The following is a 56,521-nucleotide window of genomic DNA, read 5'->3' on the forward strand; positions in this document are numbered from 1 at the left end:
CACCGGGCCCTGCCGCGGGGGACACCCCGGCGCCGGGCGCCGTCACGGCCCCGGGCGGCGTCGTGCCCCCGCGCAACGGATCCGCCGCCGTGACGGGACCCGGCGCACCCACCACGCACCGAGGAGGCCGCGCATGAGCGCCCTGGAGCTGTTCACCCAGCCGCTGGAGTACGAGTTCATGCTGCGCGCGCTGGTCACCACCGTGGCGGCGGCGTCCGTGTGCGCGGTGCTCTCGTGCTGGCTGGTGCTCGTGGGGTGGTCGCTCATGGGCGACGCCGTGTCCCACGCGGTGCTGCCCGGCGTGGTGCTCGCCTACATCCTGGGCATCCCGTTCACCGTGGGGGCGCTGGTCGCGGGCGTGCTGGCCGTGGTGCTGATCGGCGGGCTGCGGGGGACCAGCAGGGTCAAGGAGGACGCGTCCATCGGGATCGTGTTCACGTCCTTGTTCGCGCTGGGCCTGGTGCTCATCTCGGTCACCCCGAGCCAGACCAACCTGACGCACATCATCTTCGGCAACGTGCTGGGCATCTCCGCGGCGGAGCAGCTGCAGATCTGCGTGCTGGCCGTGGTGGCGCTGGCGGTGATGGTGCTCAAGCGGCGGGACCTCACCCTCTACGCGTTCGACCCCCAGCACGCCCACGCGATCGGGCTCTCCCCCCGGTTCCTGGGCGGGCTGCTGCTGGGGCTGCTCGCGGTGACCTCGGTGGCCGCCCTGCAGGTGGTGGGAGTGGTGCTCGTGGTGGCCATGCTCATCATCCCGGGCGCCACCGCGCACCTGCTCACCGACCGGTTCGGGGTCATGCTGGTGATCGCGCCGTGCGTCTCGGCCACGTCCGCGGTGCTGGGCATCTACCTCAGCTACTGGCTCAACGCCTCCCCCGGCGGGCTGGTGGTGCTCGTCCACGCGGCGGTCTTCGCGCTCGCGTACCTGCTCAGCCCCGCGCACGGGGTGCTGGGCAGCAGGCTGGCGGCACGACGTCGCCGGCGGGCGGTGGCGGGGTAGGTCGCCTCCGCGCCCGGGCGGGGTCGGGGCGTCCCGTGCCCTTCCCCTGCGACACGAGACCTGCGTGTGCGCGTCGGGCAGGCGTCGATCCCCGCCGGGCCAAGGTTGCCCGGGCGGCAGCGCTATGAGCTCCGGTCCCTGGCCCGGGCGGCTCGCTTCCGTTCCTGCTGCCGAGCGTAGTAGGCGCGGGAGCGGTTCCGGTCCCCGCAATCTCTCGTGACGCACCAGCGCCGGTTCCGCCGGGGGGACGTGTCGAGGTAGACCCATCCGCAGGTGGCGTCCTCGCACTGGTGGAGGCGGTCGAGGTCGTCCCGGTTCATGAGTTCCACCAGGCCGCGCGTGATGCGGTGGCGGACGGTCGCCAGCGTGAGCTCGTTGTCGGACCAGCACCAGCCCGCACCGCGCCGGGACAGGTGGGAGTGGCCCAAGGTGTCCCGGAAGGCAGTGGCAATGGTCTCTGCGGCGTGCTCGTCACCGTGGAACAGGGCCTCGTAGAGCCGCTCGCGCAGCGCAACGACTCGATCCAGTTCAGCGGCGGCGGTGCACGGATCCTCTCCGGCAAGAACCCGGAGCTGTTCCTGCTCAGTCGCATCGAGCAGCCCGGACTCCCGGCACCACGTGAGCACGCGGTCGTAGGAGGTCAGATCCTCCTCCCGCGCGGGGCCGCCGAGCCGCCACTCCACGGTATTGACCAGGTCGAGCATCCGGTCGCCCGAAATGTGGCTGAACGCCGCCATGCACCCTCCTCACAGACAGGTCAAGTCTTGCATGTGAGGGGGATCCGGGCTTGACTCTCACAAGCAACATCAATTTCACCCGTGAGAGCCACGCACCGGCCGACCACTCGAGAAAAGAGGCCCCTCATGTCGCTCCGCCTGTCGCACACCACCTGGGACGCCATCGACCCGCACGCCGTCGCCGAGTTCTGGCGCGAGCTCACGAACTGGGCGATCCACGAACCCGACTGCTACCACCCGGGCTCCGACGAGTGCTACCTGGTGACCCCCGACGGCTACATCGTGCTCTTCTTCCGGGTCCCGGACGCCAAGAAGGTGAAGAACCGGGCCCACATGGACCTCATTCCCCAGGGAGCCTCCCAGGAGGAGGAGGTCGCGCGGGCACTTCGACTGGGGGCAGTCATGGTCGACGACCGCCGCCACGACCTGGGCTGGGCCGTCATGGCGGACCCCGAGGGCAACGAGTTCTGCATCCTCTGACCCGCGGCCTGGCGCAGGGTGGCGCCCGAGGGCCAGGGGACAGAAAGTCTCCGCCCTCGCACCCCTCTCTCTGTCGTTGGGCTTGCCGGGCTCGCCTCGACGGCCCCGGTCCTGTCAGGAACCGACCTCGCCCAGCGAGACCCAGACCGCGTCGGTGGCGGTCTGCCCGAGGGGGACGCTGCGAGCGCCGTCGTCCAGCACGGCCTGGACCGAACCCGAGTAGGGGCCGCCGGAGCGGATGTCCAGGGGGACCCCCACGCCGATGCCCTGCTCGGCGAAGAAGCGCAGCAGTCCCGAGTCCCGGTCCGAGATCCGTTCCACGCGCACGCGGGAACCGTCCGGGACGGTGGTGAGGGAGACGGCGTCGGGAGGGGTGATGGTGCCGTCCTTGGCGGGGATCGGATCGCCGTGCGGGTCGCGCGAGGGGTGCCGCAGGAGGTCGTCCAGGCGGTCGATCATGAAGTCCGAGACGGCGTGCTCCAGGTGCTCCGCCTCGTCGTGGACCTGGTCCCAGCGGTAGCCGAGCATCTCCACCAGGAACGTCTCGATCAGCCGGTGCCGGCGCACCATCTCCACCGCGAGCGCCCGGCCCTGCTCGGTGAGCTCGATGGCGCCGTACGGGCTGTGCGCCACGAGACCCTGCTCCGTGAGCTTCTTGAGCGCATCCGAGACGGTGGACAGCCGCAGACCGACCTTCGCGGCCAGCGCCGATGTGCTGACGGGCTCCGCGGACCACTCCCCCAGGTTCCAGATGGCCCGCAGGTAGTTCTGGTGGCTCACCGAGAGCTTTGCGACCGACATGGTGGGAGACTCTAGCAAGGCAGAGAACCTCGCACCGAGCAACCAGACGTCATGCAGGCGCTCCACGGCGCGTCCTGGTGCGGGAAGTTCATGTCGTACGCATACACTCCGGTAGACCACCCGCTTGGGTGGAAGTCACACTAACCTGTCACCGCCCCGCCAGGCGGTTTACAGGTGGAGGGGAGGGGCTGCCGTGCTGCCCCCTCATGAACCGACGTCGAGCCCCCTCGGGACGACCGCAGCCGAGCCCTCTTCTCCCGTTCCCGCCCGCGCACCAGGCGTGCCGCTCGACGCCGTGGCCCGCGCCGCCACGAGGGGCATCCAGATCTACCCCTCCGTGGCCTCCGCGCAGTTCAGCATCACGGGCAGCCCTCTGGCTCCCGAGCTCACGGTCACGCTGGTCTTCACTCCCGCCCTGGAGAACCCGCGGATCAAGGACGAGATCCGCTACGAACTCATCCCGGGGCTGGAAGTCATCATCGGCGCCCCGTTCGCCCGGGTGACGCTGGTCTACACGGATGCAGCACCCGCCCTCACCCCGGCACCCGAGACCGCCGCCTGACGGAGCGGCGGGAGCCGCCCTTCGACCCTTCTCTCGCGGTCACCGCACATGGTGCGATTCCTGCAGCTGATAGACGGGCGTGTCCATCCCCAGCTCCCGGGCCTTGAGCTGCAGCGCGAGGTACTTCGAGTAGTGGCGGGACTGGTGCAGATTGCCGCCATGAATCCACAACTGCGGCACCGCTGTGGGCTTCCACATGTTGCGCAGCTCCCCTTCCCAGGGACCGGGGTCGCGGGTCGTGTCCGAGCCGTACCCCCAGCACTTGCCCACTGCGTCGGCAACCTCCGGCGAGACGAGATCCGCGAGCCACGCATTCATCGACCCGTACCCGGTCGCATAGACGAGCAGGTCCACGGGGACCAGCCGGTCGCCGTCGATGACCACCCCCTCCGGCACGACCTTGGTGACCTGACCGCGCTCCAGCTGGATCCGGCCGTCGATGATCAGCTGCGATGCTCCCACGTCGATGTAGTACCCGGATCCCCGTCGCAGGTACTTCAAGAACAGGCCTGAACCGTCCTCGCCGAAGTCCAACTCGAAACCGGCATCGGTGAGCGCACGGTAGAAGTCCGCATCCCGCTCAGCCATCTGCTCGTACACGGGAATCTGCGCAGCCGGCAGCAGCCGGTACGGCCACGAGGCGAAGAGCATGTCGGCCTTCTCCGTGGTCACCCCGTTCTCCAGGGCCTCCTCCGAGTAAAGCGCGCCCAGCGCCAGCTCCCGCAGGGAGTCGCTGCGGGAGATGTGCGTGGAGGAACGCTGGATCATCGTGACCTCGGCGCCCTTCTCCCACAGGGTCGCCGCGATGTCGTGGGCCGAGTTGTTCGACCCGATGACCACAGCTCGCCTGCCCTCGAGATCTTCTTCCCCACCCGTGAACTCGGAGGAGTGACCCTGCCATCCGGCGAAGTCATCGGCGCCTTCGAAACGGGGGGTGTTTGGGTAACCGGAGACACCCAGTGCGAAGACGAGCTGGGTGGGGTGCAGGACGACCTCCTCGCCACGGCGGTCCACCCGCACGGTCCACGTGCCCGTGCCCTGGTCGAACTGCGCGCCCAGGCACCGTGTGCCAGCCCAGTAGTCGAGTTCCATGATGTCCACGTAGTGCTCGAGCCAGTCCCCCATCTTGTCCTTCGACGGGAAGATCGGCCAGTCGTCGGGGAAGGGCAGGTAGGGCATGTGGTCGTACCAGACCGGGTCGTGCAGGTGCAGCGACTTGTAGCGTTTGCGCCACGAGTCACCCGCCCGCTCGTTCTTCTCTACGACAATCGTCGGCACGCCGAGACGTCGCAGCCGCGCGGCGAGCCCGATGCCACCCTGACCCCCGCCGATGATCAGCACGTACGGCTGCTCGTCGAAACCGAGCCGGGCGTCGCGCTCCGCCCGGGACTCCTTCCATGTCTTGCGCCCCCGGGTGATCTCGTGGGTGACGCCGAGCTCACGGCGGGGGCCCTTCTTCTCCTCGTGCCCCGTCAGTTCCTGCAGGGTGGTCAGCAGTGTCCAGCAACGTCCGTCCACGAGCCTCAGGTGAGCCCAGCCACGCCCGGCGGCGGTCATGAAGTTGAGCCATGCCTCTGCGTTCTCGGCCGTGCCCGATGCGGGCTCGGCGAGCTGCCAATCGTGCGGATCGACTGTCGGCAGCTGGGCCTGGAGCAGCGCCGCGATCTCATCGATGCCTTCGAGCGTCTTGAGGTTCCACGTGAATGCCACGAAGTCACGCCAGTAGCAGTCCTCGGCGAAGAGTTCCCGCAACGCGTCCTCGTCGTGCGCACGGAGTGCCCGGTCGAAGGCGGCGAGCCACATCTCGACGGCGCTGCTGGCCGCCTGCGGGTCGTCACTCACTGCGGAGCTCTCGCCGGGATCGGTTGCACGGTCGTGGGTCTGAGTCATGTCACTCCCTGATGTGGCTAGGCTATGATTTGGGTCACACTAGCGCGCTTCACCCGCCGACAACACCGGGCAGGACGAAAGCCCTGGGTCGCCACGATCTCCAGCCATCCGGTCCGCCGACCGCGCGTCCGGATCTGCGAGTGGATGACGCCGCCGCCCGCACCGTGAAGCCCATGGCACCGAGGCGCGCAGAGGCCCGGCCTCCCAGAACACGGGAGCCTCGACGTCGGCCCGGGCGGCCCCCACTGCACGTCGGCACCGTTGCCCCCCCGGTAACGGGGGGGCTTCATACCGAGCCCCTCCGGCTCCTCGGAAGGGAAGTGAGAAGCGGAACGGACAACGGTTGGCATCGTGCTGCGCATCATCGGGGCGCGCTCTTCCACTGCTCCAGCCGCCTCCTCATCGCGACGAACCCTTCGGCCCGGATCCCGCCCTGGTTCGGCGCACCTCCCTGCAATCCGCGGTCGCGCCAAAGACCCTCACGCCCGCCACCCAACAGCCCCCAAGGACCCCGCCCGCCCTGAGACCTGCCGGGCGCGCGGAGCGCGCCCGCGGCGTCGCCGTACCCTGGACGTCATGGACGACCCCGCCGACCCCCACCCGGACCGCCCGCAGGACATCCGTGTGACCCACACGCGCAGTGCGATCCGCGAAGCGTGCCTGGAGCTGCTGGAGGCGCACGACGCCCGCAGCATCACCATCAGCCAGCTGTGCAAGCAGGCAGGGATCTCCCGCGGCACCTTCTACCAGCACCACTGCGGGCTCGACGACGTGTACGCGGACATCGTGCGCCAGGAACTCGCCCGCACCGCGAAGGATCTCGAGGAGTTCGAGGGCACGCCCGGCCACGACCCCCTGGAGCGCCTGGTGACGTTCGTGCACGCCCGCGGCACCGGCCCCGTGGTGATGATCAGCAACCAGCAGCTGGCCTCACGGGTGCGGCCCATCGTGGAGCAGTGGCTCACCGAACGGATCTCCCTGGCCTCCTACGGCACCGCGCTCGAGGATCTGGACACCGAGCGCCGGGCGCGCGCCTACTTCGTGGCCGGTGGGCTCGCCACCGTGCTCGGGCGGCAGGCGCGCGCGGCCACCGCCACGGCCAGCACGACCGCGATGACCGACCTGCTGCGCGCCTCGATGCGCACCGTCCTGCACCCGCACATGTCCACCACCACATTGCGACAATACCCCCCTAGGGTATAACTTCGAGGCATGAGCGCTTCCGAGACCCCGTCCCGCGGCTACACCCAGGACAAGACCGCGTACGCCCGCCGCCTCAAGCGCATCGAGGGCCAGGTGCGTGGCATCCAGCGCATGGTCGAGGAGGACGCGTACTGCATCGACGTCCTCACCCAGATCTCCGCCATCCAGTCCGCCCTGAAGTCCGTGAGCCTGGGGCTCATGGAGGAGCACCTGGGCCACTGCGTCAAGCACGCCGTGGAGCACGCGCACGACACCGGGGACACCGCCGAGATGGACAGCAAGCTCGCGGAGGCCAACGCGGCCATCGCCCGCCTCGTCAAGAGCTGAGCGCCCCAGACCACACGGGGCCCCAACGACCCCTCCCCCGAGAACCAAGGAGAACACCATGACCACCACCGTGAACGTTTCCGGAATGACCTGCGGCCACTGCGTCTCGTCCGTGAAGGAAGAACTCTCCGAGGTCCCCGGCGTCACCGCCGTGGACGTGGACCTGAACTCCGGCGGGATTTCCCCCGTGACCATCGAGAGCACCGGGGACCTGGACCCGCAGGCCGTCACCGAGGCCGTGGCGGAAGCGGGGTACAGCGTTGTCTGACCCCGCCACATCCTCCACAGCCACCGTGGATCCCCAGGTCCACGGACCCCTGCGCGAGCTGGACCTGGAGATCACCGGCATGACCTGCGCGTCCTGCGTGGGCCGGATCGAGCGGAAGCTGCGCAAGATCGACGGCGTGCAACCGGCCGTCAACCTCGCACTCGAGTCCGCGGCGGTCCAGGTGCCGGCGGACGTCTCCGACCAGCAGATCCTCGATACCGTCAAGCGTGCCGGCTACCAGGCCACCATCGCCGGGGGCGGGCAGCCGACGACGTCGCACGGTGAGGGCGCCGGGGCGACCTCCCCTGGCTCGGCGGGTTCCGACGACTCGGATTCCGACGCCGCCGGTTCCGGTGCCGCGCGCACCTCCGGTCCGTCGTCAGATTCCGACGCGGCAGACGCGCGGGGCACGACGTCGTCGCCCTCCTCGGGTGCCGCGCCGCGCCAGGCCCCCGCCGGCCGCGGGGCTAACGAGCACCGCGACCCCGCGCTCGAGACCACCCCCGCCCAGCGGCGGATGGCCGACCTGCGGAAACGGTTCTGGGTGGCTGCCGCGTTCTCCGTACCCGTGTTCGTGATGTCCATGATCCCCGGCGCGCAGTTCCCGCACTGGGGCTGGGTGGCCGCGCTGCTCGCCCTGCCCGTGGTCACGTGGGCGGCCTGGCCGTTCCACCGGGCCACCGCCGTGAACGCGCGCCACCTCTCCACCACCATGGACACCCTGGTATCCCTGGGCGTAGCCGCGGCGTACCTGTTCTCGCTGTGGCACCTGGTGGCGGACCCCGGCATGACCGCCCATGCCCACCCGGGCATGCCCATGGACATGTCCAGCCACCAGCTGTACTTCGAGTCCGCAGCGCTCGTCACCACGTTCCTGCTGCTGGGCCGCTGGCTCGAGGCCCGCGCCAAGTCCCGCTCCGGCGAGGCGCTGAAGGCGCTGCTGGACCTCGGTGCCCAGCAGGCCACCGTGGTCGACCAGGACGGCACCGAACGCACCGTCCCCGTGTCCGAGCTCGCCGTGGGCGACACCTTCGTGGTGCGCCCGGGCGAGAAGATCGCCACGGACGCCGTGGTGGTGGAGGGCGAGTCCGCCGTGGACGCCTCCATGCTGACCGGGGAATCCGTCCCGGTGGAGGTCGGCCCCGGTGATGAACTGACCGGCGCCACCGTGAACACCACCGGGCGGCTGCTGGCCCGGGCCACCCACGTGGGCTCGGACACCGTCCTCGCCTCGATGGGCCGCACGGTGGCCCGCGCCCAGGCGACCAAGGCCCCCGTGGCCCGGCTCGCGGACCGCATCTCCTCAGTGTTCGTGCCGGTGGTCATGGGGCTCGCCCTGCTGACCCTGGTGGTGTGGCTGGTCGTCACCGGAGACCTCAACCGCGCGTTCGTCGCCGCAGTCTCGGTGCTCGTGATCGCCTGCCCGTGCGCCCTGGGACTCGCAACGCCCACCGCCATGCTCACCGGCACCGGGCGCGGCGCCCAGCTGGGCATCCTCATCACCTCCGCGGAGGTCCTCGAGGACACCCGCTCCGTGGACACCGTGGTGCTCGACAAGACCGGCACGGTGACCCACGGAAGCATGGCCGTGAGCGGGGTGACCCCGCTGAACTCGTGGTCGAAGGACCAGGTCCTGGACCTCGCGGCGGCCGTGGAGCGCTACTCGGAGCACCCGATCGCGCAGGCCATCGCCGCGGCGACCCCCCACCGCTACGACGTCTCCCGCTTCGAGTCCGCCCCCGGCGGCGGTGTGCGCGGGTATGTTCCGGACGGCATGAATGCCCGGGCGGTCGTCGTCGGGCGGGAGTCGTGGCTCGCGAAGAACGGCGTGACGCTCGACTCCGAGGAGACCGAGGCCCTGAGCCGCGCCCGGCAGAACGGCGCCACCACCATCCTCGTGGCGGTGGACGGACGGCTCGCCGGCTTCGTGGACCTGCAGGACACCATCAAGGAGGAGGCGCCGGAGGCCATTGCCGAACTGCGTCGTCTGGGTCTGCGCCCGGTGCTGCTCACCGGTGACAATGCCGCGGTGGCACGCTCCGTGGCCGCCGCCGTGGGGATCGAGCCCGAGGACGTGATCGCGGACGTCACCCCGGACGGCAAGGTCGAGGCCGTGGAGAAGCTGCAGGCGCAGGGCCGTGTGGTGGCCATGGTGGGCGACGGCGTCAACGACGCCCCCGCACTCACCCGCGCGGACCTGGGCATTGCCATGGGCTCCGGCACGGACGCCGCCATGCAGGCCGCGGACATCACCGTGGTGCGCAGCGAGCTGACCGCCATCCCCCTGGCCATCCGGCTGTCCCGCAGGACGCTGGCCACCATCAAGTCCAACCTGTTCTGGGCCTTCGCCTACAACACTGTGGCCATCCCGGTGGCCGCGCTGGGCCTGCTGAACCCGATGGTCGCGGGCGCGGCCATGGCCTTCAGCTCGGTGTTCGTGGTCCTCAACTCGCTGCGGCTGCGGGGCTTCGCCCGCTGAGCACGGGCCCGGGCACGACACCCCGGGCGGCCCCCAGCGAGACCGCGGAAGCAGGGGAAAGCCGGTGGAACCAGTTGACCCCACCCGCACACGGGAAGGGCCCCGGAGAACCAGAACGGTTCCCCGGGGCCCTTCGTCACGGGGACGCGACGGCGTCATGGGAGCATCGTGGCGGCGTCGCCACGGCCGCGCACAAAAGATCTGTCAGCGGGCGCTCGAGCCCGGTTCCTCGCCCGTGGTGTCCGGGCGCACGCGCTGGCCGAACTCAGGCTCACCGGAGGTCTTCTCCTTGGCCGCTCCACCGGCTGCCGCGCTGCGGGCGCGCTCCGCCTCCCGCCGGGCCTTGCTCTCGGCGAAGATCTTGGCGGAGGAACGGTTCACGCCGGTGCCCTGTCCGAGCTCCTCGGCGTTGGGCTTTTCGAGCAGCATGAGGGTGGCGCACACGACCACGGAGGCGATGAACGCGATGCCCGCCGCGATCAGGCCGAGGCCCACGCGTGCGGCGTTGTCGGTGCCGCCGGCGGCCACCGTGGAGACGACCACGAAGGCCACGACCGCCAGGACCACGGAGATGACCAGGGGCCCCTTGATGTCGGTTTTGCGCCGGCCGTCGTGCTCACTGCGCTGGGCCACGTGATTCCTCCTGGCGATGCTCTGGGTGTGGTTCGGGGGTGGGTCACGCCCATCAACCCGACATGTCAGTCTACGCGGTCAGGCCGCGCGCTCCGGGCCCTGCCGGGTCTGGTCCGCCGCCCGCGCATCGTGGCGCAGGCTCAGTGCGGCGACCAGCTGGCTCACGCCCAGGATGATGGCGGCACCGCCCGCGACCCCGAGCTCCGCCTTGGTGCCCAGGTTCTCCACGAGCACCATGCCCATGGCCGCGAACACGGTCACCACGCCGCAGAGGCTCCAGTCCCGCCCCAGGGGGAACTCGTGGCGGAAGCGCATGCCCAGGACGAGTTCCGTGATGCCGCACAGCCCCATGATCACGGCGGAGAGCAGGACGAGCAGCCAGTCGCTGCTGGCGACCACGGCCGTGAGTGCTCCACCGAGCACGTAAAGCACGCCGTAGGACTGGGGGATGCTGCGGCTCGCCCCCAGGTCCACGTCCTCCCGGCGGTTCAGGCGCACCTGCAGGAAGATCGCGGAGACCCCGGTGCCCACCAGGAAGAACGCCATGAGCCACCGGCCGGTGGTCAGGGACGGCTGCTGCCAGAACACGGTCACCGCCGCGAAGACCAGCGCCACCACGGCGCGCAGCAGCACGGGCGCCCACAGGTCGTGGCGCACGTCCGCCGCGCCGGTGCCGGGGCGGCTCTGCCCGCCGTGCGGGGCGGAAATCTGCTGGGGCACGCCGAAACTCCTGATCTGCCGTGGTTGTTCCGGCCAGTCTAACGAGGGCGCCCCGGGGAGTTCCCTAGGAACCGCCCGCCTCCCTCAGGATCCGGCGCAGCACCGCGGTTCCGCGCGTGAGGTCCTCGTCCGATGCCGTGAGTCCCAGGACGAGCCCTTCCGCGGAGGACGACGACGCCGCGCCCCCTCCCGCGCCGTCCTCGCCGGGGCGCGCGGTCCAGTACTCCCGCAGCCCGCTCACCAGCACACCGCGCTCCCGGGCGAGCGCGAGCACCCGGGACTCGTCCGCCACCTCCACCACCGCGTGGGCTCCGCCGGCCATGGGCACCACGGCCACACCGGGGATCCCGGCGAGCGCGGCGGAGACGAGCGAGCGGCGTCGTCGGAAGGAGCGGCGCATCCTGGCCGTGTGGCGCTGGAACTCGCCCGAGCCCATGAAGCGGGCCAGCGCGTCCTGGCCCACGAGCGAGACGGGCGAGCCCAGGTCCGCGCGGGTGGCGAGCAGCCCGGGCAGCAGCGGCGCGGGAGCCACCAGGTGCCCGAGCGCCACCGAGCCGCCCAGGACCTTGGAGAAGCTGCCCAGGGTGACCACGGTGTCCGCGGCGGTGTCCAGGGCGCCGAGCGCGGGCAGGGGCTGGCCGGTGTGGCGCAGCTCGGAGTCGTAGTCGTCCTCGACCACCACCGCACCGTGCTCGCGGGCCCACCCCAGCAGCTCGACCCGCCGGTCCACCGGCATGGTGCCGCCCAGCGGGTACTGGTGCCCGGGCGTGACCACCAGGACGTCCGGGGGCGCGGCCACGTCCCACCGCCCGGCCCCGCCCCAGCGACCGGCGGGCAGCACGGCGGGGTCCAGCCCGTGCTGGTCCACCCGCACGGGCAGCGCGGTGTGCCCGGTGGCCTCGACCACGCGGCGCAGGGCCGGGTAGCCGGGGTTCTCCACCGCCACGCGCAGGGGGCGACGGCGCGCGGCACCGAGCACGCGCAGCACCAGCTGCAGCCCGTCCCGCACTCCGGCGGTCACGAGGATCTCATCGGGCGCGCGGATGATCCCCCGGTTCAGCCGCAGGTGGTCCGACAGATGCCCCCGCAGGGATGTCTCCGCGCTCTCGCCCAGGGCGGTGGCTCCGGCGGCGTCCCGCCACGCCCCGCGCCAGGCGGGCGTGTCCAAGGCGACCACGGGGCCCGCGCCCGGGCGGAGGTCGACGACCGGGCCGGTCTGTCCACTCCTGCTCCGCGCGGGCCCGGCCGCACCCAGCCGTGCGGGCGCCCGCCCTGCCGACGCTCGCGGTGCCGACGCTCGACCCGCCGACGCCCCGGGAAGGCTCGCGGGCGACGTCGTGCCCGGGCCCTCACCCCGCGCGGCGGCGTTCCGCCGCTCCCCCGGCGAGGTTGTGCGGACGCTCGGAGCCGGCCGCGCGACCGGCGTGAGAGACGGTGTGATCCGCGTGGCACCGCGGTCGGCCACGAGGTAGCCCTCGCCGTTCAGCACGTCCCACGCGGCGGTGACGGTCCCGCGCGAGATGCCGAGCCGGACCGCGAGCGCACGCGAGGACGGCAGCGGGTCTCCGGGGTGCAGCACGCCCCGGGCCACGAGCTCGCGGACCTGCCGGACGAGCTGCTCCCCCAGCGGAACCCCGGAGGCGCGGTCCAGGGTGAGCGGCAGGTCGATCTCGCGGGGGTGGCGCACGCGCTCTCCTCGGGTCGGTGGTGGAGGTGCCACGAGTCTTCCAAAGTGGACCAGTGGATCTCCTGAATTCTGGTCCTACCATTGGACCACTTCCCGGGCCACGATGGTGGGCATGACTGAATCCACCCAGACCTCTGCCGAGAACCCCACCCCCGTGACCGGATCGCGCCTCGTGAAGCGCGGCCTCGCGGACATGCTCAAGGGTGGCGTGATCATGGACGTGGTCACCCCCGAGCAGGCGCGCATCGCCGAGGACGCCGGTGCGGTGGCCGTGATGGCGCTCGAGCGCGTTCCCGCGGACATCCGCTCCCAGGGCGGCGTGGCCCGCATGAGCGATCCGGACCTGATCGAGCAGATCATCGACACCGTCTCCATCCCCGTGATGGCCAAGGCGCGGATCGGGCACTTCGTGGAGGCCCAGGTGCTGCAGCACCTGAAGGTGGACTACATCGACGAGTCCGAGGTGCTCTCCCCCGCGGACTACGTCAACCACATCGACAAGCACCGCTTCGAGGTTCCCTTCGTGTGCGGTGCAACCAACCTGGGCGAGGCGCTGCGTCGAATCACCGAGGGCGCGGCCATGATCCGCTCCAAGGGCGAGGCCGGCACGGGCGACGTCTCCGAGGCCACCAAGCACATCCGCACCATCCGCGCGCAGATCGCGGAGCTGCAGGCCCTCTACGCCGCCGCCCCGGACGCCCTCTACGTCAAGGCCAAGGAGCTGCAGGCCCCGTACGACCTCGTGGCCGAGGTGGCCCGCACCGGCGCCCTGCCGGTCGTGCTGTTCACCGCCGGCGGCGTCGCCACCCCCGCGGACGCGGCGATGATGATGCAGCTCGGCGCGGACGGCGTGTTCGTGGGCTCGGGCATCTTCAAGTCCGGCAACCCCGCCGAGCGCGCCCGCGCCATTGTGGCCGCGACCGCCTACTACGACGACCCCGCCCGCATCGCGGACGCCTCCCGCGGCCTGGGCGAGGCCATGGTGGGCATCAACGTGGCGGACCTGCCCGCCCCGCACCGCCTCGCGGAGCGCGGTTGGTGAGCGGGTCCCCCGCGCAGCACCACCCGCACGACGACGCCGCCCTCCCGGCCAGCACCGCCCTTCCCACCTCGGGCGCACGGGCCGGGGAGGCGGCGTCGCCTCCCGTGGTGGGCGTGCTCGCCCTGCAGGGCGGCGTCGTGGAGCACGTGCGCGCCGTGGAGTCCCTGGGCGCCCGCGCCGTGAAGGTGCGCTCCGCCGACGACCTCGTGGACCCGGACGGCGTCCCGCGCATCGACGCGCTGATCCTGCCCGGCGGGGAGTCCTCCACCGTGGACCGGCTGTGCCGCACGTTCGGACTGTTCGAGCCCCTGCAGCGGGTGGTCCGTGGTGGTCTCCCCACCCTGGGCACGTGCGCCGGGCTCATCATGCTCTCCTCCGAGATCGAGGATCCCGCCCCCGGCCAGCAGTCCCTCGGGGTGCTGGACGTGAGCGTGAACCGCAACGCGTTCGGCTCGCAGGTGGCGTCCGCGGAGGTGGAGCTGGCCTGGGAGGGCCCGGCGAGCGACGTCGTCGCCCCCGGTGACGTGGTGCGCGCGGCCTTCATCCGCGCGCCCGAGGTGACCCGGGCCGGGGAGGGCGTGGAGATCCTCGCCCGGCACCGGGGTGCGGTCGTGGCGGTGCGCCAGGGAAACGTGCTGGGCATCAGCTTCCACCCGGAGCTCACGGGGGACACCACCCTGCACCGGCTGCTGCTGGCCTCCGTGCGCTGAACCCGCCCGCGCCGACATGCGGCGCAACAGACTCGCGCGGGTGCGCCGCAAGCGTGTAGACCTGGGCTCTCCGACTACTTTCGACGGAGGAACTCTTGGCCGGCTTCACCACCCGCACCATCCACGCGCTGCACGACGTCGCCCTGGGTGCCGTGGTGCCCCCGATCCACACCGCCTCCACGTTCCTGCAGCCCACCGAGGGCGGCGAGGGTCCCTTCGAGTACCAGCGCGGGTCGAACCCCACGCGCACCGATGCCGAGACCACCCTGGCGGCGCTCGAGGGCGCCCGGCACTCCTTCGCGTTCGCCACCGGCATGGCTGCCACCGGGGCCGTGCTCGGCACCCTGCACGCCGGTGACTCGGTGATCATGGGCCTGCCCGTCTACGGCGGCAACTACCGGTGGGCCACCATTGAGCTGCCCAAGCGCGGGATCACCACGCACTTCCACGACGACCTCAACCGGCTCTCGGACGAGGACTTCGACGAGAGCACGCGCATCGTGTTCCTCGAGACCCCGTCCAACCCCACGCTGCGCGTGACCGACATCCGACGTGCCGTCGAGCTTGCCCACCGCCACGGCGCCATGGTGGTCGTGGACAACACGTTCCTCACCCCGTACCTGCAGCGCCCGCTGGAGCTGGGCGCGGACGTCACCGTGCAGTCCGCCACCAAGTACCTCGGCGGCCACGGGGACCTGCTGGGCGGCGTGGTCAGCACCAACGACGACGAGATGGCCGAGCAGGTGCACCTGGCACAGATGGTCTCGGGCGGGGTGCTCTCCCCCATCGACTCCTACCGCCTGATCCAGTCCGTGAAGACCCTCGGCATCCGCCTGGACCGCCAGCAGGAGAACGCCCGGCGGATCGTGGAGTTCCTGCGCGGCCGGGACGAGGTGGCACGAGTCCTCGTCCCGGGATCCTTCGACGAGGAGGAGGCCAGGATCCAGGAGGCCCAGGCGGACGGACTCGGGGGACTGTTCTCCTTCGAGCTCGTCCCGGGCAAGGACGTCCGGGCGTTCCTCGGCCGCCTGGAGATCTTCGGCTTCGCGGTGAGCCTGGGCGGCATCGAGTCCCTGATCTGCCTGCCCACGTCCATGACCCACGGCGCATACTCCGCCGAGGACCGCGAGCTGGCGCACCTGAGCGAGAACCTGCTGCGCGTGGCCGTGGGCATCGAGGACGTCGAGGATCTCATCGCGGACCTCGCCCAGGCCCTCGACGCGGCCTGAGAGGGGAACCCACCGTGGACTCACGTCGAGCGACCCGCCGGGCCGTGCTCAGCGGCACCGGTCTGGCGGGGCTGGCCGCCGTGCTGGCCGCCTGCTCACCGGGCAGCGGCTCCGAGGAGTCGGGTTCCTCCGAGGACCTGCTGGCCAGGATCCAGCGCACCGGTGAGGTGCGCATCGGCATGGAGGGCACGTTCCGCCCGTACGGCTACCACGACGCCTCCGGCGCCCTGGTGGGCTACGAGAAGGAGATCGGGGACCTGATCGCCGAGGACCTCGGGGTGCGCGCCACCTACGTGGAGACCCAGTGGGACTCGCTGATCGCGGGGGTGGGTGCGGGCCGCTACGACCTGGTCATGAACAACATCGCGCCCACGGCCGAACGCAGGGAGAACTTCGACTTCTCCATCCCCTACGCGATCTCCCAGGGCCGCGCCGGGGTCGCCCAGGACTCCCCGCTGAGGTCCGTGGACGAGATCTCCGGGCACACCTCCGCCCAGACCGAGACCTCCAACTTCGGCAAGAGCATGGCCTCCCTGGGCGCCCAGCTGGTGCCCACCACGGGGTTCGACGAGGCCATCATGCTCGTCTCCTTCGGACGCGTGGACTTGACCGCCAACGACTTCGTGACGTTCCAGGCCTTCTTCGAGCAACGCCCGGATGCCAAAATCCGTCTCCTGGACGGCCAGGTGGGCGACGCCTCCGAGTCCGCGGTGCTCATGGCCCGCAACCAGCCACGGCTGCGAGCCGCCGTGGACAAGTCCCTGACCACCCACATGGACAACGGCGATCTGGCCAAGATCTTCGAGAAATACGTGTCCACCGACCTCACCCCGGAGTCATGACCGATTTCCTGAGCCTATGGGCCGATTCCCTTCCGCAGCTGCTGCTGGCCACCGTCAAGGTGACCATCCCGCTGAGCATCATCGCCTTCGTCCTTGCACTGGTGGTGGCGGTGCTCGCCACCGTCATGCGCCTGAGCGGCATCCGCCCCCTGCAGTGGCTCTCCCGCTTCTACGTGTGGCTGTTCCGCGGCACCCCGATCCTGGTGCAGCTGTTCATCATCTTCTACGGGCTGCCCGCCGCCGGCATCACGCTCTCCGCGTGGACCTCGGCGATCCTCGCGTTCACCCTGAACACGGGGTCCTACGCGGCCGAGACCCTGCGGGCCTCCGTGCAGTCCATCCCCCGGGGCCAGCTCGAGGCCGCCCGGACGCTGAACTACACGGGCTGGCAGACGGTGCGCCACGTCGTCGCGCCCCAGGCCCTGCGGATCGCGCTGCCTCCCCTGGGCAACGACCTCATCGACCTGGTCAAGGGCACCTCCCTGGTCATGGTCATCACCCTGGCGGACGTGTTCCAGGTGGGCCGTCAGATCGCCGCGACCAACTTCCAGCCCCTCACGCTCTACGCGGAGGTCGCTGTGATCTACCTGGCGATCTTCACTGTCCTCTCGCTGCTGCAGTCCCGCCTCGAACGGGTGTCCAACCGCTACATCAGGAGTTCCCATGCTTGAGCTGACAGACGTCTCCAAGAGCTTCGGGGACACCACCGTCCTGCGGGGGATCACCCTGGCGCTGCCCAACGGGGAGACCACCGTGATCCTCGGGCCGTCCGGCTCCGGGAAGTCCACCCTGCTGCGCACCATGAACCTGCTCGAGATCCCCGAGTCCGGGCGCCTGGACATCAACGGGGACTCCGTGACCTTCGGTGCGCAGCTGACCCGCAGGCAGATCTCCGCGATCCGCCGCCGCTCCGCCATGGTCTTCCAGGGCTACAACCTCTTCCCGCACGAGACGGTGCTGGACAACGTGGCCATGCCCCCGGCACTGAACGGCAAGGCGGACCGCGCCACGGCCCGGGCTCGCGCAGTGGAGCTGCTGGAGTCCGTGGGAATGGGCCACCGGTTGGAGGAGTACCCGGACAACCTCTCCGGCGGGCAGCAGCAGCGCGTGGCGATCGCCAGGGCCCTGGCCGTGGAGCCGGACTACCTGCTCTTCGACGAGCCCACCTCCGCCCTGGACCCCGAGCTGGAGGCCGAGGTCATCAGGGTCATGGTGGACCTGGCCCGCGAGCGCCGTTCCCTGGTGGTGGTCACGCACAACATCGGCTTCGCCCGCCGGGTCGCGGACCGCATCGTCTTCCTCGCAGACGGCGGGATCGGCTTCGACGGCGCCCCGGAGGACTTCTTTGCCTCGGACAGTGAACGGATCCGGCGCTACCTCAACGTCTTCGACGCCGTGTGAGCCCGTGACGCCCGCCGTTGCGGCGGTGCCGGTGGCGGCGGGTGCCGACGACGACGCCCGGTGCGGGTGCTGCCCGTGGTGCCGCTACGGCGTGATATCTCCACGGCACCCTGCCTCCACAGCGGGCGTCGAACTCGCGGTGCCGCGGACGGGACGCGTGCCAGACGGCCGTGAGCGCGGCGGCAGGCGCCCGTGTCGCCCAGGGAGACCAGCACGTAGGTGCCGGCCCCCAGGACCACGGCGGACAGCAGCGGTCCCGCCGGCGGCCGGGACGGCCGCAGGTGCTCGATCGGGTTCATGGTGCCCCGCTTTCCCCGGACCTCCCCTGTCCGCACAGGATCGGCGGCCATCCGCCTCCCTGTAGGTGCGGGGCCTCCGCCGGTGCGTGTGATGCGCACAGCTCCAGGAGCCCGGTGAACAGGAACTCTTGGTGACCGGGTGGTCCTCGTGGGGGGGAGATCTTCCTCGGCCACCGGGTCGTCGTGAACCGGGAAGTGTGAACCGCGCACCGGGCCGGATCCCACGCCCCCCCCCCCCGAGGGGCCACCCCCGGAGAATCCTCCACCGCCGCCGAACGAGCATGAGGAACCGGAGGAATCGGACGGGCCCGAGCTGTTGCCGTACGCGGGGCCACTGGAGCCGCCCTTCGGCGGAACTCCGCGGCAGGCCCCGAATCACCAAGGTCAGCACGTCCGCCACGACAAGGAGCAGCACCGCCCCGATCGGAGAATGAACCCCGACTTCGAGAAGGCGCGGTCGGAGGCGGCCTGCGAGGTCGCCCGGTCGTACACCGCGGTGAGGGTGTCCCGCAGCGCGGTCGTAGGAGGATCCGGCAGCCTCAGGACCCGAACGGGAGCATGGCGATCACGATGGCCGCCCTGGGTGACCAGGGGCACAGCGGGTATCGTCATGACCCCCTGGCCACGACCGGATTTGCCATCGCGAAAACAGTCCAGGCCGCGGGCGTGCCGCTCAGAAGCTCCCGGACGCCCCGCCCCCGGTGAAGCCGCCGCCCCCGCCGAACGAGCTCGTGCCGCCGGAGCTGCCGGACGACGAGGTCGAGGCGTTGACCACGCCCCCGGAGTACAGGGATGGGGAAACCGCGTAGAGCGGCAGCCAGCTCTGGAAGGTGGGGGCGTAGTGCACCTCCCGCTCGATGCCGTCCTTGCCCGTGCGGCGCACGGGATCGTCGTTGAGGCCCGGCGCCTTGGGTTTCTGCAGGCGGTACTTCAGGTAGGCCCGGCGCATGCTCGTGCTGATCCCCTCGCCCGGATGCTCCCGCTCGTACTGCTCAATCTCCCGCTTCGCCTGATCCATGATCTGCCTGGTGCTCCGGCGGCAGCGCCAGACGAGCACCAGGACCCCGAGCACGACCACGCCGACAATCGACAAAATGACCGTGGCCACCGTGCGCCCCTTCGCCGTCCGGTCCGCCGCGGCCTGCGGATCGGCCTCGTCGTAGACCTTGGTGACCGTCTTTGTGAACGCGTCCGCGTAGTCCCCGTCCTTGAACCCGGGCTCGAGCTGGTTCTCCATGATGTTCTCGGCGTCCGAGTCCGAGAGCACCTCCCGGGCGCCGTCCCCGACCTCGATGCGCAGCTCGCGCTCCCCCATGTCTGCGACGATCAGCACGCCGTTGTTGCGCCCGTCGTCCCCCACGCCCCAGTCTGTGGCGACCTTGCGCGAGTAATCCTCGATGTTCTCGCCCTGGGTGTCGTTCACGGTGAGGACCGCCGCGCGGATGTATTCGTTTTCATCATTCTTCTCGCCGATCAGCCGGTTGAGCTGCTCCTCCTGGCCGTCCGTCAGCAGGTCGGCCTGGTCCTGAACGGCGCCCACCTCGGGCCGCGGCGGGACGTCCAGGGCCTGGGCGGGGGCGACGGCGCCCGCCACGAGCACCGCGGCCAGGGCACCCCCCAGGGTGGCGCGCCTGAGCACCGCGGGCTGGGTTTCGGCGGTGGTCACGAGGGTCCTCCGGGGGTCTCGGGGTTCGGCGCTGTGCACGCGGGGTTGCTGGGGCCAGGCTACGTGCGCTCGTGCGCGGACAGAACCATCACCCCGGCCCCCGGCGGGCGTGTCGGCGGCGTGGCAGCCGACGCGGGTTCGGTCTCCGCCCCGAACCGGCGTTGCCGACCGCCCTCGGCCACTGGCCGGCTCCCGGGAGGGAAACCGGCCTACGGAGGGGACGTGCGCGACGGCGTCATCGGGAGCCTCAGTTCTTCGCGGTGGGAACAACCATCACGGGGGACTCGGTGTCCGCAAGGACGGCCTGCGAGACGGAGCCCATGAGCAGCCCGCGGAAACCGCCGTAGCCGCGCGTGCCCACGACGAGCAGGTCCGCGGTGCGCGAGGCGTCCACGAGGGCGTCCGCCGGACGCCCCTCCAGTACCCGGGTGACGGTCTCAAGGCCCGGGAACTCGCCCCGCAGCTCCTCGGCAACGCTTTCTGTGAGCTGCTGGGCCGGGGCCTTCAGCTGCTCCTGCACGGCCATCTCGAGCTCGTAGGAGTTCACCGGCAGGTAGCCGGTGGTGGGGACCACGCTCACCACGGCGAGCGTGAGCCCGTGGTCCGCGGCGTAGCGCGCCGCCACGGTCACGGCCGGGTTCTCCGTGCCGAGCTTGTCCACGCCCACGACGACGCAGCCCGCGAACGTCTCACCCTCGGGGCGGGTTTCCCGCTCGTCGGGCTTCCAGCTCTCCGGGAGGATCACCACGGGAACCGAGGAGTGGGCGGCCACGGCCGCGGAGACGGAGCCCACCCGGCCGCGGACGCCGTGGTGCCCGCGCTTGCCCATGACCACCACGGCGGCGTCCTTGGACTCGTACACGATCACGCCGGCCGCGTCACCGCGCTCGATGATGCACTGGGCCGTGACCCCGGCGGTCTTGGCCTTCTCCACGGCCCGCTTGGCGAGCCGCTCGGACTCCTCCTGCAGCGCGTCCGCGAAGGCGCCGTAGAGGGACTGGTCCAGGCCGGTCTGACGCCCCGTGGAGAGCACGATCTTCACCGGCAGCTGCCGCTGCTGCGATTCCGCGATCGCCCAGTCCAGGGCGCGCTCACTGTGGTCGGAGCCGTCGTACGCCACCACGATGTTCTGTGTCATGTCTGTGCACCTGCTTGTCTCGGTTGGAGGATGGGGGTGTTCGGGGCGGGCTCAGTGCTTGGTGGGGACCACCATCACGGGCCCGGCGGCGCCGGCCAGCACGGCCTGGGAGACGGAGCCCAGCAGCAGGCCCGTGAAGCCGCCCACGCCGCGGGAGCCAACCACCACAAGGTCTGCGGTGCGGGTGGCCTGCACGAGCACGCGGCCGGGGCGGCCCAGGAAGGCGTAGTCCATGACCTCCACGCCCGGTTCCCGCTCCGCGATGCTGCGGGCCAGCGCCGAGAGCTTCTTGAGGGACTCCTCGAAGTAGTAGGTCTGGTTGTACTGGTCCTGGAACCACTCGGGGGTCCCGGACAGGGCGCCGTTCACGGACACCAGGCTGAGCCCCAGCCCGTGGGCCGCGGCGTACTCGATGGCCTGGGCCACCGCGGGGTTCTCGTCCCCGGCGGCGTCCACGCCCACCACCACGGTGCCGGAGAAGTCCGTCTCGGACGCGGGCACGCGCTGCGTGTCCTGCCGTTCGGTGAGCTGGACGTCCTGCGCCTCCTGGGCCTGGGATGCGGCCTGCTCCCGGTCCGAGGAGTCCTGGTGCTCACCGGGCGGGACCACGATCACGGGCACCGGGCAGTGGGCGGCCACGGCGTTGGACACGGAGCCGATCCGTCCGCGCAGGGCACCCCCGCGGCCGCGCTTGCCCAGCACCACCAGGCAGCAGTCCTTGGCGGCACGCAGCACCGAGCGGGCGGCGTCCCCCTCCGCGGAGATGGTGTCGATCGGGACCTGCGGGTCCTGCTGGCGGGCGTGCTCCACGGCGGCCAGGAGGTTCTTCTCGCACTCCTGGCTGACGGCCTCCCGGTAGCGGGCCTCCAGGCCGGGCTCCCCCACGATGGCCACGGGGTAGGCGCCGATCAGCCGGACGGGAACGTTGCGGGCGTGGGCCTCGGCGAGGGCGCGGTCGAGGGCCCTGAGTGCGATCTCGGAGCCGTCGATGCCCACGAGGACGGGAGCGGTGGACAAGGTGCTGCGAACGTCTTTGTTCATGCCTTAAGAATAGTCCCGTGAGCTGTGAAAGGAACGGTTCACCACGCATCGTACCGGTGCTCGCGGGCCCCGGCGCACGACGCCGCCCGGCCCGGTGCCGCATCCCCCGCACCGGCACGCCGCGGCAGGTCTCGGAGCGACCCACGCAGGTCCCGGGGCGCTTCACGCAGCTGCCGCGGGGCTGGAGAGCGGTGCCGCCCCGGCCTCACGCCATGGCGAACATCCACCGCGAGCCGCGGATCCGCCAGCCCAGGGTGGCCGCGCGGGCGCCCGTGTAGCCGCCGGCGTACGCGAGCCATAGCCACACCGCCCCGGCCGCCCCCGCGCCGCCCCACTGGGCCACGGCCCACAGCAGAGGGAGGTAGACCACCAGGTTCACGACCCCGGCCAGGGCCAGGTAGCGGGCGTCCCCGGCGCCGATCAGCACGCCGTCGAGCACGAACACGAACGCCGCGACCGGCTGCCCCGCCGCGACCACCAGCAGGGAGACGCCGAACAGCGCCTGGACGTCCTGCGAGTCCGTGAACAGGAACCCCAGCCGCGGGCCCAGCACGCCCACCAGCAGGCCGGTGACCACGCCGAAGCCCAGCCCCCAGCGCAGCAGCCGACGCATGAGCAGCCGCACCGCGTCCCGGTCCTCCTGGCGGTCCAGGTTGCGGGCGCCGAGCTCCTTGCCGAGCAGCGCCTGCGCGGCGATCGCGAGGGCGTCCAGGGCGAAGGCCAGGAAGTTGAAGATGGTCATCGTCAGCTGGTACGCCGCGAGGTTCTCCGCGCCCTGGGCGGTGGCCACCACCACGGTGGAGAGGATCGCCACCCGCAGGGACAGGGTGCGCAGCATGAGCCACGACCCCACGGCGAGGTGGCCTCGGATCCCGGCCCAGCCGGTCCGCACCGCCACGCCCTCAGCGCGGAACCGGCGCCCCAGCATCACCAGGTAGGTCAGGGCCATGCCCCACTGGGTGATGCTGGTGCCGATGGCGGCGCCCGCGACCCCCAGGTCCGCACCGTAGACGAGCGCGACGTTCAGCCCGGCGTTCACGGCCGCGCCCACACCGGCGACGACCAGCGGGGTGGCGGTGTCCTGCAGTCCGCGCAGCACCCCCACCGCAGCGAGCACCACGAGCATGGCCACCAGGCCGGGCAGGGACCACAGCGCGTACGACGTCGCGTGGTCCAGCACCTCCCCCTGCGCACCCATTGCGCGCAGCACCGGCCGCATCACCACCGCGCCCACGGCCGCCAGGAGGATGCCCAGCCCGGCGGCGGTCCACAGTCCGTCCCGGCCCACGCGCAGGGCGTCCGCCATCCGCCCGGCCCCGAGGTGTCGTGCCACCGCCGGTGTGGTGCTGTAGGCCAGGAACACCATGAGCCCCACCACGGTCTGCACCAGGTTGGAGGCGACCCCCACACCCGCGAGCTCCGCGGTGCCCAGGTGCCCGATGATCGCCGAATCCGCGAGCAGGAACAGCGGCTCCGCGATCAGCGCCCCGAACGCGGGCACGGCGAGCGCAAGGATCTGCCGGTTCAGGCTCGGAACCCGGGAGGGGGCCGACGCCGCAGGGTCGCCCGGCGCGCCACGGCCACTCTCCTGCCCGGTGGCGGTCCGAGACGATGCGGGGTGGTCGTCAGAGGCCGGTGCGGGAGCATCGGAGACGGGCTGAGCGGGGTCGTCGGGCGTGGGCTGATGCGCGGGGGAGGAGGGCACCGCTCCAGGGTAGGCGGGGCCCGTGGTCGGTGCCCACGGGGCGGCGCACCCGTGCGCCGTCGACCTGACGTCTGCGGGCCCGCGGGAGCGGGCGCGCCTGCTCGGGTGACCGGGGCGGCGGTGCGGCGGGCCGCTCGGGCGGCCCGGGCGGCGTCGTCCCCCGCGAGGGTCCAGGACGGTCAGGGCTGGGGGTCGCGCGCGTCGTAGCGCAGGAAGCCGGGGAACACCCGCACCAGCAGGAGGACGAGCACCAGGCACACCGCCGCTCCGCCGAGGGCGGCCCAGCCCGGGCCGAGCAGCTGGCCGCCGGCGCCCAGCACGGCGTCGCCCAGGCGGGGTCCTCCGGCGACGACCACGATGAAGATGCCCTGCAGCCGGCTGCGCAGGGCGTCCGGGGTGGCGGCCTGCAGGATGGTGGTGCGGAAGAGCATGGACACGGAGTCCATGACCCCGGCGGCAACGAGGGTCGCGCAGGCGAGCGCCAGGGGCCAGGCGGTGTCCGCCCCCGCGCCCCGGGAGGTGAGCAGCACCACCGCGCCGAACGCCATGATGCACACGGCCCAGCCCGCCACCGCGGCGGCGCATGCTTGGCCGTGATGGTTGATGCGTATGAATGTTCCTGAGAACACGCCCGCGATCACGGACCCCGCTGCCAGGGAGGCGGTGAGCAGCCCGACCGTGAGCTGGTCCCCGCCCAGCACGGACGCCCCGAGCACGGGGAAAAGGACGCGCGGCATCGCGAACACCATGGCGGCCATGTCCAGCAGGAAGGTCATGCGCAGGTTCGGGCGGGTGGCCAGGAAGCGGAAGCCCTCCACCACGGAGCGGAGCCCGGGCCTGGTGACCTCGCCGTCCCCCGGTTCGGGCGGCAGCGGCGGGAGCTTGTACATGGCCCACAGGCTCACCGCGAAGCTCAGCGCGTCCAGCGTGTACGCCCACGCGAAGCCCAGACCGGCCACCGTGAACGCGCCGAGCAGCGGCCCCACCATGAGGCACGAGCCCATGGTCAGCTGGAACAACGCGTTGGCCGCGGGCAGCTGGCGGGCGGGCACCAGGCGGGGCACGATCGCGCCACGCACGGGCTGGCCGAGCCCCTGCGCGAAGGAGTGCAGGGACACGATCGCGTAGAGCACCCCCACGCTGCGGACGTCCAGCCACGCGTGGGCGGCGAGCGCCACGGTCATGGCGAACAGTCCCACTGTGGTCCACAGCCCGGCCAGCCGGCGGTCGTGGGCGTCCCCGATGGACCCGCCGTAGAGCCCAGCGACGATCAGCGGCACCAGGGCGAACACGCCCACCAGCCCCACCGCGAACGTGGAGTGCGTGAGCTCGAAGACCTCCAGGCTGATGGCGATCACCGTGAACTGGCTGCCCAGCATGGACAGCGTGGAGCCCGCCCACAGCCGGCGGAAGGCGGGGATCTCGCGCACGGGCGAGACGTCGAGGAGAAAGCGGGCCACGCACCGATCCTAGGGTGCGCGCACACCGCCCCGGCCCCGCACTGCGCACGCACCCTCCGTCCCTGCCGTCGAGCGCCGTCCACCGCGGCCCCGGCGCCCCGCGCGAGGTGCCTCGTGCGTGTCCGCCGCACCGCCTACGCTGAGAGCACCCCACGTCCCCGGGATCCCAGGAGCACCCATGCGCACACGCGAGCAACGCTGGGCCGCGCGCTCGGCCCGCGGCTGGCCGCGCCTGCGCGTGCACGCGGTGCTCAACGGCCTGGGTGCGCTCGTGGCGGGCGCGGGCCTGCTGTGGCTCACGCACGGGCCCCTGCAGTTCCGCAACTTCTCGGCGGGGGACGTCGCCTGGGTGTGGCGGGCGGTGACGCTCGCACTGGCGGTGCTCGTGCCGTACGTGCTGGTCTCCACGGGCGGCTACCTGCTGCTGGCCGGGGCCACCGCCACGCAGCGGGCCGCGCTGGCCGCCGGGCGTGCCCGCACGGTGGTGCTCAACCCGGACGAACCGGACGAGCCACCCGTCACGGTGCTGAAGCTCACCGAGCACACCCCGCCGGGCGTGAAGATCCGCGCCCACGCCCTGCACGGACGCCACCACGACAGCCGCTACAGCAGGGACCTGCTGGGCCTGCTGGCGGTCCAGTCCCCCGTGGCGCTGGCCCCGCTCGTGGTGGGTGTCCTGGCACTGGTGGTGGCCACGGTCTACTACTCCACCGGCTACGGCGAACCCGCCACTGTGCTGCTGCTGGGCGTCGCCCTCCTGGGGTGGAAGCTGTTCCGTGGCTGGCGCAGTCACCGGGTCTTCGCGGACACCCGCTGGGAGACCCCCGCGGAGCTGGTGGTGGACACCGGCCCCGTTCCCCGAGTCACCCCGCTGTCGGAGGACTCCTACGACCCGGAGCCTGCCCCGCGCGTCACCCGCTACGCGGACGACGACGCCGCGGTGCCGCCCGCGCGCGGCCGGGAGCGGGCGGCGTCGTCGTACCGCCAGGACGCGGGGTACCCCGAGGAGCCCTACGAGACCACGGACGAGCTGCCCGTGATTGAGCAGATCCGGGAGCGGTACGCGGAACCCCGGCGGCAGAGCAGGTCCCAGCGGCGCCTGGCCGAGCGCGCCGAGCGGGAGGCGGTCCGGCGGCGGTTGCCCCGCGTGGAGGCAGAACGCGAGGCCGAGGAGCGCGCCGCACCGCTTACCCGGGTGGCCCCGGGGCAGCATCCGGCCCGTGAGGTGGAGGACCCGGGCGGCGAGGCCGCGGAACAGCAGCAGCAGCGGCTGAACCAGAAGCGCTACGAGGACCACCTGCAGCGCCACCGCGAGAAGCGCGAGGACCGGCTGCGCAGCGCCGAGGCCCGCCAGCCCGAGGAGGCCTCCTCCCTGTTGGGCTACGCGATGAACCGACTGAAACGCCGCGGGGACGGGTCCTAGCAGCCCAGCCTCGGTGCGGGCGCACTCTCGCATGACCCCCACCCGAACCGGATGACTCGGCGACCGTCCGGCCTGCCAGCCGTCGACGACTGGAGCGCCGCTGTGAACCACCGCTGGAAGAGCGTCCTCATCTTCGTGGGCGGGTGGTTGCTCGGGGCGGTGTTCGTGCGCCTGGCCCTGGACTGGTCCGACGCCCAGCCGTACGAGGGCGCGGTGACCGAGCGGCGATACGTCGTGGTCGCCGGGCTGACCCTGGCTACGAGAGCCGGGGCCAGCATCGCGGCGGCCGGGTGGCGAAGACGCGTCACTTGCCGGAGCCGGACGCGGAGGCGTCTGCCCGTTCCACGTCCCGGCACTGCGAGCGCAGGACGAAGTCCGCTCCGATCAGGGCGCCGCCCCCGATGACACCGTGCCGCTGCCCGGTCCGGCCACGCCGGTGTGGCGCGGCCGGGCAGCGGGGCATGAGCGGGGGCACCCCACCGGGTCAGGAGATGGCGCTCCACCCCAGGTCCGCGGCGTCCACCGCGGCACGGCTTCCCAGGCGCCAGATCCGCCGCACGGTCCACACCAGCAGCGCCACGAGCAGGGCGTTGCGGGTGGTCAGCACCGCGGCCATCACCGGGTTGGCGTGGATCAGGGGCGTGTAGAACAGCGGGTAGATCACGAACGTGGTGGCCGCGATCCCCAGGGTGAGCAGGGCCGGGGTGCGCCACCGCACGCGGTCGTGGAGCAGACCCACCATGATCACGGGGGCCAGCCAGATCATGAACTGCGGGGAACCCACCTTGTTGAACACGATCAGCACCAGGGTCAGCAGCAGGGATCCCGCGTACACGAGCCGTCCGCGGTCCGCACCGCGGCGCAGCGCGCGCACCAGCAGCAGCGCAGAGGCGAGCACCGCCACGAGCAGCAGGGGCTGCATGAGGGAGGCCATGGTCTCCACACCGGGGCCGTACACCTCGGTGGAGTTGATGGCGGTGTTGTCCGCGATCCGCGAGCCCCCGATGCCGAGCACGGCAGCCCACGCCCACGGGGTGGAGAGCGTGGCCTCGAGCTGCATCCCGCGGGAGCCCTGGTTCAGGGCGAAGTCCGCGATCTTGTCGATCCCGCCGAGCACGAGCACCCCGGCGACCACGGCGGCGCTCACCACCACCCCGGTGACCACGATCCGCACGCGCTGGCGCAGCGCGATCACCATGGCCAGGACGGTGGCGGCGGGCCACACCTTGATCCACGTGGCCACGCTCAGCAGGGCGGAGCCCACCACGGGGTGGCGCACCGCGTGCAGCAGCCCGATGAACACGATGGGCGCCGCCACGCCCTCCACCCGGGCGAAGCTCAGGTAGCCCATGAACACGGTGAACACCACCCACCACCAGCCGGCCACCACGGCCGCGCGGCGTCGGCTGAGCACCGCGGAGCTGCCGTGCGCCACGGCTCCGGGGTCCGGGGTGCCGCCGCGCGGTCCGGGCAGCTCCCACGCGGCAGGGCGGTGGGCGCGGTGCAGCAGGAACCACAGGGCCACCGCGTCGAGCACGGTGATCATCAGCGTCCAGCCCAGCAGGTAGAGGTCGTGGCCCATGATCCTGGGCAGCAGGATGAACGGCTGCGCGAGCACGGGGTACACCCACGGGCTCACCGAGCCCTCCACGGGGGCGTTGTAGCCGGCCATGGCCCACTCGCGGTACTGCTCGGTGTCGCTGAACGCCCAACCGTGCAGGAAGAAGGACGCCATCCACCCCAGGAAGTAGAGGTGCACCACGGCGAAGCCGCACCACACGGCGGCGGGGCGCATGAGACGCTCGATCGCGCGCGACCTGGCGGCAGCGGCGTCGTCGTCAGGCGTGGGGCGCCGCACGGGGAGCCTCCTTCGGGGCGGACCCCAGGCGGTACAGCCTGCGCGCGGACCACCACATGAGCACTACGAGCAGCGCGTTGCGCGCGGTGAGCACCAGGGCCATGACCGGGTTGTTGTGGCTCAGGGCGGTGTAGAAGAGCGGGTAGATCAGGAACGTGGCGATCCCGATCAGCACCGCGAGCGCGGCGGGGGTGCGCCAGGCGCGCCGGTCGTGCGCCAGACCCACCGCGATCACGGGGCCGAGCCACACCATGAACTGCGGCGAACCCACCTTGTTGAACACGATGAACGCGGTGACCATGGTCAGCGAGCCGGCCAGGAACAGGGCGGTGCGGTCCAGGTGCCCGGCGGCCACACCGCGGCGCAGGCCGCGCACGATCAGCCAGACCACCACGAGCGCCGCCACCACGAACAGCGGCTGCATGAGCTTGGACATCACGTCCGAGCCGGGGCCGTCCACCTGCATGGAGTTGATGTCCGTGTTCATGTACATGTGCGAGTCGCCGATGTGCAGCACGGACAGCCACAGCCACGGCGTGGTGAAGGTGGCCTCGAGCTGCATGCCGCGGTCACCCTGCTGGGTCAGGAAGTCCGCGATCTTGTGCACCGAGCCCGACGCCGCTGCCACCGCCACCGCGCCCAGCGTCACCAGGACACCGGCGAGCAGCACCGCGCCGCGGCGTCGTGCGGCCGCGAGCAGCGCGAGCACCACCGCGGCGGGCCACACCTTGACCCACGTGGCCGCACTGAGGATCGCAGACGCCACGAACGGGTGGGAGACGCCGTAGACCAGCCCGATCAGCACGATCGGGGCGGTCAGGCCGTCCACGCGCGCGAAGCCCAGCCAGCCCATGAGCAGGATGAACACGAGCCACCACCACGCGGCGGGCAGGGCGGCGCGGTTGCGGCCCCAGCGGGTGAGCGTGCCCATGGCCAGCGCGTTGAGCACGCTGATGATGAGCACCCACAGGAAGAAGAACGGGCCGGGGCCGAACATGCCCGCGAGCGCCATGGGGATCTGCGCGAGCACGGGGTACACCCACGGGCTGGGGCCGGAGGGGAGGTTGGCCTCGTCGAAACCGGCCGCGGCCCACGCGCGGTAGATGTTGGTGTCGCTGAACGCATTGCCCTGCAGGGACACGATCAGCGCGAAGATCAGGAAGCCCAGGTGCACCACCACGAACCCGGCGAGCAGACCGCGGGGCGTCAGCAGCCGTTGCTGCCAGCTGCGGGGGATCGCGGCGTCGCGCAACCGGGTGAGGGCCGCGAAGTATCTTTCAGTGGGCACGAAAGGTCCTTGTCCGAATGCGCGCGGGATTCTGTTCTGGCTCGGCGGGCCCGGTCCGGGGTGCGGTGGCCGGGGGTGACCGCGGGGCGGTCGGGCGGCGTGGGCGGGACGCGCACCCCGGTGGCTCCGGGCGCCGTTCCACACCGCCCCGATTCTATGGGGTTCCGGGCAGCTGGACCCGCGTGAGCGTCCCGGGCTGGGCAGGGGGCGTCCTGTAAAGTCGAGGGGCAGAGCCGCTGATCACCTCGGCTCGCCCACCACTGGTTGGTCGAGGGGGCTGGAGTCCATGAGCGCGTCAGGTCCTGCGGCCCCGCCCGCCGGCCCCCACACCGGCTCCACCGCCACCGTCGAGCTGCGGGCCCACGTGGCTGTGATCCAGGGTTTCGTGGGCTCCCTGATGATGTTCCTGGGGTCCCTGGGGACGGGGTGGATCGCCAACGGCTCCCCCATGGTCCGCCACCCGCTGGTGATCGAGCTGCGGGTCAACGTGTGGGACGTGTACACGTGCACCGTGCTGCTGACCGTCGGGGCCATGCTCCTGATCCGCTCGTGGCTGCGGCTCGGGCAGCGGCTGCGCGGCTGGCCGCCGGGCTCCCAGCGCACCGTGGTCACCGCGGTGATCGCATGGTCCCTGCCCCTGCTGTTCGCGGTGCCCATCTACTCGCGGGACGTCTACGCCTACATCGGCCAGGGGCGGCTGATGCTCGCGGGCAAGGACCCCTACGTGGAGGGCATCTCCTCCCTGGACAACTGGTTCATGCTGGGCGCGGACCCCGAGTGGGCGGAGGCCCGCACCCCGTACGGCCCGTACTTCCTGTGGATCGCCGCGGGGGTGGTGCGCCTGACCAATGCGCAGCCGGACCTGTCCGTGATGCTGTTCCGCCTCGCCGCGTACGTGGGCGTGGTGCTGTGCATGGTGTACGTGCCCAAACTGGCGCGGCTGCACGGGGTCAACGGCGCCCGGGCGCTGTGGATCGCGGTGGCCAACCCGCTGTTCCTCATCAGCTTCGTGGCCAGCGCGCACAACGACGCCCTCATGGTGGGCCTCGCGGTGGCCGGTGTGTACGCCGCCGCGAGAAAGCATCCCCTGCTGGGAATACTTCTGGTCACGGGGTCCATCGGCATCAAACCCATCACCATCCTGCTGCTGCCGTTCATCGGTCTGCTGTGGGCCGGCAAGGGTGCCTCCTGGCTGCGGCGCTTCGTGATCTGGGCGGCCACCGCCCTCATCAGCTTCGGACTGCTCGCGCTCAGCGGCGCGGTGGACGGGCTCGGCCTCGGCTGGGCGTGGGCCCTGCTGGACCCCACCCCCGGCTACACGGGCTACTCCCCCTCCGGGTTCCTCGGCCAGCAGGTGGAGCGCGTGGGGGACGCCCTCGGCCTTGACGGCGGGGTGCTCGCCGGAGGATTCCGTCGGCTGCTCCAGGGCAGCGCGATCCTGCTGGTGCTCGTGCTCATGTTCGTGGGCGGGGACCGCAAGATCGTGCGCCGCATGGCCGTGGCCTTCGCCGCCGTGGTGCTGCTGTCCCCCATCATCCAGCCCTGGTACATCCTGTGGCTGCTGCCCCTGCTCGCCGCCACCGGCATCAAGGACAACTGGCAGATCCGCATCATCTACGTGGTGATCACGTTCTTCGTGGTCTTCGGCGCCCAGGACCAGCTCTCCGTGTGGCCGTTCATCGACCTCAGCGTGAGCGTGTCCCAGGTGGCGTTCGTGATCGCGGTGGCCTTCACGCTCTACCTCGCGCTGCTCGACCGCCGCACCCGCACCCTCCTCACGCACGGCGGCTGGAAGGGCTGGTTCGGGCCCACCCCCGCCCACGGGTCCACGGACCTGCGCTGGGCTCCCTGAGCCCGGAGGACGACGACGCCGCACGACCGGGTTTCCGGCTGCGGGTCCCTGCTACCGCTGGCCCCTCAGCCGCTCCAGCTCCCGGCGGTCCTTCTTGGTGGGCCGGCCCGCACCCCGGTCCCGGCGAGCCACCGGCACACTGAGCTCCGCGGGGCGCGGCGGGGAGCGGTCCACGTAGCACTTCACGGCCACCGGAGCGCCCACACGCTTGACGATCAGCCGGGTGACCTCGAACTCCTGCTGCCACCCCGGGCGCTTCACGCTCACCCGATCCCCCACGCGCACCGGCTGGGCGGCCTTCACGGGGGCGCCGTTGAGCCGCACGTGCCCGGCACGGCAGCCCTGGGTGGCGGAGGAACGGGTCTTGAACAGCCGGACGGACCACAGCCACACGTCCAGCCGCACGCTCGCGGGATCACTGGTGGGCATGGATCCACGGTACTCCGCAGCGCACATCTCGTAGTTTCAGGTTCCGCACGACCCCCGCTCAGCTACGCTCGCGATGGGGGCACAACGGTGTGCACCCGTGCTCGTGAGATCCGCGAGCGCCGTTGAGAACGGAGGAAGAGCTCCATGCTCGAGAACTTCATCAACAATGCCTACGTGGCATCCGCCTCGTCCGACTCCTTCGACCTCGTGAATCCCGCCACGGGACAGGTCACCACCCAGTCTCCGAACTCCACCGCCGAGGACGTCAAGGCCGCTTATGCGGCGGCCCGAGCGGCGTCGAAAACCTGGGGTCGCATGACCCCCGGCGCGCGTCAGCTGGCCATGCTCCGCCTGGCCGACGCCATCGAGGCGCGCGGTCCCGAGCTCGTGGAGGCGCAGTCCCGCAACACCGGTCAGCCCAAGTACCTGATCCAGAGCGAAGAGGTGGAGGTGGGCGCGGACCAGATCCGCTTCTTCGCAGGAGCAGCCCGTCTCATGGAGGGCCTTGCCAGCGGTGAGTACATGGAGGGCTTCAACTCCGTGATCCGCCGTGAACCGATCGGCGTGGTGGGCCAGGTGACCCCGTGGAACTACCCGCTCATGATGGCCATCTGGAAGATCGGGCCCGCACTCGCCGCCGGCAACACCATCGTGCTCAAGCCCTCGGACACCACTCCCGAGTCCACGCTGCTGCTCGCAGAGATCGCGGCGGAGTTCCTGCCCGAAGGCACATTCAATGTGGTTCTCGGGGACGCGAAGACCGGTGAGATGGTCGTGTCCGATCCCGCTGCGGGCCTGGTGTCCATCACGGGCTCTGTCCGGGCCGGACTCGCCGTGGCCGCAGCAGCGGCCAAAAACCTCACCCGGGCTCACCTGGAGCTGGGAGGCAAGGCCCCGTGCGTCGTTTTCGAGGACGCCGATCTCGACGCCGCCGCGAGCACCCTCACGGAGGCTGGATTCTTCAACGCGGGGCAGGACTGCACGGCATCCACCCGCATCCTGGTGGCCGAGTCCGTCAAGGAGGAGTTCCTCACCAAGCTCACGGAGGCCGCGAAGGCCACGGCATTCGGCACCCCTGAGAAGGAGGACATTCTCTTCGGTCCGCTGAACAACGAGCGCCAGATGGAGCAGGTCAGCGGGTTCATCGAGCGCCTGCCCGAACACGCCCGCGTGACCACCGGCGGCAAACGCGCCGAGGGTCAGGGCTTCTTCTTCGAGCCCACGGTCATCGCGGACCTGCGGCAGGACGACGAGGCCATTCAGAACGAGATCTTCGGCCCGGTGCTCACGGTGCAGACCTTCACCGATGAGGAGCAGGCCGTGGAGATGGCGAACGGGGTGGAGTACGGACTCGCGTCCTCGGTGTGGACCAAGGACCACAGCCGCGCGCTGCGCATGTCCCGGGACCTGGACTACGGCTGCGTGTGGATCAACACCCACATCCCGCTCGTGGCCGAGATGCCGCACGGCGGCTTCAAGCACTCCGGCTACGGCAAGGACCTGTCCAAGTACGCGGTAGAGGAGTACACCCGCGTCAAGCACGTCATGAGTTCGTTGGACTGACCAGGAACCACGGACACGAACGGAGCACATCATGAGCGATATTCGAGGCGTCGTTCTCACGGCGGACCGCGAGCTGTTCACCGAGCACAACCTGGACTCTCTGGACCGGTACTTCTCCGAGGACTACGTGGAGCACTCCCCCCTGGTGGAGAACGGCAAGGACGGGTTGCGTGCGCTGGTGTCCAATGCCGGGGAGGGTTTGCGGCACGACGTCGTCCGCGTCCTCGTGGACGATGCCACCGGACTGGTTGCCCTGCACGGCTCATACCCGGGGCTGGACCCGGAGGAGCTGTATGTGGGCTTCGACATCTACCGCGTGGCGGGCGGCAAGATCGTGGAGCACTGGGACGGCCTCGTCACCGAGACCGCCCCCAACGCGTCGGGGCACACCCAGCTGGACGGCCCGGCACAGGTGGATGCCGCTGCCGACACGGAAGCGAACCGGGAGTTCGTGGCCGCTGCCTGGAAGACGTTCCTGCAGGGGCAGGACTACGACGCCGCCGGGCGGTTCACGCGCGAGGACGATGCCTTCACCCAGCACTCGGCGGACATCCCCGACGGGGTGCAGAACATGGTCGACTTCCTGAAGCAGCTCAAGCAGGACGGCACGCCGCTGACCTACGACACCCTGCACCGCACGGTGGCGGATGGGAACTTCGTGCTGACGTTCTCAGAGGGGTCGATCGGTGGAGAACGCCACTTCTTCTGCGAGCTGTGGCGCATTGAGGACGGCCGATGGGTGGAACTGTGGGACGCCATCGGCCCTGTTCCCGATGACGGCCAGCTGGCTCATCCGCACGGGGCGTTCCGCTCCACAGCCGACTGACCGCACTACCGGACCGAACGGCCGCCGCCGGGGGATCGCTCCCCGGCGGCGGTGCCGTGTCCGGACCCCACGCCCCCACAACACCCCGGCGACGCCGCCCAGGAACCCACCCGGGCGGCGTCGTCATCTCCGGCGCCGCGCGCGGGCGCCGCCTCAGTCCCCGTGCCCCTCGCCGCCCGGGACCTCGGACCGGCCCGTGGTCACCGCCAGCTCCACCGGGGTGTGCGGCAGGTCGACGGTCCTGACCACCGTGCCCGCGGAGAGGTCCACCACGTGCAGCTTCCGGTGCTCGGCGTCCGTGACGTAGGCCTTGCCCCCGGCGACCTTCACGGCCGGGCCGGGCTGCTGCCAGTCCTCCTTCTCCTGCCACGGCTCGACCACCGCGATCCGCTGCGTGATCTTCCCGGTGTTCTGGTCGATCATGGCGAGTTTGCCGTCGTAGGTGAGCACGAGCCCCTCGCCGTGGGGTCCGCGCGCGAGGGAGCGGAACCAGTAGGAGGAGCCCAGCTCCACGAGCCGGTGCGTGTCGTTGCGGGTGTCGAACAGGGCCACACGGGTGGGGCGTTCGTGCTCGGCGGCCTTGTTTACCTTGTAGTCGCCGAGCACGATCGGGGACGCCTCCGAGCCCGCCAGGTTCCCGGAGCGCGCGTAGGCGTCCTTCACGGGGACCTTGTGGAACGCCCCGTCCCGGTAGACCACGGGCCCGTTCTCGCAGCCGACCACCACGGTGTCCGTGCTCGTGCCGGGCGCCGCCGCGGCCTCCCCGTGCACGCCGGGGCAGTCGGTGGTCTCGGCCCTGACGGAGCCGTCCGGGGCCAGCACCTGTACGGTGTGCCGCTCGGCCTCGGTGCCCTGGGTGGTGAACAGGGAGCCGTCGGTGAGCCTCAGCGCCACACCGTGGTGCGGGGCCTGCGCCTTCTTCCGCTCCACCGCTCCGCCGTCCGCACCGCGCAGCGCGGGCCACTCGACGGTCTGGATGGACCCGTCCCCGTCGCCGAACAGCGTGGTCGCGCCGGCGTGTGCCACCACGTGCCCCGCGTGCGGAGCCTCGAAGGCACGGTCCGTCAGCGCGGGTGCGGACTCGTGGTAGTGGAAGTGGTCACCGTGCGCCCGGGCCTCCAGCCCGGTGTCGAAGACTCGGAACCGGTCCCCGTCCGAGACCATCATGTGCCGCCCGTCCCCGGCGTTGTTGAGCCGCAGGAAGCCGTCCTCCTTCGTGTCCTCGACCACCTCCCCGGACTCGGTGTCCACGGTCAGCAGCCCGCCGTCGTAGGACACCACCGCGCGCGGGGCCAGGTGCGAGACCTCCTTCGCGGACGGCGTCGTCTCCTCGGCCGGGCTCCCCGAGGACGACGACGCCGCTCCGCCACCCTGCGCGCACCCGCTCAGCAGCAGCGCGGTCACCCCCAGAGCAGCCACGGTCAGCGGCACGGGTCGACTCCGTGCGGTGTGGGAGAGCAGCGTGCTCGGGCGGACGGATTCACGGTGGGGAGAGGTTCTCTGCATGGAAGCACCGTAGCACCAGATGAGAATTGTTTTTATCTAACCGTCGGGGCGTGTCCTCCCGGGAAACCGCCCGCGCGGGTCACAATGGACCTCCACCGGCCTCGACCGCAGGAGCAACCATGACCACCACCCCCCGCACCGTGGGCGTCATCGGCCTGGGCGCCATGGGCGCCCCCATGACCGCGCACCTGGTGGCCGCGGGCCACGACGTGGTGGTGCTGCACCACAGCCTCCACAAGACCGAGGGTGCGCGCCCCGTGGACGACCCCCGCCACATGGCCGGCCAGGCGGACCTCGTGCTCCTCACGGTCCCGGGCGCTACCGAGATCGACACGCTGCTGCCGCACCTCGCGGACGGTGCGGCAGAGCGGGACGGCGAGCGCGGCGGCGTCGTCATCGCGGTCGGCTCCACCGTGTCCCCGGAGGACGTCGCCCGCTGGCACCGCGAGCACCCGGACCTCGCCCTCGTGGACGCCCCGGTGTCCGGGGGCGAGGCGGGCGCGGTGCGGGGTGAGCTGTCCATCATGGTGGGCGGCGAGGACCGCGCGGCGGCCCTCGCCCTCGAGGTGCTCGCGGCGTGCGGGCGGCCCGTCCACCTGGGGCCGCTGGGCGCGGGACAGGTGGCCAAGGCGTGCAACCAGCTGGTGTGCGCGGCGGAGATCGTCGCGCTGTCCGAGGCGTCCGTGGTGGCCGAGCGCGCCGGGCTGGACCTCGCCGAGCTGCTGGAGCTGATGGGCGGCGGCTACGCCGGGTCCGTGATCCTGGAGGACAAGACTTCCAAGCTCGTGGCCCACGACTACGCGGTCTCCGCGCGGGCATCGTTCGTGCACAAGGACGTCTCCGCCTACCTCGACGCCGCCCGCGCCACCGGCACGGCCTCCGTCCTGGGCGGGCCTCTGCTCGACGCCGCGCGCCAGCTCGTGGACGCCGGCCTGGGAGAGCAGGACTCGGCCGTGTTCCAGAAGTGGGTGGCCGGGCGCGACACCCGGGAGGACGCCGGCGCCTCGACCCCGGACCCGTCCGGGACTGCCCGGGCCCTCCCGGGCGACCGCTCCGACCAGCCCACCCCCTGGATGTCGGGCGCCGGGCGGGACCGGACCGGGGGCGAACGGTGAGCAACCCCGAGAAGAACCCGCAGCCCACCGTGTGCCGCCCGGGAGCCGCACCCGTCCGCGGTGGGCTGCGCAGCGGCGTCGTCGTGGTGGACGGGCAGGACGGGCCCGTGGAGATCCTCGAACCCCGGGACGTGCCCCTGGGCGGGCCGCGCGGGATGACCGTGCGGCGCACCCTGCCGCAGAAGGGCCGCTCGCTGATCGGCGCGTGGTGCTTCCTGGACTCCTACGGCCCGGACGACGTCGCCGCGACCGGCGGGATGAAGGTCGCCCGCCACCCCCACACCGGGCTGGCCACCGTGTCCTGGCTGTTCGAGGGGCGCATCGACCACGTGGACTCCGCCGGGAACTGGGCCACCGTGCGCCCGGGCGAGGTGGACCTCATGAACGCCGGAGGCGGGATCACCCACTCCGAGTTCTCCACGGCCGACACCAGCGTGCTCCACGGCGTGCAGCTCTGGTACGCGTTCCCGGACGCGGACCGCTTCGGGGAGCCGAGCCTGGACACCCACCGCCCCGAGCCTGTGACCGGCGAGGGGTTTTCCGCGCGCGTGTTCATCGGCTCGTTGCTCGGGACCACCTCCCCCATCGCCACGCGGTTGCCGCTCACGGGCGCGGAGCTGCGGATCGAACCGCGCACCACCGTGGAGATCGACGTGCCGCCCGAGCACGAGCACGGTGTGCTGCGCGTGGACGGCCCGCTCTCCCTGGACGGCGTGCAGATCCCCCGGCACGGCATCGGGTTCGCGGGCACGGGCCGTTCCCGCCTGCGCCTGACCACGGGGGAGGACGCCGCCACGGTCCTGCTCATCGGCGGGGCGCCCCTCCACGAGCAGATCGTGATGTGGTGGAACTTCGTGGGCCGCTCCCACGAGGAGATCGAGACCTGGCGGCGGGCCTACATGGAGGAGATGGGCTTCGTGGCGCCGGGTCCGGACTCGCCGCTGGCGCCGGACCGCGCCGGGCAGCCGGTGGGCGGGGCAGAGCTCGACGAGCTGCTCAGCACCGCCTACGACGACGGCCGCCCCTTCCCCCAGTTCGGCACCTTCCCGCCCGGCCAGCCGGACCCGCTGCCCGCACCGGAGCTGCCGAACACCGCCCTGCGCCCGCGGGGCTGATCCGGCGACGACGCCGCCGCGGGCCACCCCGGCAGGCGCACCTCGGCGCGGGGCCGCGCGGGCGGCGTCGCCCCCGTGCGCCCGACCCCGCCCCCTGACGGCCCGAAGATATTGTGCAGCTTTTGCCGTTTTCGGTGGCGAAAGTGGCAAAAGCTGCACTTTGCACGGGGGTGGAGGCGCACCGGGCAACGTCATGGGGTGTATACCGGGGGCATGGACGTTGTCGTGAAACGGATCTATGACGAGCCCGCGCAGAACGACGGCACCCGCGTGCTGGTCGACCGCGTGTGGCCCCGGGGCATCCGCAAGGCGGACGCGCACCTGGACGACTGGAACAAGGAGGTGGCGCCCTCCACCGAACTGCGCAGGTGGTACGGCCACGACCCCGAGAAGTTCGAGGAGTTCTCCACCCGGTACCGCAAGGAGCTGGAGTCCGGGGAGGGCAAGGAGGGGTTGCAGAAGCTTCGGGACAGCGTGAAGGGCAAGCGGTTGACGCTGCTCACGGCGTCCAAGGCCGTGGACATCAGCCAGGCGACCGTCCTGAAGACGATCCTCTCGGACTGAGCCCGCCCAGGCCTCTGCCCGCTGCTGCTCCCGGCGCCACCCACCGAGACCCACAGGCACTCACCGGGGCTCTCCGAAGATCATCGGGGCTCACACCGGGCATCATCGGCACGCGCCGGGGATCACCGAGGACTACCGGGGCGAGAAGCTCCACCCCTGCCCGGACTCCACCACCACGACCTTCTCGCCGTCACCCACGGCTACTTCCAGGTCCGCGGGCGCCCGGCCATACTTGTGCTGCTCGCTCAGGGAGAGGTCCTGCGCGGCGAAGACCTTCACATCGGGGGTGTCGCTGTCCTCGGAACCGCTAACGCTGAGCCGGTAGTCGGCCGCCGCGCCCGCCGGTACGCGGAACACGCGGGGCCCCTTGCCCGTGACGGGCCTGCCCCGTTCCACCGTGGGAACGTCCGAGAGCGCATGGCCCCGCACCTCCCAGCTCACGCCCTCGCTGCCCTGGGCGTAGAGGACGCCCGTGGTCCGCTGGTAGCCCCCGGTGTTGATGAGTCCCGTTCCGGATGTTCCCGGACGCACGATCGGCAGGGACGCCGAGAGCTGGCCGCCCTTCTTCTCGTGGCCGTTCACGAACAGTGTTCCCCGACCGGAACCCGTGGAGCTCCAGACCACGAGGACGGGGCCGTCGTGCGCGGGAACGGGGATGGCGTTCTCGTCCTCGTCGTTGATCGAGGTCTTCGCGAACGTCCCGGTCCTGCGGAAGAGGGGTTTGCCGCTCGGCACGCCGAGCGCCCGGGCGCCCTCGACAGCCACCGGTGCGTGGGTCGACGCGCTCTCCGCCGGTTGCTTCGACGCCGGGGCCTGTGCCTCCTGCGCCGACGACGCCGCCGGCGTGGACGTCTCTTCGGCCGTCCCGTCCTGCGTGACCACCGGAGCCGGGTCCTCCCCGCCTCCGACCTCCACGGTCCTGACGGCCAGGTAGGCGAGCAGGGCGATCACCAGCAGGAGCACGAGGCCCCCGACCGCGGCGAGCGCCACCGCGACCCCCGCGGGGACACCCTCGCGCGCCGGGGCAGCGGTCTTCCAGGAGGGGGTGCTGGTCGGCGAGCCCTCCGGACGGCCCGAAGGCGGTTCGCTGGGAGTGGGGCCGGATGCAGTACTCATGAACACCTCGCACCGTGGTGATGTTTGGCTCATCCTTGCACGGGCGCCGCGATCCGCCCTTCCCATCCGCGAATTTCGCGGCTCGGGCGCGTACCGTGGTTTCCATCCGCGGCCCCTGCGCGGTACACCCCCTGCCCCCATCACGATCGAGGTGTTCCCCCGATGCGTTCCCGTTCCATCCCTCTCGCGTCCGCGCTCTGTGCCCTCCTGCTGCTCTCGGGCTGCGGCGGAGGCCCCACGGAAAACCACGACGACGCGGGCGGGGACGCGGCGTCGTCGTCCCAGGAGACGAGTGCCACCCCGACCCCCGAGAAGCCGGCCGAGCTGATCGGCGGGGGCACGCAGCTGTTCCCGGACCGCCGTTTCGTTGCGCTGTACGGGCACCCGGGCACCCCTGGACTGGGGGCGCTGGGCGAGCAGGGGCCCGAGGAGTCCGTGACGCGGGTCAAGGAACTGGCTAAGAGCTACGAGCCCTACAGCGAGGAGAAGGTCATCCCCGCATTCGAGATCATCGCCACCACGGCGTCCTCGGAACCGGGCCCGGACGGCAACTACTCCACCGAGTCCACCGTCGACCAGCTCAAGCCCTATGTGGAGGCCGCGGAGAGGAACGACGTCTACGTAGTGCTGGACCTGCAGCCCGGGCAGGCGGACTTCCTCACGCAGGCCACGCAGTACGAGGAGCTGCTCAAGCACCCGAACGTGGGTCTGGCCCTGGACCCCGAGTGGCGCCTGGCCCCGGGGCAGCTGCCTCTGCAGCAGATCGGTTCCGTGGACGCCGCGGAGATCAACAAGACCTCGGACTGGCTGGCCACGCTCACCCGGGACAACCGGCTGCCGCAGAAGACGATGCTCCTGCACCAGTTCTCGATGTCCATGATCGAGAACCGCGAGGCGATCAACACCCAGCACCCCGAGCTGGCGTTCGTGCTCCACGCGGACGGCCACGGCACCCCGGACCTCAAGACGGGTACGTGGAACGCCCTGCAGGAGGGGCTGCCGAAGGGCATCCGCATGGCGTGGAAGAACTTCTACGATGAGGACACACCCATGTACACCCCGCAGCAGACGTTCGGGGTCACCCCCAAGCCCTGGTTCGTCTCCTACCAGTGACCGCAGGGCGGGGCCTCGGAACGAGCGCAGTTCGCCCCCGGAGGAAATCCCCCGTCCATGCCTTCCCATCGATTCCGCGCGGGACTACATTGTGAGCACCTGTTCGCTCCACGGAAGGAAGTGTCTATGGGACTCGGTGACAAGATCAGCAATGCTGCGGAGAAGGCAACCGGTGCCGCCAAGGAGAAGGTCGGCGACGCCACGGACAACCGCGATCTGCAGGCTGAAGGCGCTGCGGACAAGATGTCCGGTGGCGCCAAGCAGTCCGTGGAGAACGTCAAGGACGCTGGCAAGAACCTCAAGGACGGGCTGGGCTGAGCTCCGCACCCGCAACCTTTCAATCGGAAGGCCCTCGTCGTCACGACGGGGGCCTTTCGCATGCCCGGCTCGCTCAGCGCACCCCGTACCGGCGGCGGGCGATCAGTAGGCTCACCAGGGACAGCGCCGCCACCGCGGCGTAGTAGATGCTCGGAGAGGTCAGGGAACCTGTCGCGGAGATCAGCCACGCGAGCACCAGCGGGGCGAAGCCGCCGAACACGGTGACCCCCACGTTGTACGCGATGGACATGCCCGTGGTGCGGATGGCGGTGGGGAACATTTCGCTCAGCAGCGCGGGCATGGGTCCGAAGTACAGTGCCATGATCGCGCCCAGCACCGCCTGCACGGCCGTCAAGGCGGCCACGGTGGAGGCGCCCACGAGCCAGAGGAACAGTGGGTAGACCGCCAGCATGCCCACCACGGCCGCGACCAGCATGACCTTGCCGGGACCCACGCGGTCCGCCAGGTGTCCCACGAGTGGTGAACCCACCAGGGTCACGAGCCCGGCCACCACGCCGCCCAGGTACGCGGCCCACGAGGGCAGGTCCAGATTCTGGATGGAGAACGTGGGCATGAACAGGATCGTGTACACGGACATGGAGGCCAGACCCACCACACCGGAGGCCGTGAGCCACCGTCCCGCGGAGTGCACGATGGTCTGTGCGAGGGGGCCGCGCCACAGGGCGGGGCGCGGCGTCTTCGTTCTCTCGGTCGTGTCCCCGCCCCGGGCGCCGGGGGACGACGCCGCCCGCTCGCGTTCGCCCTGCAGCGCCTGGAAGTCCGGCGTCTCGTCCATGCGCAGGCGGATGAACAGGCCCACGGGGCCGATGAGCAGCCCGAAGAGGTAAGGAACGCGCCAGCCCCACGAGTAGAGGGCGTCGTGGCTGAGCAGGGTGTTCAGGGCGAAGCCGAAACCGGAGGCCATGAAGATGGCGATGCCCTGCGTGGCCACCTGCCAGGAGCCGTAGTAGGCACGCTTGTCCGGAGCGTTCTCGATGAGGAACGCGGTGGCCGTTCCGAACTCGCCACCCGCGGAGAAGCCCTGGACCAGGCGCGCGAGCAGGATCACCAGCGCCGCTGCGGGGCCAATGAGAGCGGAGGTGGGGGCCACGAGCATGATGAGCGTGCCCAGCATCATCAGCGCGATGGTGATGGTGAGCGCGGGGCGGCGCCCGTGGCGGTCCGCATAGGAACCCAGGACCAGTGCACCCACCGGGCGGATCAGATAGGACACCGCGAAGGTGCCGAACGTCAGCAGTGTGCCGGTGACCTGACCCATGCCCTCGGACTCGAAGAACAGGTGGGAGATCACCACGGCCAAGGACGAGTAGACGATGATGTCGAACCACTCGAGCGCGTTTCCGATCGAGGACGCCACCACCGCGCGACGCGCAGTGCGGCGCTGCTCGGGGGTCGCGGAATCCTGGGTTGCTGGGCTGCTCATGTCTGCACGCTAGCCCACGGTCCGCACGCGCTTAGCGACCCGTGACGCCGCATGACACCGGGGGCGCTCCTATACTGGACTGCGACAACGCACCCTTCGAGACACGCAGCACCAGGAGCAGAGAATGATCTTTATCGTAGTCAAGTTCGAGACCAAGGACGAGTACGTGGAGCGTTGGCCGGAGCTCGTGGCCGAGTTCACCGAGGCCACCCGCCGGGAGCCCGGGAACAAGTGGTTCGAGTGGTCCCGCAGCCTGGAGAACCCCAACGAGTTCGTGCTGGTGGAGGCCTTCGAGGAGGACGCCGCGGAGGCCCACGTGAACTCGGAGCACTTCCAGAAGATGACCGAGCAGTTCCCGCAGTACCTGGTGAAGACCCCGCGCATCATCTCCCGCCAGGTCGAGGGGGACGGCTGGGAGGAGATGGGCGAGGTGCAGGTCTCGAACTGACCCGGCCGCCGCAGTGAGCGCAGAGCCCGCGGGACCGGGCCCCGGTGACTCGCGCAGCGCGGGCGAGTTCCTCGTCGGCCTGGACATCGGCGGCTCCCACACGCGTGGCATCCTCTTCCACGGGGGGACACCCGTGCGCGAGGCGCGCGCCGGGTCCGCGAACGTGCAGAACGTCCCCGCGGAGCAGGCGCACGCATGCCTGCGCTCCGTCCTGTCGCAGTTGCACGCGGCGCCCGGCACGCCCGTGGTTGCGGGATCCGGCGGCGTGGACACCGCGCACGACGCCGCTCGACTGGCCGGTCTCATCCGTTCCGCCGGTTGCCTCGGCCCGTCCGCGAGTGTGACGGCCGTGCACGACACCCGCCTGATCCTCGCCGCCGGCGCTCACACGTCCGGGATCGCGCTCATCGCAGGAACCGGCTCGGTGGCCTGGGGCGTGGACACTTCCGGCCGCGAGGTACGCGCCGGCGGCTGGGGGTATCTCCTCGGCGACGAGGGCAGCGGCTACTGGATCGGCCGGGAGGCCGTGCGCCGGGTGCTGCGTCGGTCCCAGCAGCCTGCTGCCGGGAATGCGGGAGAAGCGCTCACCCGAGTGGTGCTAGAGCACGCCGGAGTGACCGAGCCCGCCGACCTGATCGGCGCGTTCCACAACCATCCGGACCGGCCCCACTGGGCAGGGCTCACGCAGCCCGTGTGCGAGCTGGCCGCCTCCGGGGACGCCGTGGCGTCCGAGCTGGCGGCGGTGGCCGCGGAGCACCTGGCGGAGCTCGTGCTCACCGTGGCAGGCGCCATGGCCGAGCCGCTTCCCGTGGTCGTGGGCGGCGGGCTCACAGGGTCCGCGGTGGGCCTGCACGTGGCCGCGTTGCTGCGGGAGCAGGGCCTGTCCGTGACGCTCCTGGACCGCGAACCAGTCCTGGGAGCCCCTCTGCTGGCCCGCTGCGCCCCGGGCTGACCGTGCAAGGCTGAGACCCGTGGCCCCGTCCGGACCCACCAAGACCGCGACGCGTGATGAGGCCACGGGAACGGGCGGCCCGGCGTCGTCGCCCGTCTAGGACGATGCATGCGCATAAAAAAACCGGGTGCCTCCCGAGGGAGGCACCCGGTTCGGGACGCACGGACTCAGCGGAACGCGCCCACCCCCGTGAGCTGCTGACCCAGGATCAGGGAGTGCACCTCGTCCGTGCCCTCGTAGGTGCGCACGGACTCCAGGTTGTTGGCGTGGCGCAGGGGCGAGTAGTCCAGGGTGACACCGTTGCCGCCCAGGATGGTGCGGGCCTCGCGGGCGATCTTGATGGCCTCGCGGCAGTTGTTGAGCTTGCCCACCGAGATCTGGTGGTTCTGCAGCGTGCCGGCGTCTTTGAGCCGGCCGAGCTGCAGGGCGAGCAGGAAGCCCTTGTCGATCTCCAGGGCCATGTTCACGAGCTTCTGCTGCGTGAGCTGGTAGCCGGAGAGCGGGCGGTCGAACTGCAGGCGCTCCTGCGAGTAGGCCAGAGCGGCCTCGAAGGAGTCACGCGCGGCACCCATGGCACCCCAGATGATGCCGTAGCGGGCCTCGTTGAGGCACGAGAACGGGCCGCGCAGACCCTTGGCCTCCGGCAGCATCGCGGAGGCGGGGAGGCGGACGTCCGTGAGCTCGATGTCGCACTGGATGGACGCGCGCATGGACAGCTTGGCCGTGATGGGCGTGGCCTTGAAGCCCGGGGTGTCGGTGGGGACCACGAAGCCGCGGATCCCCTCATCGGTCTGCGCCCAGATCACGGCCACCTTGGCCACGCTGGCCAGCCCGATCCAGCGCTTGGCGCCGTTGATGAGCCAGTTCTCGCCATCCTTGCGGGCGAAGGTCTTCATGGAGGAGGGGTCAGAGCCTGCGGTGGGCTCGGTCAGGCCAAAGCAGCCGATGGCCTCACCGGCGGCCATCTGCGGCAGCCACTCCTGCTTCTGCTCCTCAGAACCCCACTTGTAGATGGCGCTCATGGCCAGCGAGCCCTGCACGGACACGAACGTGCGTAGCCCGGAGTCCCCGGCCTCCAGCTCCGCACCGGCCAGACCGTACTCCACTGCGGTGCGTCCAGCACAGCCGTAGCCCTTCAGGTGCATGCCCAGCAGGCCCAGCTTGGCCATCTCCGGCACGATCTCGAGCGGGAAAACGGCGTTGTCGTACCACTCGGCGATGTTCGGCTTGATGGTGGCATCCACGAACTCGCGCACCTTCGCGCGCAGCGCGATCTCTTCTTCGGACAGCAGGGAGTCGAAGCTCACCAGGTCCATGACGTCCACGGGTTTCAGTTCACTCATGGGTCCACTGTATGACTGCGGACACACCGCGCGTAGCCGGGTGCGGAGCCTGATTTCCCACTTCTACTTGTCCCGGGGTTCCCGCAGCCACTGCACCACGGTATCCGTGTCCTGCCCCAGCTGCGGCGGGGCCTGTGTGGGGTACGCCAGCGGCGGGGTCCACTGCGCCGGATGGCGGAACTGGCGGCCCACGGTCGTGCCCGTGCGGTCCTGGACGTCCACGGTCGGTTCCAGCCCGAGCTCCTCGGCCAGGGCCACGCCCTCGTCGATGCCGCCCACCTTGCCCGCGGGCACTCCCACCTCGGTCAGGGCCTCCTGCCACTCGGAGGCGGTCCGCGCGGCCAGGGCCTCCTCGAGCAGTGCGGTGAGCTCCTCCCGGTGGTCCACGCGGGCGCCGTTGCTCGCGTAGCGCTCGTCCTCGGCGGTCTCGGGGATGCCGAGCACCTCGGTGAATTTCCGGAACTGGCGGTCGTTGCCCACCGTCACGGCCAGGGGCGCGTCCGAGCACTGCAGCAGCTGGTACGGCACGATCGACGGGTGGTCGTTGCCCATCCGCTGCGGCACCTTTCCGGCCCCCAGGTACGCCTGGCCCTGGTTCACCAGCGCGCCCTGCAGGCTGGAGAGCAGACTGACGTCGATGTGCGCGCCGCGGCCCGTGCGGCGTCGTTGTTCGAGCGCTGCGAGCGTGCCGATTGTGGCGTCCTTGGCGGTGAGCACGTCCACGAGCGCGACGCCCGCCTTGGTGGGCTCGCCGTCCGCGCGGCCGGTGATGCTCATGAGCCCGCCCACGGCCTGCACGAGGAAGTCGTAGCCGGCCAGGTGCGCGCCGCCCGCCGTGCCGAAGCCCGAGACGGACACGAAGACCACCCCGGGGTTCTCCACGGAGATCTCGTCGTAGCCCAGACCAAGCTTCGCCATGCCACCGGGCTTGAAGTTCTCCACCACCACGTCCGCACGCAGGGCGAGTTCGCGCGCGAGCTCGCGGCCCTCGTCCTCCCGCAGGTCCAGGCACACGGACTCCTTGTTGCGGTTCACGGACTCGTAGTACGTGGGCCCTGTCTCGGAGAACGGCGGGCCCCAGTGCCGGGTGTCGTCCCCGGCGCCGGGGCGCTCCACCTTGATCACGCGCGCACCCAGGTCCGCGAGCGTCATGGTGCACAGCGGCCCGGCGAGAACGCGCGAGAAGTCGGCGACGAGCACGCCGTCCAGGGGCAGGGGATCGGTCACGGGGTCCTCCTAGGGTCGGGGTTCCTCCCCACTCTATGACCGGGACCACACCCATCGGGCACCCGCCCGGAATGGCAGGGACGACGACGCCGCTCGCGCCCGCTCCGCCTCACCCCGCCCTGCGCGTCGGCTCAGCCCAGCTCACCCTGCGCCACCCTGCGCAGCGTGGCCGTGAGCATCTCCAGCCCGGCGAGCATGTCCTCGTCCGACGTCAACTCGTACTCGTTGTGCGTGATCCCCTTGTGGGAGGGCACGAACAGCATCACGGTGGGCAGCACATCTTTCACGTTGGTGGAGTCGTGGCCGGCCAGTGTCATGATCCGGGTGTGCGGCAGGTCCAGCTCCGTCACGACCTCCTGCGCGAGCGCCAGACCCTCCGGGGCGTACTCCAGCACGTCCCACGCGTGGCGGTTCACGGTCTGAATTTCCACGTTCGCGGCCCGGGCGGCCTCCTCCACCTCCCGGGCAAAGTGCTCGTCCGCGGCGGTCAGGCGCTCGGCGTCCGGGCTGCGGAGATCGATCACCAGGCGGGCCTCGCGGGCCACGGCCACCGGGGAGTTGGGCTCGATTAGCAGCTCCCCGCAGGACGTGATGACGTCGTGCTCCAGCGCCACCTTCCGCGCCGAGGCGATCAGCAGCGACGCCCCGAGCAGCGCGTCCTTGCGGTCCTCGATGAGCGTGGACCCGGTGTGCGCCTGCTCCCCGAGCACCAGGAACTCGTACTTGCGCACGCCCCACGTGGCCTCCACCAGACCAATGGTGAAGCCGTCCTCCTCCATGGACTTGCCCTGCTGGATGTGCAGCTCCACGTACGCGGTGGCCTCCGGAATGCTGTCCTCGCCGCGCTGGCCGAGGGCGTCCAGGGCCTCTCGCACGCTGACGCCGGCGGTGTCCCGGACCTCGAGCGTCTCCTCCAGGTCCCGCTTGCCCGTGTAGACGGAGCTGCCCATCATGGACGGCTTGAACCGGCAGCCCTCCTCGTTGAACCAGTTCACGACGCACAGGTTCCGGCTCAGCTCCACCTCCCCCGACGACGCTGCACGGAACAGTTCCGCGCACGCGTGCGCCCCCGCGAGCACGCCGTACGCGCCGTCGAACCGCCCGGCCCGCGGCTGCGAGTCCAGGTGCGATCCCACCAGCACGTAGGGAGCGCCGGGCGTGTGCTCGAACAGGCCGAACTGGTTGCCGACGGCGTCGTAGTGCACCGTGGCGCCGCGCGCCGTGAGCCAGCCCGCGAACCACTGCCGGTTCAGCCCGTCCGCCTCGGTGGCCGCCTGCCGCTCGACCCCGCCGGACTCGAGCCCGCCGTTGCGGGACATCTGCGCGAACGCGTCCAGGAAGTCGGAGCCGTGCTGCTGGGTCATGAGGGAGCCTCCCGAGGCGCGTCGGAGCGGGGCGGGGCCCGCCGGTGATCGTGGGGCCATGCTACGTGCCGGGTGTGACGCGCATCTCGTGCGGAGCGCATCTCCGGCCAGCCGACGCGGCGGGGACGGGCAGCAGGGCGACCCTTCCTGGGATCGGCCGACGGCGCGGACACGCCGGCCTGCGCGCCGCTACGGCCCTCTCGTCTCCCCCGTCCGGCAGAGCGTTGGGACGACGACGCCGCTCTACCCCTCCCGCGGTCGTCGCACCGCTTTCTCCACACCGCTGGCGACGAGCAGCGCGCACGTGAGCCAGATGGCACCACCCGGACCGAACGGGGCGGCCACCGCGCCGGCGGCCACGGGGAGGATCACCTGCCCCAGCCGGTTCCCCATGAGCCGCACCGCGAGCGCCGAGCCGCGCCATGTGCCCGGGACTGCGGTGGAGATCAGGGTCATGGTCAGGGGCTGGCCCAGGCCCAGGAAGAACCCGCCCACGGCCAGGAAAAGGGCGGCCCACCAGAAGCTGTCCAGGAACAGCGGGGGAACGATCAGCGCCAGCCCGGAGGCCAGTAGGCTCGCGATCAGCAGCGCGCGGCGCGAGAACCTCCCGGACAGCAGCGGCAGCAGCAGGCGGGACGCGATCGACGCCAGTCCGCGGGCCCCCAGGAGCACACCCACCACGGAGGGGGCCACTCCCGCCTCCTCGCCCACGAGCGGCAGGAACGCGGTGAGGATGTCGATCATGGCCAGCAGGGACAGGGACGCCACCATGTTGGACATGACCCCCGGGGCCCGGAGGATGCGCAGCACGTCGGGCCGCTCGTCGGCGCGTGGTGCGCGCTTGGCGGCGCTCGGGGCGTCGTCCCCGCCGGGCGGTGCGGCGGGTGACCCCCCGGTCGCACCCTCGGGGGTCGAACCCCCGGCCCCGGACGCCACACCGGTCCCGGGGGTGCCGGACGCCGTCGCGGAGGTGTCCGGAACCGAGGTGCCGTGGGGTGTGGGGCTCGCTGCGGCGTCGTCGTCGGGGGGCGCCCCTGCACCGGGGCGGCGCGAGGCGGGGCCCAGGCGGAAGGCCAGCAGCGGTGCGGCGGCAACCGTGACGAGCACGCCGATCCACAGGCTCTCGTTCACCGCGGCGAGGCGTTCGGGGGAGGCGACGTCCGAGCCGTGGCCCACGATCCACCCGCCGAGCGCCGGGCCGATCATCTGGCCCGCGGAGAACGCGGCGGTGAACCACCCGAAACCCTTGTCCAGGTCCCGGTCTGCGGCGTAGCGGGCGATCGCCGTCTGCCCGCCGATCGTGAAGCACAGGTGACCCATGCCCAGCACCGCGCTGGCGGCGAACACGAACCACACGGAGTTCGCGAGCGCGAGCCCCACCCCGGCCAGCGCCAGGAACCCCACGCCCGCGAGGATCAGCAGGCGCAGCTGCGGGATCCGGTCGGACATCCTGCCCAGCCACACGGCGGTGACCAGGGGCAGCAGGGCGTAGGCGGCGGTGGTGAGGCCGATGACCACGGGGTCCGCACCGAGGCCCAGCAGCTTGTAGGACGTGATGGGGCGGAAGAGGTTCAGCCCGGTCTGGGTGAGCACCGCGGCGGCCACCAGGATCCACAGCCACGTGCTGGAACGGGGTGTGCGCGTGCTCTGAGCCATGCGTTCCAGCGTAGGTGCCCCGGGCCCGGCAGAATCAGACGCCGGACAGTGGATGACGTTCCACGGTGGTGTGCAGCGCCCCTCCCGACCGCCCCTCCCCCAGTTCCGAGGACACCAGGCGGATCTCCCCCACGGTCCACTCCGGGCCCTCGTACACGGACAGCGCGTGCACCACGTGCGCGAGCTCGGGGCCGGTGTGCGCGCGGACGCGTGAGCCGCGGCGTCGTTCCTTGGCCTGGCGCGCACGCTCGGTGCGCGAGGTGCGGGCCACGGTGAGGTGCGCGCGCTGACGGGCACGTTCATCAGGGTCCAGGGAGCACGCGTGCATCAGCTCGGTCAGCTCGGCGGTCTGACCGGCCACCCCCACCCAGAGCGTGGTGCCGGAGAAGGAGCCCGCCCCGTGCAGGCTCACCCGCAGCGGCGGGAACGAGCGGGCGACCTCCCGCAGGTGCTCCGAGAGATCGGGCACGGCCCCCTCCGGCTGGTCCCCGTAGAACGCGAGGGTCAGGTGCCACTGCTCGGGATCACCCCAGCGCAGGGCGGTGCCGGTCATGTCCCGCACCGCGGCCATGGCCCGGGCCAGGTGCTCCCGGGCGGCGCGGGGAGGGTGGGCGGCGGCGAAGAGCCTCATGGAACCCACTGTAGGAGCGCGGCCACCGGGGGACTACCCTGAAGCACACCCCCGCCGTGAGGAGCCGCCGTGCAACCCGCCATGAAGTTCTCCCTGACGCTCACCGCCGTGGGCCTGCTCGGTTTCACCGTCTTCTTCACGTGCCTCCAGGTGGATGCGCTCGACGCCTCCGGTGGCGTGCCGATCGGGCTGGCCATGATGTGCATGGTCACCGCCATGCTGGCCGTCGGCGGGCTGCTGTGCGTGCTGGCCACCTGGCTGTCGCGGTCACGTGCGGCGCGGCCACCACGAAGAACGCGGTCTGCACGTAGATGGCGAAGGACGCCAGGACGAACCCGGCCACCGCGAGAACCACGGCGGCCAGCAGCAGCCCGGTGAGCAGGGCGAAGCGGGCGCCGAAGGTCTGGTGCTCCCGCAGCTCGCCCGGCAGCGCGGCGAGCACCAGGAACACCACGGTGGCCGTCACGAGAAGCGGAAGCCACCCCACACGGTGGTCCCCCGCAGCAGCACCGCGTGGAAGACGAAGATGCTGAGCACCCCCACCACCGCCAGGAGGATGATCAGCGCGGTGTACCCGCTCAGGTACAGCGGGTTGGCGTAGATCACGCTGGTGATGAAGTTCGGGATCCGTAGCCCGCTCAGCGCGGACAGCCCGAAGCCCATGCCCGTGAGCGGCACCACCAGCCCCACGTACGCGAGGATGAGCAGCCCCGCCGGCTGCAGGAACCGGGGGAACGAGGCCAGCGCGGCCCTGAGGTCGCCCCACAGCGTGGCCCGGTGGTTGCCCTTGAGGCTGTCCGCGGCGATCAGCATGAGGCCGTTGATGTTGAATGACGATCAGCAGGCTCAGCACCAGCAGCCCCACGAGCACCAGCACGATGCCCTGCACCGAGAGCAGGAACGAGACGTAGTCCCCGCTGGAGATCGCACTGCGCCCGGACCAGTGGATGAGCCGGGTCAGTGCCAGCCGGAACAGCGGCAGGATCACGAGCCCCACCAGCACCGCGGCCAGCACCTGGTACTTCAGGAACCGGCCGGTGGTGGAACGGAACCCGCCCACCAGCCCGCCCAGCGTGAGCTGCCGGGGCAGGGTGCTGCGGGGTCGGCGCCGCACGGCAGTGGAGGGGGCAGGTGCGGCCGGGGTCTCGGCGGGCATGTGGTGTTCCTGGGGTGCGAGCTCAGGGGTCACCGGCAGGCAACCGCCGGTTCGGCTGCGCCCAGTCTAGCGGCAGTGACATCCTTCACAGCCGCTCCCCGGAGCGAGTGCCCCCGCTCTGCCGGACCGCCAGCCCCCGGTGACGGTCCGCCCGGTGCCCGGTTCCACCGACCCCCGCCACGGGCACGCGGAGCACGACGACGCATGCTCACGGAGCCGCACGCCCTCACCTCAGCGCCGCGGCAGCTCCACGAGCTCCACGTCCGTGAGCGAACCGGCGTCCGCGGTCACGCGCATGTACGTGCAGTGCGGCTGACGCCGCCGGTCCGTGGGGGATCCCGGGTTCAGCAGCCGCATGCCGGAGGGTGCCACGGTGTCCCACGGGATGTGGCTGTGGCCGAACACCAGCACGTCCGTGTCCGGGAACGCGGCGTCCATGCGCTTCTCCCGGCCCTGCTTCGCCCCGGTCTCGTGGGTCATCGCCCAGCGCAGGCCCTCGAGCTCCCAGCGGGCGGTCTCCGGCATCTCGGCGCGCAGCTCCGGCCCGTCGTTGTTGCCCCACACGCAGACCAGCCGGCGGGAGCGCTCGCGCAGGGCCTCGAACGTGGCCAGGTCCACCCAGTCACCGGCGTGCACGACGACGTCCGCGGCCTCGACCTCGCGCCACACCTGGGCGGGCAGGTCCTTGGCGCGCTTAGGCAGGTGGGTGTCCGCGAGCAGCAGCAGAGATGTGGCCATGGCCCCATTCTCGCGCGCGAGTGGACGAGCCGAGGAGCACCGAGCGCCGTTGCGCACGGGCTCCCCCATTCTCGCGCACGGGTTAACGGTCCGCGTCCGGCGGCGGAGAGCCACGCGACTCAGGGGGGACGCGCCGGGGGCGGCGCCCCTGGGACGGTGCGCGGCGTCGTCGTCGTGCGCAGCAGCAGCCGGGCGGCCTGAGAACGTGGCGGCCGAGGGTTCAGCGGGAGGGGTTCAGCGGGAGGGGACGGTGGGGTCGCCCGGGAAGAGGCGCGGGCCCAGCCAGACCGAGACGTAGACCAGCGCCACGAGCACCGGAACCTCGATCAGCGGACCCACCACGCCCGCGAGCGCCTGGCCCGAGGTGGCCCCGAACGTGCCGATGGCCACCGCGATGGCCAGCTCGAAGTTGTTGCCCGCGGCGGTGAACGCCACGGTGGTGGACCGGGCGTAGCCCAGCCCCGCGGCCCGGGAGCCGAGCATCCCCAGGGCGAACATGACGGCGAAGTAGCACAGCAGGGGCAGCGCGATCCGGACCACGTCCCACGGCTGGGAGGTGATGGCGTCCCCCTGCAGGGCGAAGAGCACCACGATGGTGAACAGCAGCCCGAACAGCGCCCACGGTCCGATCCTGGGCAGGAAGCGCTCCTCGTACCACTGCCGCCCCTTGGCCCGTTCCCCCAGAACGCGGGTGAGGCACCCCGCGAGCAGCGGGATGCCCAGGAACACGAGCACCGAGACCACGATGGCCCCCACGGAGAACTCGGCGGACGTGGTGGGCAGGCCCAGCCACGCGGGCAGCACCTGCAGGTAGAACCACCCCAGCAGCCCGAACGCGAGGACCTGGAACACGGAGTTGACGGCCACCAGCACCGCGGCGGCCTCCCGGTCACCGCACGCGAGGTCGTTCCAGATCAGCACCATGGCGATGCACCGCGCGAGGCCCACGATGATCAGACCCGTGCGGTACTCGGGCAGATCCGGCAGCAGCAGCCACGCGAGCGCGAACATGACCGCAGGACCCACCACCCAGTTCAGCACCAGGGAGAGGGCCATGAGCCTGCGGTCCCCGGTCACACGCGCCGTCTCGTCGTAGCGGACCTTGGCGAGCACCGGGTACATCATCACCAGCAGACCCAGGGCGATGGGCAGGGAGATGCCGCCCACGGTCACGGAGTCCAGGGCGGTGTCCAGCCCCGGGACGAGTCTGCCCAGGAGCAGTCCCAGCACCATGGCGGCGAGGATCCAGGCGGGGAGCCAGCGGTCCAGGAAGGACATCTCCCGCAGGACGGGTGAGGCCCCGGCGGCGCGAGGGGCATCGGTGGAGCGGGGTGCAGTGGTGGAGCGGGTCACGGGCGAGCGGTCCTTTCGGCGATCGGGGAGTCCTTCAGCACTCGATGACGTTCACGGCCAGGCCGCCGCGCGAGGTCTCCTTGTACTTGATCTTCATGTCCGCACCGGTCTCCCGCATGGTCTTGACCACCTGGTCCAGGGCGACCTTGTGGATGCCGTCCCCCTGCATGGACAGCCGCGCGGAGTTGATGGCCTTGACGCTGGCGATCGCGTTGCGCTCGATGCACGGGATCTGCACGAGCCCGCCCACGGGGTCGCACGTGAGCCCCAGGTTGTGCTCGATGCCCATCTCCGCGGCGCACTCCACCTGGCGGGCGCTGCCGCCCAGCACGGCGCACAGTCCGGCCGCGGCCATGGAGCACGCGGAGCCCACCTCACCCTGGCAGCCCACCTCGGCGCCGGAGATGGACGCGTTCTCCTTGATCACGATGCCGATGGCCGCCGCAGTAAGTAAGAAGTCCACGATCTTGTCGTCGCACGCGTCCTCCATGAAGCGCGTGTAGAAGTGCAGCACAGCCGGGATGATCCCCGCCGCACCGTTCGTGGGCGCGGTGACGATGCGCCCGCCGGACGCGTTCTCCTCGTTCACCGCGAGCGCGTACAGGTTCACCCAGTCCATGCCGTACAGGGGATCGTTGCCCGGCTCCTTGGTCAGCAGACGCTTGCGCATCTCCGGCGCACGACGCCGCACCTTCAGTCCCCCGGGGAGGGTCTTCTCCTCGCGGGTGCAGCCGTTCTCCACGCACTGCTGCATGACGGACCAGATGTGCAGCAGCTGGTCCCGGGTCTTCTGGGCAGGGCGCCACGAGAGCTCGTTGGCGGCCATCACCTGCGCGATGCTGATGTTCTCCGACTCGCAGATGGCCAGCAGCTCGTCGCCCGTGCTGAACGGGTACTTCACGGGAGTGGTGTCCTCCACGATCTTGTCCGCGCTGCTCTTGGAGTCGTCCACCACGAACCCGCCGCCCACGGAGTAGTAGATGCTGTCCCGGAGGACTTCGCCCGCGGCGTCGTACGCGGTGAAGCTCATGCCGTTGGGGTGGGTGGGCAGGGACTTGCGGCGGTGCATGATCACGTCCTGCGCGCGGTCGAAGGCAATGGCGTGGGTTCCGTTCAGCTGCAGCTGCCCGGCCTCACCTGCGAGCGCCACCATCTCGTCCGCGAGATCCGTGTCCACGGTCTCCGGGTCCTCGTCCATGAGTCCCAGGATCACGGCCTTGTCCGAGCCGTGGCCCCAGCCGGTGGCCCCGAGGGAGCCGAAGAGCTGGGAGTGGACACGGGTGACGGAGTCCAGCAGGGCGTCGTCGGTGAGACCCGCCACGAAGAGCCGGGCGGCCCGCATGGGACCCACGGTGTGGGAGGACGACGGACCGATACCCACCGAGAACAAATCCAGAGCACTGAGTGCCACGTTCACGTCCCCCCACTGTCGGACATCATCGGCGGCGCGGATGGGCCGCCGGAAGTCGAGCGACCGCGCGACACGGAGGAGCCGCGCGGAACGAACCCACGGTACGTGGGTCCCATGGGGCGGGCAACCTCCGCAGGGGTGAGCCGACGGCGGGTGGGGCACCTCTTGGCTCGGCGGTCCACAGTGCGGGTTCCAGCGCAGCTCGACACGGACACCCGCGGTTCATCTCGCGGCGCCACGAAAACCACACAACCACGGCCCTGCTGCTTCCGCGACCCTTACATTGGGTGAACCCGGTGTCGTCGAAGGAGCCCCCGCCATGTCTGAACCGTTCGATGCTCAGAGCGTGGGCTCCCGCCTTCTGCAAGGCCACCGAGTGCGGTTTCGTGAACTGCGGGATGAAGACCTCCCCGTCCTCGTGCGCTGGTGGCAGAACCCGGACACAGTGCTGTTCCAGAACCTCACCGTGGCACCCCGGCCTGAAGAGACCATCGCTGAAATGTTCCGCAGCTGGTCCACCAACGCCTCGTCCGGCAACGTGGGATTCAGCGTGGTGGACCGGCACACCGATGAGCTGCTGGGCCACGTGGTGCTCTACGGCGCGGCACTTCCAGTTCGCGCGGGAACATTCGCCGTGATGATTGGTGCTGACCACGTGAATCGCGGGTACGGCACCGACGCCGTGCGCCTGATGACGGACTTCGGCTTCCGGGAACTGGGTCTGAACCGGATAGAACTGCGGGTCTTCGCCTACAACGAGCGGGCGCGTGCCGTCTACCGCAAGATCGGGTACCGGGAGGAAGGTGTCCGGCGCGAAGTCGCCTTCCATGCTGGTGTGTTCCACGACGAGGTCGTCATGTCCCTCCTGGCCCGCGAATGGTTCACGGCCGAGCACTGAAGACACGGCCCCCACACGCCCTCCCGCATGAAATTGCTTTTGCAAAACAATAGGGGAATGTGACAAATGATACATGTGCGGGGCGTTCAAAAGTCTGGCCATTTGGCCATTGTTTCCCGGATAACGATTGCATTACGGTTGGCATCACATTGGCCGACTAGCCTCTGACCTGCGTAAACGTGGGACGGTGGTGCGCGGTCACCACCATGATTCTGCCGGTTCCGTTCACCCCCTTCGGGCCCGGCACATGATTGCCGTTCCGACAGCCCTCGGGGACTTCCCGCGGGTTCTCAGCTGATCACTGATCGAAGGATCCCCTCATGAGCAAGAAGAACACGATTCTCGCCACCGCCGCAGCGGCGGCAGTCGTCCTGGGCACGGTGTCCCCCTCCGTGGCCACCCCGGCGCAGGCGCCGGCGCCGTCGAACAACACCACCAACCAGCAGGCCAAGGTCCTGGACGTCTCCGGCGGTGACTACGTGGTCATGCTG

Annotated in this window: 53 protein-coding genes and 1 pseudogene (1 of these 54 cut by a window edge); 27 read left to right on the top strand and 27 right to left on the bottom strand. The window is 71.0% G+C overall.

The window, feature by feature from the left end; genetic code table 11:
• Positions 1-133 precede the first annotated feature (133 nt).
• On the top strand, positions 134-1,003 hold the full coding sequence (locus tag D8M39_RS06760; protein WP_055085564.1) for a metal ABC transporter permease: 870 nt from the start codon (positions 134-136) through the stop codon (positions 1,001-1,003).
• Between the two features lie 122 nt (positions 1,004-1,125).
• Here the strand turns inward: D8M39_RS06760 and D8M39_RS06765 are convergent, their stop codons facing one another.
• Positions 1,126-1,740 (bottom strand): CGNR zinc finger domain-containing protein, encoded by a 615-nt coding sequence (locus D8M39_RS06765; RefSeq protein WP_055085566.1) that lies wholly within the window; start codon positions 1,738-1,740, stop codon positions 1,126-1,128.
• A gap of 126 nt (positions 1,741-1,866) precedes the next feature.
• Here D8M39_RS06765 and D8M39_RS06770 point away from each other — a divergent pair, with 126 nt between their 5' ends.
• On the top strand, positions 1,867-2,220 hold the full coding sequence (locus D8M39_RS06770; protein ID WP_055085568.1) for a VOC family protein: 354 nt from the start codon (positions 1,867-1,869) through the stop codon (positions 2,218-2,220).
• A 114-nt stretch (positions 2,221-2,334) separates the two neighbouring features.
• Here D8M39_RS06770 and D8M39_RS06775 read toward each other — a convergent pair whose 3' ends face one another.
• Positions 2,335-3,021 (bottom strand): metal-dependent transcriptional regulator, encoded by a 687-nt coding sequence (locus D8M39_RS06775; RefSeq protein ID WP_055085570.1) that lies wholly within the window; start codon positions 3,019-3,021, stop codon positions 2,335-2,337.
• A gap of 280 nt (positions 3,022-3,301) precedes the next feature.
• Here D8M39_RS06775 and D8M39_RS06780 point away from each other — a divergent pair, with 280 nt between their 5' ends.
• Positions 3,302-3,583 carry a hypothetical protein gene (locus D8M39_RS06780; RefSeq protein ID WP_194074926.1) on the top strand — a complete coding sequence of 94 codons (282 nt, stop codon included), beginning with the start codon at positions 3,302-3,304 and terminating at the stop codon, positions 3,581-3,583.
• A gap of 39 nt (positions 3,584-3,622) precedes the next feature.
• Here the strand turns inward: D8M39_RS06780 and D8M39_RS06785 are convergent, their stop codons facing one another.
• A complete protein-coding gene (locus tag D8M39_RS06785; RefSeq protein WP_174233438.1) occupies positions 3,623-5,473 on the bottom strand; it encodes an NAD(P)/FAD-dependent oxidoreductase in 1,851 nt (616 codons plus the stop codon).
• Positions 5,474-6,049: 576 nt separating this feature from the next.
• On the opposite strand from D8M39_RS06785, the gene D8M39_RS06790 reads away from it, so the two are divergent.
• The 4 genes from D8M39_RS06790 to D8M39_RS06805 are packed head-to-tail and all read left to right on the top strand — an operon-like array spanning position 6,050 to position 9,750.
• On the top strand, positions 6,050-6,676 hold the full coding sequence (locus D8M39_RS06790; RefSeq protein WP_055085699.1) for a TetR/AcrR family transcriptional regulator: 627 nt from the start codon (positions 6,050-6,052) through the stop codon (positions 6,674-6,676).
• 9 nt (positions 6,677-6,685) lie between these two features.
• A complete protein-coding gene (locus D8M39_RS06795) occupies positions 6,686-7,003 on the top strand; it encodes a metal-sensitive transcriptional regulator (RefSeq protein ID WP_094393210.1) in 318 nt (105 codons plus the stop codon).
• 58 nt (positions 7,004-7,061) lie between these two features.
• Complete coding sequence (locus tag D8M39_RS06800) at positions 7,062-7,271, top strand: heavy-metal-associated domain-containing protein (protein ID WP_055085695.1); 210 nt, start codon at positions 7,062-7,064, stop codon at positions 7,269-7,271.
• Entirely contained in the window at positions 7,264-9,750 is a 2,487-nt protein-coding gene (locus tag D8M39_RS06805; RefSeq protein WP_055085693.1) for a cation-translocating P-type ATPase, read from the top strand. Before D8M39_RS06800 ends, D8M39_RS06805 begins: the two co-directional genes overlap by 8 nt.
• 204 nt (positions 9,751-9,954) lie before the next feature.
• Here D8M39_RS06805 and D8M39_RS06810 read toward each other — a convergent pair whose 3' ends face one another.
• The 3 genes from D8M39_RS06810 to D8M39_RS06820 all read right to left on the bottom strand — a co-directional run bounded on the left by D8M39_RS06810 (position 9,955) and on the right by D8M39_RS06820 (position 12,790).
• Complete coding sequence (locus D8M39_RS06810) at positions 9,955-10,383, bottom strand: hypothetical protein (RefSeq protein ID WP_055085691.1); 429 nt, start codon at positions 10,381-10,383, stop codon at positions 9,955-9,957.
• 78 nt (positions 10,384-10,461) lie between these two features.
• Positions 10,462-11,103: a hypothetical protein gene (locus tag D8M39_RS06815; RefSeq protein WP_232300352.1), complete on the bottom strand. Its 642-nt coding sequence runs from the start codon at positions 11,101-11,103 to the stop codon at positions 10,462-10,464.
• A gap of 64 nt (positions 11,104-11,167) precedes the next feature.
• The gene (locus D8M39_RS06820; RefSeq protein WP_126874694.1) at positions 11,168-12,790 is read right to left on the bottom strand and encodes a PLP-dependent aminotransferase family protein; all 1,623 of its coding nucleotides are present in this window, start codon (positions 12,788-12,790) and stop codon (positions 11,168-11,170) included.
• 112 nt (positions 12,791-12,902) lie between these two features.
• Here D8M39_RS06820 and pdxS point away from each other — a divergent pair, with 112 nt between their 5' ends.
• From pdxS to D8M39_RS06850, 6 genes are all read left to right on the top strand, one after another.
• Positions 12,903-13,832, top strand: a complete 930-nt coding sequence (pdxS, locus tag D8M39_RS06825; protein WP_126874695.1) for a pyridoxal 5'-phosphate synthase lyase subunit PdxS — start codon at positions 12,903-12,905, stop codon at positions 13,830-13,832.
• Positions 13,829-14,542 carry a pyridoxal 5'-phosphate synthase glutaminase subunit PdxT gene (pdxT, locus tag D8M39_RS06830; RefSeq protein ID WP_174233718.1) on the top strand — a complete coding sequence of 238 codons (714 nt, stop codon included), beginning with the start codon at positions 13,829-13,831 and terminating at the stop codon, positions 14,540-14,542. The genes pdxS and pdxT overlap by 4 nt, the downstream gene beginning before the upstream one ends.
• A gap of 95 nt (positions 14,543-14,637) precedes the next feature.
• Positions 14,638-15,771 carry a PLP-dependent aspartate aminotransferase family protein gene (locus tag D8M39_RS06835; RefSeq protein WP_126874696.1) on the top strand — a complete coding sequence of 378 codons (1,134 nt, stop codon included), beginning with the start codon at positions 14,638-14,640 and terminating at the stop codon, positions 15,769-15,771.
• A 14-nt stretch (positions 15,772-15,785) separates the two neighbouring features.
• The gene (locus tag D8M39_RS06840) at positions 15,786-16,613 is read left to right on the top strand and encodes an amino acid ABC transporter substrate-binding protein (protein ID WP_055085685.1); all 828 of its coding nucleotides are present in this window, start codon (positions 15,786-15,788) and stop codon (positions 16,611-16,613) included.
• A complete protein-coding gene (locus tag D8M39_RS06845; protein ID WP_126874697.1) occupies positions 16,610-17,284 on the top strand; it encodes an amino acid ABC transporter permease in 675 nt (224 codons plus the stop codon). The genes D8M39_RS06840 and D8M39_RS06845 overlap by 4 nt, the downstream gene beginning before the upstream one ends.
• Positions 17,277-18,014 (top strand): amino acid ABC transporter ATP-binding protein, encoded by a 738-nt coding sequence (locus tag D8M39_RS06850; protein WP_094393214.1) that lies wholly within the window; start codon positions 17,277-17,279, stop codon positions 18,012-18,014. The genes D8M39_RS06845 and D8M39_RS06850 overlap by 8 nt, the downstream gene beginning before the upstream one ends.
• Before the next feature lie 972 nt (positions 18,015-18,986).
• Here the strand turns inward: D8M39_RS06850 and D8M39_RS06855 are convergent.
• From D8M39_RS06855 to D8M39_RS06875, 5 genes are all read right to left on the bottom strand, one after another.
• The gene (locus D8M39_RS06855) at positions 18,987-19,979 is read right to left on the bottom strand and encodes a YgcG family protein (RefSeq protein ID WP_126874698.1); all 993 of its coding nucleotides are present in this window, start codon (positions 19,977-19,979) and stop codon (positions 18,987-18,989) included.
• A gap of 247 nt (positions 19,980-20,226) precedes the next feature.
• On the bottom strand, positions 20,227-21,117 hold the full coding sequence (locus D8M39_RS06860; protein WP_094393216.1) for a universal stress protein: 891 nt from the start codon (positions 21,115-21,117) through the stop codon (positions 20,227-20,229).
• 51 nt (positions 21,118-21,168) lie between these two features.
• On the bottom strand, positions 21,169-22,158 hold the full coding sequence (locus tag D8M39_RS06865) for a universal stress protein (RefSeq protein ID WP_055085673.1): 990 nt from the start codon (positions 22,156-22,158) through the stop codon (positions 21,169-21,171).
• Between the two features lie 205 nt (positions 22,159-22,363).
• On the bottom strand, positions 22,364-23,863 hold the full coding sequence (locus tag D8M39_RS06870) for an MATE family efflux transporter (protein WP_238693992.1): 1,500 nt from the start codon (positions 23,861-23,863) through the stop codon (positions 22,364-22,366).
• A 179-nt stretch (positions 23,864-24,042) separates the two neighbouring features.
• Positions 24,043-25,323: an MFS transporter gene (locus tag D8M39_RS06875; protein WP_094393218.1), complete on the bottom strand. Its 1,281-nt coding sequence runs from the start codon at positions 25,321-25,323 to the stop codon at positions 24,043-24,045.
• Positions 25,324-25,501: 178 nt separating this feature from the next.
• Between D8M39_RS06875 and D8M39_RS06880 the strand changes: the two genes are divergently transcribed.
• Positions 25,502-26,746, top strand: a complete 1,245-nt coding sequence (locus tag D8M39_RS06880) for a hypothetical protein (protein ID WP_126874699.1) — start codon at positions 25,502-25,504, stop codon at positions 26,744-26,746.
• 484 nt (positions 26,747-27,230) lie between these two features.
• Here D8M39_RS06880 and D8M39_RS06885 read toward each other — a convergent pair whose 3' ends face one another.
• Both D8M39_RS06885 and D8M39_RS06890 read right to left on the bottom strand, forming a co-directional pair.
• Positions 27,231-28,604: a glycosyltransferase 87 family protein gene (locus tag D8M39_RS06885; protein WP_174233434.1), complete on the bottom strand. Its 1,374-nt coding sequence runs from the start codon at positions 28,602-28,604 to the stop codon at positions 27,231-27,233.
• Positions 28,585-29,892 carry a glycosyltransferase 87 family protein gene (locus D8M39_RS06890; RefSeq protein ID WP_126874700.1) on the bottom strand — a complete coding sequence of 436 codons (1,308 nt, stop codon included), beginning with the start codon at positions 29,890-29,892 and terminating at the stop codon, positions 28,585-28,587. Before D8M39_RS06890 ends, D8M39_RS06885 begins: the two co-directional genes overlap by 20 nt.
• A 286-nt stretch (positions 29,893-30,178) precedes the next feature.
• Between D8M39_RS06890 and mptB the strand changes: the two genes are divergently transcribed.
• Complete coding sequence (gene mptB, locus D8M39_RS06895) at positions 30,179-31,744, top strand: polyprenol phosphomannose-dependent alpha 1,6 mannosyltransferase MptB (protein WP_126874701.1); 1,566 nt, start codon at positions 30,179-30,181, stop codon at positions 31,742-31,744.
• A 51-nt stretch (positions 31,745-31,795) separates the two neighbouring features.
• On the opposite strand, the gene D8M39_RS06900 is transcribed toward mptB, so the two are convergent.
• Positions 31,796-32,173: an RNA-binding S4 domain-containing protein gene (locus D8M39_RS06900; protein WP_232300323.1), complete on the bottom strand. Its 378-nt coding sequence runs from the start codon at positions 32,171-32,173 to the stop codon at positions 31,796-31,798.
• A 144-nt stretch (positions 32,174-32,317) separates the two neighbouring features.
• Between D8M39_RS06900 and D8M39_RS06905 the strand changes: the two genes are divergently transcribed.
• Together D8M39_RS06905 and D8M39_RS06910 are read left to right on the top strand one after the other, a co-directional pair.
• The gene (locus D8M39_RS06905; RefSeq protein WP_055085143.1) at positions 32,318-33,736 is read left to right on the top strand and encodes a gamma-aminobutyraldehyde dehydrogenase; all 1,419 of its coding nucleotides are present in this window, start codon (positions 32,318-32,320) and stop codon (positions 33,734-33,736) included.
• A gap of 31 nt (positions 33,737-33,767) precedes the next feature.
• Positions 33,768-34,562 (top strand): nuclear transport factor 2 family protein, encoded by a 795-nt coding sequence (locus tag D8M39_RS06910; protein ID WP_055085141.1) that lies wholly within the window; start codon positions 33,768-33,770, stop codon positions 34,560-34,562.
• 153 nt (positions 34,563-34,715) lie between these two features.
• On the opposite strand, the gene D8M39_RS06915 is transcribed toward D8M39_RS06910, so the two are convergent.
• Positions 34,716-35,993 carry a hypothetical protein gene (locus D8M39_RS06915; protein WP_238693993.1) on the bottom strand — a complete coding sequence of 426 codons (1,278 nt, stop codon included), beginning with the start codon at positions 35,991-35,993 and terminating at the stop codon, positions 34,716-34,718.
• 194 nt (positions 35,994-36,187) lie between these two features.
• Here D8M39_RS06915 and D8M39_RS06920 point away from each other — a divergent pair, with 194 nt between their 5' ends.
• The 3 genes from D8M39_RS06920 (at position 36,188) to D8M39_RS06930 (ending at position 38,862) form a co-directional block, all read left to right on the top strand.
• Positions 36,188-37,183 carry an NAD(P)-dependent oxidoreductase gene (locus tag D8M39_RS06920; RefSeq protein WP_126874702.1) on the top strand — a complete coding sequence of 332 codons (996 nt, stop codon included), beginning with the start codon at positions 36,188-36,190 and terminating at the stop codon, positions 37,181-37,183.
• Entirely contained in the window at positions 37,180-38,298 is a 1,119-nt protein-coding gene (locus D8M39_RS06925; protein ID WP_094393224.1) for a pirin family protein, read from the top strand. Before D8M39_RS06920 ends, D8M39_RS06925 begins: the two co-directional genes overlap by 4 nt.
• 213 nt (positions 38,299-38,511) lie before the next feature.
• Positions 38,512-38,862, top strand: coding sequence for a DUF488 domain-containing protein (locus D8M39_RS06930; protein WP_094393225.1), 351 nt, complete (start codon positions 38,512-38,514; stop codon positions 38,860-38,862).
• Positions 38,863-38,994: 132 nt separating this feature from the next.
• Here the strand turns inward: D8M39_RS06930 and D8M39_RS12550 are convergent, their stop codons facing one another.
• Complete coding sequence (locus D8M39_RS12550) at positions 38,995-39,978, bottom strand: hypothetical protein (protein WP_153245894.1); 984 nt, start codon at positions 39,976-39,978, stop codon at positions 38,995-38,997.
• A 162-nt stretch (positions 39,979-40,140) separates the two neighbouring features.
• Between D8M39_RS12550 and D8M39_RS06940 the strand changes: the two genes are divergently transcribed.
• Together D8M39_RS06940 and D8M39_RS06945 are read left to right on the top strand one after the other, a co-directional pair.
• A complete protein-coding gene (locus D8M39_RS06940) occupies positions 40,141-41,091 on the top strand; it encodes a hypothetical protein (RefSeq protein WP_094393227.1) in 951 nt (316 codons plus the stop codon).
• Positions 41,092-41,217: 126 nt separating this feature from the next.
• Positions 41,218-41,409: a CsbD family protein gene (locus tag D8M39_RS06945; protein WP_012397150.1), complete on the top strand. Its 192-nt coding sequence runs from the start codon at positions 41,218-41,220 to the stop codon at positions 41,407-41,409.
• Between the two features lie 73 nt (positions 41,410-41,482).
• On the opposite strand, the gene D8M39_RS06950 is transcribed toward D8M39_RS06945, so the two are convergent.
• Positions 41,483-42,853, bottom strand: coding sequence for an MFS transporter (locus D8M39_RS06950; protein WP_055082857.1), 1,371 nt, complete (start codon positions 42,851-42,853; stop codon positions 41,483-41,485).
• 124 nt (positions 42,854-42,977) lie between these two features.
• On the opposite strand from D8M39_RS06950, the gene D8M39_RS06955 reads away from it, so the two are divergent.
• Positions 42,978-43,301, top strand: a complete 324-nt coding sequence (locus D8M39_RS06955) for a putative quinol monooxygenase (RefSeq protein ID WP_055082855.1) — start codon at positions 42,978-42,980, stop codon at positions 43,299-43,301.
• A gap of 13 nt (positions 43,302-43,314) precedes the next feature.
• Positions 43,315-44,253, top strand: a complete 939-nt coding sequence (locus D8M39_RS06960; RefSeq protein ID WP_126874703.1) for an N-acetylglucosamine kinase — start codon at positions 43,315-43,317, stop codon at positions 44,251-44,253.
• 167 nt (positions 44,254-44,420) lie between these two features.
• On the opposite strand, the gene D8M39_RS06965 is transcribed toward D8M39_RS06960, so the two are convergent.
• The 5 genes from D8M39_RS06965 to thpR all read right to left on the bottom strand — a co-directional run bounded on the left by D8M39_RS06965 (position 44,421) and on the right by thpR (position 50,474).
• Complete coding sequence (locus D8M39_RS06965) at positions 44,421-45,596, bottom strand: acyl-CoA dehydrogenase family protein (protein WP_174233403.1); 1,176 nt, start codon at positions 45,594-45,596, stop codon at positions 44,421-44,423.
• 63 nt (positions 45,597-45,659) lie between these two features.
• Positions 45,660-46,823, bottom strand: coding sequence for a CaiB/BaiF CoA-transferase family protein (locus D8M39_RS06970; protein ID WP_055082850.1), 1,164 nt, complete (start codon positions 46,821-46,823; stop codon positions 45,660-45,662).
• 131 nt (positions 46,824-46,954) lie between these two features.
• Entirely contained in the window at positions 46,955-48,187 is a 1,233-nt protein-coding gene (locus D8M39_RS06975; RefSeq protein WP_126874704.1) for a M20 family metallo-hydrolase, read from the bottom strand.
• A 243-nt stretch (positions 48,188-48,430) separates the two neighbouring features.
• Positions 48,431-49,843, bottom strand: a complete 1,413-nt coding sequence (locus D8M39_RS06980) for an MFS transporter (protein WP_126874705.1) — start codon at positions 49,841-49,843, stop codon at positions 48,431-48,433.
• A 34-nt stretch (positions 49,844-49,877) separates the two neighbouring features.
• Positions 49,878-50,474: an RNA 2',3'-cyclic phosphodiesterase gene (gene thpR / locus D8M39_RS06985; protein ID WP_094393233.1), complete on the bottom strand. Its 597-nt coding sequence runs from the start codon at positions 50,472-50,474 to the stop codon at positions 49,878-49,880.
• A gap of 69 nt (positions 50,475-50,543) precedes the next feature.
• Between thpR and D8M39_RS13200 the strand changes: the two genes are divergently transcribed.
• Positions 50,544-50,852, top strand: a complete 309-nt coding sequence (locus D8M39_RS13200; protein ID WP_126874706.1) for an MMPL family transporter — start codon at positions 50,544-50,546, stop codon at positions 50,850-50,852.
• An 84-nt stretch (positions 50,853-50,936) separates the two neighbouring features.
• Here the strand turns inward: D8M39_RS13200 and D8M39_RS13105 are convergent, their stop codons facing one another.
• The 5 genes and pseudogenes from D8M39_RS13105 to D8M39_RS07015 all read right to left on the bottom strand — a co-directional run bounded on the left by D8M39_RS13105 (position 50,937) and on the right by D8M39_RS07015 (position 55,132).
• Positions 50,937-51,287 (bottom strand): glycerophosphoryl diester phosphodiesterase membrane domain-containing protein, encoded by a 351-nt coding sequence (locus tag D8M39_RS13105; RefSeq protein WP_094393234.1) that lies wholly within the window; start codon positions 51,285-51,287, stop codon positions 50,937-50,939.
• 31 nt (positions 51,288-51,318) lie between these two features.
• Positions 51,319-51,630, bottom strand: a pseudogene (locus D8M39_RS13205) (glycerophosphoryl diester phosphodiesterase membrane domain-containing protein); the annotation flags it as partial.
• A gap of 231 nt (positions 51,631-51,861) precedes the next feature.
• On the bottom strand, positions 51,862-52,368 hold the full coding sequence (locus D8M39_RS07005) for a metallophosphoesterase (protein WP_058955457.1): 507 nt from the start codon (positions 52,366-52,368) through the stop codon (positions 51,862-51,864).
• Positions 52,369-52,602: 234 nt separating this feature from the next.
• The gene (arsB, locus tag D8M39_RS07010) at positions 52,603-53,646 is read right to left on the bottom strand and encodes an ACR3 family arsenite efflux transporter (protein ID WP_126874719.1); all 1,044 of its coding nucleotides are present in this window, start codon (positions 53,644-53,646) and stop codon (positions 52,603-52,605) included.
• 109 nt (positions 53,647-53,755) lie between these two features.
• Entirely contained in the window at positions 53,756-55,132 is a 1,377-nt protein-coding gene (locus D8M39_RS07015; protein WP_126874707.1) for an L-serine ammonia-lyase, read from the bottom strand.
• Positions 55,133-55,451: 319 nt separating this feature from the next.
• Between D8M39_RS07015 and D8M39_RS07020 the strand changes: the two genes are divergently transcribed.
• Together D8M39_RS07020 and D8M39_RS07025 are read left to right on the top strand one after the other, a co-directional pair.
• Positions 55,452-56,030 carry a GNAT family N-acetyltransferase gene (locus D8M39_RS07020; protein WP_126874708.1) on the top strand — a complete coding sequence of 193 codons (579 nt, stop codon included), beginning with the start codon at positions 55,452-55,454 and terminating at the stop codon, positions 56,028-56,030.
• A gap of 320 nt (positions 56,031-56,350) precedes the next feature.
• A protein-coding gene (locus D8M39_RS07025) for a S8 family peptidase (RefSeq protein WP_126874709.1) crosses the window boundary here: on the top strand, positions 56,351-56,521 show its start. Its footprint extends 1,080 nt past the window's final position; 171 of the gene's 1,251 nt are visible here — the first part of the coding sequence; it begins with the start codon at positions 56,351-56,353; its stop codon lies off the right edge, out of view.

Source organism: Kocuria sp. HSID17590, from assembly GCF_003989485.1.
In the GTDB taxonomy this organism is placed as follows: domain Bacteria; phylum Actinomycetota; class Actinomycetes; order Actinomycetales; family Micrococcaceae; genus Kocuria; species Kocuria salsicia.

Bases quoted from the DNA above. Each gene is read 5' to 3' on its own strand.
- D8M39_RS06760 (WP_055085564.1), top strand. From the start codon at position 134: ATGAGCGCCCTGGAGCTGTTCACCCAGCCGCTGGAGTACGAGTTCATG.
- D8M39_RS06765 (WP_055085566.1), bottom strand. From the start codon at position 1,740: ATGGCGGCGTTCAGCCACATTTCGGGCGACCGGATGCTCGACCTGGTC.
- D8M39_RS06770 (WP_055085568.1), top strand. From the start codon at position 1,867: ATGTCGCTCCGCCTGTCGCACACCACCTGGGACGCCATCGACCCGCAC.
- D8M39_RS06775 (WP_055085570.1), bottom strand. From the start codon at position 3,021: ATGTCGGTCGCAAAGCTCTCGGTGAGCCACCAGAACTACCTGCGGGCC.
- D8M39_RS06785 (WP_174233438.1), bottom strand. From the start codon at position 5,473: ATGACTCAGACCCACGACCGTGCAACCGATCCCGGCGAGAGCTCCGCA.
- D8M39_RS06790 (WP_055085699.1), top strand. From the start codon at position 6,050: ATGGACGACCCCGCCGACCCCCACCCGGACCGCCCGCAGGACATCCGT.
- D8M39_RS06795 (WP_094393210.1), top strand. From the start codon at position 6,686: ATGAGCGCTTCCGAGACCCCGTCCCGCGGCTACACCCAGGACAAGACC.
- D8M39_RS06800 (WP_055085695.1), top strand. From the start codon at position 7,062: ATGACCACCACCGTGAACGTTTCCGGAATGACCTGCGGCCACTGCGTC.
- pdxS (WP_126874695.1), top strand. From the start codon at position 12,903: ATGACTGAATCCACCCAGACCTCTGCCGAGAACCCCACCCCCGTGACC.
- D8M39_RS06845 (WP_126874697.1), top strand. From the start codon at position 16,610: ATGACCGATTTCCTGAGCCTATGGGCCGATTCCCTTCCGCAGCTGCTG.
- D8M39_RS06850 (WP_094393214.1), top strand. From the start codon at position 17,277: ATGCTTGAGCTGACAGACGTCTCCAAGAGCTTCGGGGACACCACCGTC.
- D8M39_RS06860 (WP_094393216.1), bottom strand. From the start codon at position 21,117: ATGACACAGAACATCGTGGTGGCGTACGACGGCTCCGACCACAGTGAG.
- D8M39_RS06865 (WP_055085673.1), bottom strand. From the start codon at position 22,158: ATGAACAAAGACGTTCGCAGCACCTTGTCCACCGCTCCCGTCCTCGTG.
- D8M39_RS06880 (WP_126874699.1), top strand. From the start codon at position 25,502: ATGCGCACACGCGAGCAACGCTGGGCCGCGCGCTCGGCCCGCGGCTGG.
- mptB (WP_126874701.1), top strand. From the start codon at position 30,179: ATGAGCGCGTCAGGTCCTGCGGCCCCGCCCGCCGGCCCCCACACCGGC.
- D8M39_RS06900 (WP_232300323.1), bottom strand. From the start codon at position 32,173: ATGCCCACCAGTGATCCCGCGAGCGTGCGGCTGGACGTGTGGCTGTGG.
- D8M39_RS06905 (WP_055085143.1), top strand. From the start codon at position 32,318: ATGCTCGAGAACTTCATCAACAATGCCTACGTGGCATCCGCCTCGTCC.
- D8M39_RS06910 (WP_055085141.1), top strand. From the start codon at position 33,768: ATGAGCGATATTCGAGGCGTCGTTCTCACGGCGGACCGCGAGCTGTTC.
- D8M39_RS06920 (WP_126874702.1), top strand. From the start codon at position 36,188: ATGACCACCACCCCCCGCACCGTGGGCGTCATCGGCCTGGGCGCCATG.
- D8M39_RS06930 (WP_094393225.1), top strand. From the start codon at position 38,512: ATGGACGTTGTCGTGAAACGGATCTATGACGAGCCCGCGCAGAACGAC.
- D8M39_RS12550 (WP_153245894.1), bottom strand. From the start codon at position 39,978: ATGAGTACTGCATCCGGCCCCACTCCCAGCGAACCGCCTTCGGGCCGT.
- D8M39_RS06940 (WP_094393227.1), top strand. From the start codon at position 40,141: ATGCGTTCCCGTTCCATCCCTCTCGCGTCCGCGCTCTGTGCCCTCCTG.
- D8M39_RS06945 (WP_012397150.1), top strand. From the start codon at position 41,218: ATGGGACTCGGTGACAAGATCAGCAATGCTGCGGAGAAGGCAACCGGT.
- D8M39_RS06950 (WP_055082857.1), bottom strand. From the start codon at position 42,853: ATGAGCAGCCCAGCAACCCAGGATTCCGCGACCCCCGAGCAGCGCCGC.
- D8M39_RS06955 (WP_055082855.1), top strand. From the start codon at position 42,978: ATGATCTTTATCGTAGTCAAGTTCGAGACCAAGGACGAGTACGTGGAG.
- D8M39_RS06965 (WP_174233403.1), bottom strand. From the start codon at position 45,596: ATGAGTGAACTGAAACCCGTGGACGTCATGGACCTGGTGAGCTTCGAC.
- D8M39_RS06975 (WP_126874704.1), bottom strand. From the start codon at position 48,187: ATGACCCAGCAGCACGGCTCCGACTTCCTGGACGCGTTCGCGCAGATG.
- D8M39_RS06980 (WP_126874705.1), bottom strand. From the start codon at position 49,843: ATGGCTCAGAGCACGCGCACACCCCGTTCCAGCACGTGGCTGTGGATC.
- thpR (WP_094393233.1), bottom strand. From the start codon at position 50,474: ATGAGGCTCTTCGCCGCCGCCCACCCTCCCCGCGCCGCCCGGGAGCAC.
- D8M39_RS13105 (WP_094393234.1), bottom strand. From the start codon at position 51,287: ATGCTGATCGCCGCGGACAGCCTCAAGGGCAACCACCGGGCCACGCTG.
- D8M39_RS07005 (WP_058955457.1), bottom strand. From the start codon at position 52,368: ATGGCCACATCTCTGCTGCTGCTCGCGGACACCCACCTGCCTAAGCGC.
- arsB (WP_126874719.1), bottom strand. From the start codon at position 53,646: ATGTCCTTCCTGGACCGCTGGCTCCCCGCCTGGATCCTCGCCGCCATG.
- D8M39_RS07020 (WP_126874708.1), top strand. From the start codon at position 55,452: ATGTCTGAACCGTTCGATGCTCAGAGCGTGGGCTCCCGCCTTCTGCAA.